The sequence below is a fragment of the Chitinophaga silvatica genome (genome assembly GCF_003419895.1).
Classification (GTDB): domain Bacteria; phylum Bacteroidota; class Bacteroidia; order Chitinophagales; family Chitinophagaceae; genus Chitinophaga; species Chitinophaga silvatica.
In genome coordinates, this window is the sequence record NZ_QPMM01000013.1 from 230,685 (window position 1) to 287,631 (window position 56,947).

The following is a 56,947-nucleotide window of genomic DNA, read 5'->3' on the forward strand; positions in this document are numbered from 1 at the left end:
ATAATTATCGGTATCGGTTCCTGCACAAAACCTGATTATTCCTGATTGTAGCAGTGCCGTACGTATCTGATCAAGTATATTATAAGTTGCGAGAAACAAAACCCATTCACCAAAGGCAACTGGTAATAGTATTCTAACAAGCAATGCAAAGGATAATACATTGAAAAATGCCATTACTACATTTCCCATTAAGGAATGTAAATGCCTGTTCTTTAAAATTGCAGATATATTAAAACCCATGAATTTCTATATTGATTATCATGGTTTTTGATAGGAGAAGGTTAAAAAATGTTGGCTAAATATGGTGTAAAGGTAATAATTTTTTTTTCTTGTAGAGACATTAAAATTAGCCCTGGCAAATGAATACGAATTGAAAATTTTTATACTTTATAAAATGTAACCATATATGTTATGTAAATTTTATATATGTTGGTAAATTTTTATTTTCTTTGCAAAGACAACTCAATTGTTTTGAATGAAACCCGAAGGTGTATGAGAGGAACTTTAAAAAACTTTGTAACCATATTGTTCGCATGAATAACCGTTTTTTTCCTAAAGGTATTCACCCATTGAATACCTGTTCATGGTTTGTATTGGTTGTCATACTTGTTGGATGGTGCAATTTGGCTATCGGACAAACTTTTACAGCCAAATCGTTTAATGAAGCCTCAATGAGTAATATCAAAGGATATTACGAATATTTACCGGCAAATTATAATCCTGCAGATGGAAAGAAGTACCCACTAATTATATTTTTCCATGGAAATGGTGAATTAGCCAGTACCTCACCGCTTAGTAGTGTTTTAAGAAATGGGCTTCCTCAAAAAATCAATGACGGACTATTCCCCAAGTCCTTTACTGTTAATAATCAGGAATTTTCTTTTATAGTAGCCTGCCCCCAATTCAATACCTGGCCAGGATCTGCAGATGCAACCAAGTTTAAAGACTGGTTAGTCTCTAAATATAATGTTGACGTAAATCGTATATACATCACCGGGCTTAGTATGGGTGGTGGTGAAACATGGGGAGCATTGTGTGAAAATGGTGGTTCTAAAGCATTTGCTGCAGCAGTAACCGTATGTGGTTATTACCCTCCAACCCCTGAATTGGCGCAGATTGTAGCTACAAACAAAACACCTGTCTGGGCACTCCATAATAAAACCGACCCGAATTCCGACCCTAACTGGTCTATCAATTGGGTAAAATATATTAATAGCAGTAACCCGGCTCCGGTAGTTCCAGCCAAACTAACCATCTTTAACAAAGATGGACACGATGCATGGTCTCAGGCCTATGATCCTTTGTACAAGGAAAATGGAATGAACATCTATGAATGGATGTTGCAGTATTCGCTCGGAGGAACCTCTAATCCGCCCGCCAACACCGGTGGTAAAAGAATTGTTGTTCCAATGTCTAACAGCTCCAATGGAAGGGCTGAGATATATTACCCCGATGCGATGACGACTTTTAAAGTCCAGCCAGGTGATACTTTATGTATTGCAGCCGGAGAGTACGAATCTGTATACCTGGGCAATTTAACCGGAACACCAGAAAAACCTATCGTAATAACGAATTGTGGCGGACTGGTAAAATTAGGGGTAAGAAATCAGACAACTGCTGCGGTTTTTAATGCACCAACCTGCCGATACATTGAAATCAGTGGGAGTGGAGATAAAAATTATGAATACGGCTTTGACATCAATGGTACCAATATCAATGGCCTGAAAATCTTTGGAATAACCTTCGGACTGGGAAGTTCGGATTTTGATGTTCACCATCTATATATTCATGACGGTAACATTTTATTGCAGGCCAAAACATTGCAAACCTGTGCTCGTCCCGAATTTCTGGAAGGCTCATTTGTAATGAAGAATGTAAAGATCCATAATCTGAAGTGTAGAAATTCAGAAGGTGAAGGTTTTTATATTGGAAATACCCATTATTTCTGGAATGATGGTGCCTGCACCAATCTAAGGTCACATTGGATTGAAAACCTCTGGGTTTACAATAACGATCTCGAAAATATTGGAGCCGATGGTATTCAGATTGCCATGGCTAAAAACGGAGATAACAGAGTATTCAATAATCGCCTTGTAAATTATGGAACTACAAAGAATGAAGCGCAGGGGTATGGTATCCTCCTGGGTTCAGGCTGTAGCATGAAAGTCTATAATAACTTTGTAAAAACAGGCTTCATGCCTGGTATTACAGTTTTTGGCTCCGGTGTAAATGATGTATTTAATAACGTTATCTCTGATATTTATACTGAAGGAATTAATGTGGCCGACAAGATACCGGCAAATACAACGCCAGACCTGTTTCCACCACCAACTGCCAACATTTATAATAATACCATTGTAGGTACAGATGGGGGCAAGGATGCAATGAAAGTTTATGCTTATCAAACTACCATAGGGCATCAGGTATATAATAACCTCATGATCCAAAACGGAACCCCGTACGATTATCCAGGTACCGGAATGTATATTAAAGGTGCTGAACCCATCAAACTTACTGCAAGTAATAATCTTTGTTATTCCACCGCTCAGGCGGCAGGAGTAGTGGATTCTGCTTCCGCAAACTTTAGATTGCTTGCTACTTCTCCTGCCTTAAATGCAGGTAGAGATATGTCAGACTTTAACCTCAAAACCGACTTTGACGGAACTGCCAGACCCCAGCAAAATATTTATGATGTGGGTGCTTTTGAAGGAATTTCCAATTCTCAACCCCAGCCACCTGTAGCCAATGCAGGCAGCAACATCACAATAACGTTACCAACTTCCTCGGTTACACTTAATGGTAATGCTTCCACACCAGCACCGGGTAGCAGTATCAGTAAATATAACTGGGTGAAAACCAGCGGCCCATCTTCCGGTACTATTACCACGGCAACTGCCGCAACTACCACCGTAACCGGACTAACCGCCGGAACCTACGTTTATACGCTCACCGTTACCGATAAAAACGGATTGACAAGTAGTGCTTCTGTAACAGTAATTGTAAATGAAGCGCTCAAGGCTCCTGTAGCTAATGCAGGCAGCAACATCACAATAACGTTACCAACTTCCTCGGTTACACTTAATGGTAGTGCTTCCACACCAGCACCAGGTAGCAGTATCAGTAAATATAACTGGGTGAAAACCAGCGGCCCATCTTCCGGTACTATTACAACGGCTACTGCTGCAACTACCACCGTAACCGGATTAACCGCCGGAACCTACGTTTATACGCTCACCGTTACCGATAAAAACGGATTGACCAACAGTGCTTCTGTAACAGTAATTGTAAATGAAGCGCTCAAAGCACCTGTGGCTAATGCAGGAAACAACGTTACCATAACGCTTCCTGAGTCTACCATTACACTGGATGCAAGTGCTTCCACACCAGCACCAGGTAGCAGTATCGATAAGGTGAACTGGATAAAAGTAAGTGGGCCTTCAGCTGGTACAATTACTTCTCCTGCTGCCACCCAAACAACAGTAACAAGTCTGACAATTGCAGGAACATACGTATTTCAGGTTACTGTAACAGATAAGAATGGACTTAGTGCCTCTGCAACTGTTAACATTACAGTAAACCCTGCCAATATTCCTCCTGTAGCAAATGCAGGTAACGATCAGACAATTGTTCTGCCAACCAACACAACAGTGCTGGATGGTAGCTTGTCTACAGATGCTGATGGCAGAATCGTTAGCTGGTCCTGGACTAAAACCAGTGGCCCGGCAGGTGGACTCATTTCAACTCCGGGTTTACCGGCAACGGAGATCAGGCAATTACAGGAAGGAATATATGTCTTTACCTTAAGTGTGAAGGATGATAAAGGTGCAACTGCTACAGCAACAGTAAAAGTAACGGTTCTTCCAGCTTCAACTAATCCTCCGGACCAGCCACCTGTGGCTGCAACCAGAGGAGATAAAACTATTCAGTTGCCTGAAAATGTAGTATTTGCTGATGGTAGCCTCTCTTACGATTTAAAGAATACAATCGTGAATTATGAATGGGCACAGCTATCTGGGCCGGCAACAGCGGTTATTACTTCACAGGGGCAATCTCAGACCTATCTGACAGGATTGAAAGAAGGAGTTTATCAATTCAAATTGACAGTCACCAATGATTTGCAGCTGACAGGAATTACCACTTTTACGGTTACTGTGCTGCCTCCGGTAGTTGACCATGTAGGAGATACGGTGATATTATTTCCAAACCCGGCTACAACGCTTCTACGATTGAAAGTAGGAAGATCAGGAAGTGAAATTCTGAACCTGTTCATATATGATATCTATGGAAGAAGAGTGTATCAGAATGTATATAGCAATGCAGGTTCCTTCCAGATTGAATTACCAATTACGAATCTGCCAAAAGGAATGTATTTTATTGAATTACTTGATAATAGTAAACGCTTCTATTGGAAAGGAAGGTTTATAAAAGCAGCAGAATGATATTAAATTCTTTCCCATAAGCCGGTTGCAGCGTTATAGTGTTTAATTGGTTTTGCAGGATTTCCTCCTACAATAGTATAGGGAGGAACATCCTTCGTTACCACGCTGCCACCGGCAACTACTGCATGTTTACCAATTTTGACTCCCGCAGTAATTACACTGTTGGCCCCAATCCAGCAATCATCTTCCACAATAATAGTACCTACAGTACATGGCTGTAATGCTATTGGAACTTCGGGATCCTGATAACCATGATTTAATCCTGAGAGTACAATGTTCTGAGCCAGGATAACATTGTTTCCAATGGTTACCGGGCCTATCACCACATTGCCAATACCAATTCTGGTATTATCACCTATTATTACCGGCCCCATACCATTATTTATTGTCGCAAAGTCTTCGATGGTTGAATATTTTCCCAGTTGGAAAGGCTGAAATGGTAAGACATCCATCCTGGTTCTCCTTCGAATAAGGGAACCTTTCTTCGTTTGATGAACAAACGGATTTACAAAAAGCTTTACCCAGGTTCTTGGTCTTGCCTGGCCTTTTGGCATCATGAGGTATAACATGAATGCCTTTATTTTAGGATGTTGACTAAGTTTTTCTTTTAAGCTCATACTAATTAAGTAGTTGTATGTTTTGCCTCGTATTGCAGGATGGCCTGATAAATTGCTTTTACTGAATTCTCCCAGGTATGGGTGGCAGCAAAACGAATTCTTTGCTCATGCTTATCATTGTTATCTTCATCGAGTGCCTTTTGAATCATTGCAATATATTCTTCAGCGTTAGTAGCAAGATAAACATGATCCTTAAACATTTCCATTGTAACCGTATGAGTGGCAACCACAGGTTTTCCCATCGCTAAATACTCATCAATCTTTAAAGGATAATTCCCTATAGTAACCTGATTTACAATCTGTGGATTAATACAAACATCAAACGACTGAATATAAGCCGGTAATTCATCTAAGCTTTTGCTTCCGGTAAAATGAACGTTCGGTAAAGAATGAAGCCGGGATTGTTTGAAATCCTCATCTTCAGGTCCAACTAATACCAACTGCCAGGAAGGACATTTCACGGCAATAGTTTCCAGTAACTGAATATTGAGCCTCAGTGATTTTAACGCCCCCACATATCCTATAACTGGTTGCTGGTTGGTAGGTACATCTACTGGGCGGGGATAATTGATTGCTGGATTAAAATGCTGAATATCACATCCCTGACCCACGTAATGGCTGTTTTCGTTGTACTTCTTCAACATTTCAGCAAGAAATGCAGAGTTTGCAACTGCTGCGTCGGCTTTGGCTATGTGCTTAGGTTCTAATGTACGCCCGTGTTTATTCCAGTATGGCACGCCTAACAAGTAATCCCTGCTGTAATAAACATAAGCAGAAGGGCGGAGATAATCTTTTAAATATAAGGCCCTGAAAATATCATTATCATTAAATACGATAACATCTTTGAATCCTAATTCGGTAATGGCGCGTTGAATACTTTTGGCAAACCGGCGATTATTTACCTTATTAAACCAGTCGAAAACACCGGTAAAAGGTATCCAGTTTAATGATTCAAGAATGGTATCCGGATAATAATTCCAGAAGTTTGGAGAGATCTCAACAACAGCCGGCTGTTTACCCGACATCGTATCAAGATGGTATTGAATATTGGAATCGTTTTTTTCCTGATGAATGGTTCGGCGATCTAACGGAGCATTAACATACAACACCCTGTTATGGCGTGCAAACTCTATCGCTATATTTTTACAATTGCTGCCAATGGATGTATACCATTGCTGCAAACCTATAACAACAATATCCCTATTCTGTATTAATGGCACAGTGATTCGGTAGTTTAGCAATAAAATGTAAAGATTAAATCCAGAGTGGTTTGACGCGGGGATGGTTAATTTTCATTGCAATATTAAAGAAAATAAATAATAAATTAAAGTTATTCACTAATACTTTAGCCCCTATTTTTAAATTCTTTAATCGCTAAAATATTGTATTTTAATTTTTTGTATTATTTTAGTTGAAATTATCCCAAGAATGAAAGATGAAGCTTACTACCCATCATGGAAAAATGTATCTCAATACAAACAATACTTAAGCTACTTTGGTGAATATGTGCGATACGGAGATTGGAAGTCATTGAGTGCATCCCTAAAAATGGTATTGTTAAATAAACCAAGTCAAAAAGAATGGAACACTACCTCTGCAATGGGTAGGTTCAAAATTAGAAAAGGCACAACTGATTTCCAGTTTATCAACTACGCATATGAACGCCAGGTAAGAGATTATCTGAAACAACAGATAACCGATAGAAAGTTCGATGCATTTATTGATATTGGTGCTTGTATAGGGGAGTATGATATTTGGCTGGCTTCCCTAGGTATTCAATGCGTGGCATTTGAGCCAGTAAACTATAAAGCCATTGAAGAAAACATTAAACTGAATAATGTTGGCGATAAAATTAAGCTATACGCATGTGGACTGGGAAGTAAACAGGAAAAAGTGAACTTCAATGTAATGACAACCGTAACCGGGTCTAGTTATATTGATAGAAACAGTACATCTGAAGGCAACATTCCAATTGAGAGATTTGATGATCTGTTACCACAACTTGGTCTGAATCCTGCAATGAATGTTATAGTAAAGCTGGATGTGGAGGGAATGGAAACAGAAGTATTGGAAGGTGCCCGTCAGTTTATTTCCACATATCCTCACCTAAGGGTTATTTTCGAACGATATGAAAATGACAATACTGTAAATGATAAGTTAAGTGAATTGGCCGACTTCAGATTTGAAAGGATAGATAAATACAACTACCTCGCTATTAAACAGTAGCAGTTAATTAATAAGTAATAAAGCTAAAAGAGTGTTTCCAATTTGGAACACTCTTTTTTTATGGCCCCAGCTGTTTGTATTCTGTATACAGCCTGTATGACTATCTTCCGATTATGGTTAACAGTGCCAACCCTTTTGGTGCTAAAATTGTATATATTCTGTACTCACCAACACATTAAATATATATGTCAGACTCCGTTGAATTAGTCGAAATACGACAGCTTACAGCAGAAGATTATCTGGATCTTAAAGAATCGATGGTTTCTGCATATGCAGATATGGAAGGGAGTTACTGGAGGGAACCTACTATCCAGAGGCTGATTAACCTTTTTCCGGAAGGACAGATTGCTGTGGCGGTTAATGGCCGTGTAGTTGGTTGTGCCTTATCTATCATTGTTGATTATGAAAAATTTGGAGATAACCACACCTATGAACAGATTACGGGATACTACACTTTTAATACCCATAATCCTAAAGGTGATGTACTTTATGGTATTGAAGTATTTGTACATCCTGATTTCAGAGGCAGGCGACTGGCGAGAAGACTCTATGATTCCAGGAAGGTATTATGCGAACAGCTTAATTTACAAGGCATTGTTGCCGGTGGGCGGATTCCAAACTATGAGAAATATGCCGATAAAATGTCGGTCAGGGAATATATTGAGAAGGTACAGGATCGGGAAATCTATGATCCAACCCTAACTTTTCAATTTGCCAATGACTTCACTGTCAAGAAGATCCTTCGAAATTACCTGCCTAACGATGAAGCCTCCAAAGGTTTTGCCACACTTTTACAGTGGTTTAATATTTATTATGAAAAAGATCAGGATACCATCCGTTATAATAAAAGCACGGTGCGTATTGGTCTGGTACAGTGGCAGATGCGTGATTACGGAAATATAGATGGCTTTTTGCAGCAGGTGGAGTTTTTCATTGATGCAGTGAGTGATTATGGGTCCGATTTTGTGGTTTTTCCGGAGTTGTTTAATTCTCCGTTAATGAGCGAATTTAATCAGATGGACCCGGCAGGGGCCATACGCGGATTGGCTAAGCATACCGACCGGCTGAGGGAGGAGTTCCAGAAGTTTGCAGTTTCGTATAATGTAAACGTTATTTCCGGGAGTATGCCAATAGTGATAGACGAAAGTTTATATAACATTTCATACTTGTGCAGACGGGATGGAACCTATGAGGAGTATGTAAAAATCCATCCGACTCCGGGTGAAGTATTATCCTGGGGAATGAAAGGGGGTGACGATATAAAAGTATTTGATACCGATTGTGGGAAGATAGGAATCCAGATCTGTTATGATGTCGAATTTCCCGAACCTTCCCGAATTTTAGCGGAGCAGGGAATGCAGATTTTGTTTGTACCATTTATGACAGATACTCAACATGCCTATAACCGGGTAAGGTTTTGTGCACAGGCCAGGGCGGTAGAGAATGAATGTTATGTAGCGATTGCCGGATGCATTGGTAACCTGCCCAAGGTCAATAATATGGATTTGCAGTATGCACAATCCTGTGTATTCACACCTTCCGATTTTGCTTTCCCGGTAACCGGAGTGAAGGCCGAATCTACGCCCAATACAGAAATGGTGGTAATTGCAGATGTAGACTTGGTTTTGCTGAAGGAATTACATGCTTTTGGAAGTGTACAAACACTAAAGGATATTCGATCGGATCTTTATAAAGTTGTAAAAAGATGATTGATTTAATTTATTGATTGTTATGTTGATACGGCTACTTAACGAATAGTTTACTTTAAGCGTGGAACATCAATTCGTAAAATTTTCAATCACAAAATGAAAGTTTTACTGATAGTAAAACTTTAAATAGCAAATGTTTATTTGTTGGTTTTGAGATGTTTATGTTTTTTATTTATTGATTATCATCGGGATTAACATTTAATTTTAATTCTCAAATTTATATCAATGAAATATAAGACAAAAAATATTCTTAAAATATAACAAGTAATTATCTAATTTACCCTCAATTTAAAAGTGAAAGACCAAATATGAGATACGACGCTGTTTTGGATGAAAACTCTAAGCTTGTTACACACTTGTCTATTATTTTGACACTTGTTTTTATTTTCAGACAATTGACCGATGTAACTGGTGACCCATTAAGCACAACTGCCTTATTATTTATTTTGGTTCCAGTATTAGTAATTGCCTGGGCGTTAAGCCCCCGATATTACCTGATCACCGACACGGCTATACTAATAAAGCGACCATTATTCTCTATCACTATTTATCTTTCTGAGGTGGTAAGGTTGAAAAGTGTATCGGAAGAAGATCTTGGAAGCAGTTCCAGGATTTTAGCATTAGGAGGGATTTTTGGATACCTCGGTAATTACAGGTCCAGTGAAATAGGAAAATACCAGGGATGGTGTACCAACCGCGTAAATCTGGTGTTGATAGAATCTTCCAATCAAAAATGGTTGATAAGTCCTTCTGCTCCTGAAGAGTTTATTAGACAGGTTAATAGCCGGATTAATGTTCCTTCAGCTTGTCCTACACAGGAATAAAACTTATACAAAATAGAAACGGGGCGAATGTATTAGACATTCGCCCCGTTTTTTATTAAATAGCTAGTTATCAATGAAAAAAGAGATAGGCCAGTAGTATTGCGCAGATCATTCCGCAGAAATCTGCAATCAGCCCCGCCGCCAATGCATAGCGTGTATGCTTGATATTTACTGATCCAAAATATACTGCCAACACGTAGAAAGTAGTTTCTGTAGTTCCCTGAATTACACTGGCCAGTTTACCTGCAAATGAATCCACTCCGTGAGTTTTAAGAACATCCACCATCAACGCCCTGGCCCCGCCACCGCTCAATGGCTTCATAAACGCCACCGGCAAGGCCGGTACGAAATCGGTATTAAAGCCCAGCATCGCAAAAAGGCTCCCTATACCGTTTACAACATAGTCGAGGCACCCGGTAGTCCTGAATACACTGATCGCCACCAACATACCCACTAAATACGGGATAATCCTCACAGATACCTGGAAACCTTCTTTTGCCCCTTCAATAAAAGCATCATAAACATTAATCTTTTTGATAATTCCTGATACCAGGAAAACTATTATTATGGAGAAGATGATAGCGCCCCCCAAAGAAGCTGTTTTTGGCCCGATTTCATTTGCAGGTAAATGCTTCACCCAAAACCATAATCCGGCTACTACGGCCGCAAAAGTGGCCAGAAATATTAAAACCGGTAGTTTAAAAAGGTTGATCCGCTGGTAAGCTGCTACTGTAAACATTCCGATAATAAACGCTACAAACGTAGAAATCAGCGTAGGGATAAAGATATCTGCCGGATTGGCTGCGCCCGCCGCCAACCTGATGGCAATTACTGAGGTCGGTATTAATACCACCCCAGCCGTATTCAATACCAGGAACATAATCTGTGGATTGCTGGCTTCCTCCGGACGAGGATTTATTTCCTGCAATTCCTTCATCGCTTTTAACCCCAGTGGGGTAGCTGCATTGTCTAATCCCAGCATGGTTGCACTAAAATTCATCATCATGGAGCCCATCGCAGGGTGCCCTTTGGGAACGTCGGGGAACAACTTCGAAAAAAATGGATTCACAAAGCGGGAAAAGCGCCCAATCATTCCAGCTACTTCCCCAATTCTCATGATCCCAAGCCATAAAGTCATAATCCCTGCAAGCCCCAGGGAAATCTCAGCCCCGGTCTTTGCACTGGCAAACATGCCATTCATGATATCTCCAAAAACACTGGCATCATGTAAAATAAGCGACTTAAAAACTGCTACAACAAATGCAATTAGAAAAAATCCAAGCCAAACGTAGTTTAATGCCATTAGATTATTGGTTTATATCGACAAATAAACTAAAATAAAACCTATCTTTGCGCAAATTTTTAGAAATGGCTTTGCAAGTTGGAATTGTAGGATTGCCGAACGTAGGAAAATCGACTTTATTTAATGCGGTGAGCAACAGCGCTAAGGCGCAAGCCAGCAACTACCGCTTTTGTACCATAGAACCTAACGTGGGTCAGGTAGACGTACCGGATGAACGCCTGGCTAAACTGGCGGATCTGGTTAAACCCGATCGTATCGTACCTACAACCATTGAGTTTGTAGACATCGCCGGACTGGTAAAAGGTGCCAGCAAAGGGGAAGGTCTTGGTAATAAATTCCTCGCTAATATTCGCGAAGTTGACGCTATCGTTCACGTGATCCGTTGCTTCGAAGATGAAAATATCCTCAGGGAAGAAGGAGTCATCAACCCGGTTAGTGATAAAGAAATCATCGATACCGAATTACAGTTGAAAGACCTGGAAAGTGTTGAACGTAAAGTGGCCCGTACCGAAAAAATGGCTAAAACTGGTGGTGACGCCAAAGCTAAAGCCGAATTCGAAGTACTGAAAAGATGCCAGGAACACCTCGAAAAAGGTCGTAATATCCGCGAACTTGGCCTCAGCAAAGAGGAAAGAGTAGCGATAGCAGACCTCTTCCTGCTTACAGAAAAGCCAGTACTCTACGTTGCCAACGTTGATGAAGCTTCCATTCACACCGGAAACAAATTCTCTGAAGCACTCAGAGAAGGCGTAAAAGCTGAAAATGCGGAAGTAATCATTATGAACAACAGCATCGAAGCTCAGATCTCCGAAATGGAAGATCCGGCCGATAAAGAACTGTTCCTCAGTGAATACGGATTAACAGAGCCAGGCCTCAACCGCCTCATCCGCTCTGCCTATAACTTACTGAGCCTCATTACTTATTTTACTGCCGGTGTTCAGGAAGTTCGCGCATGGACCATCCACAGAGGTTGGAAAGCTCCGCAAGCTGCCAGCGTTATTCATACCGACTTTGAAAAAGGATTCATCAAGGCTGAAGTTATCGCGTACGACGACTATGTAAAATACGGTTCTGAATCAGGGGCCCGTGATAACGGCCGACTGAGAATTGAAGGAAAAGAATATCTCGTTGCCGATGGCGATGTGATGCACTTCCGATTTAACGTTTAATCGAATCATTTATAATTTATAGTGGGCTGACCAACTGGTCGGCCCTTTTTTTTCGTATACCTGTAATTGTTATAACACCTAAGACTATAGGAAGCTCAAATAATTATATCTGAAATACAACACAATGGTCATTTTCGGCTATTGCCACTCGTCCTGAGAGTCAGTAATTTGCACGCTGAAAAAGTTCTTGCCACTTTTTTACGATTAGTTATGAGAATGATCTGCAGTTTACTGCTTTCCCTATCCCTGTCACTGTTTGTAAATGCACAAGCTCCAAAGGGATTTACCGAGAAATACAGCACCACACTATCAGGAGGTGGTACCGCCTTTAATTATGAACCAGCTATGAATGTCTGGGCGTATGTAGAAGATCAACCCGGCATTACGGGACAACAGGTTTTCTGGCACGTGAAAACATTTTTCCATCACTACAGCGTGATCAGGTTTGTAAAACACATCAAACTTACCTGCGGAAATGTAATTACCCGGAATGTAAGGTTATATGATTTAAAAGATGGTCAAACTATCAGTGGCGCCACCTTTTCGGGAGATGGAGATCTGGTAGACGGAATCTTCAAAGAGGATTGTGCCAATAAAAACCGGATAGCATCCGTATGGATCAGCGATGTGACCTGCGAGTTGGCAGATGATGATTATATGATGGTGGATGAGAAAAACCGCCTGGCCAAAATTAAAGCGGATGAAGAGGCCCGTAAGGAGGCTGAACGAAAACGTATAGCCGAAGAACGTGCTGCTAAGGAAAAAGCCGTAGCTAAAGAAAGAGAGGCTAAAGAAAAGGCTGAAGCTGAGGCTAGAGCCAAAGCGAAGGCCAAGGCAAAGAGCAATGGATCTTCTTCAGGAGGTAGCAATTATAGTTATACCCCTGTTCCTCTAACTCCTGCCCAACAATATTCTGCATGGTTGAATCAATACAGTGAAAACCTGAGACAACAGCAAGTAGAAGCCAATACTCAGTATCAGAAGGCTCAGGATATAGCAACACAATCTTTTGCAAACGGTGTAAGTACCAAGCAAGGCTTACAAAATTTCCAGTCAAACATGAGTGATCTGGCACTTAGCCAGGATATGAGTACATCGGCAGGCCGTACACGTGCCACTGCCTATGCTGCCGAAAGCGTTGCTGCCGGAATTGCAAGCATTTTTATCAAGGAACACGATTATGAGGCAGAAGCCGAACAGCGGGCAGAAAACAGGAAACGTGAAAGAGAGGCTGAAGCGGATGCAGAGATCCGTAGACAAAAAATATACGATGAAATTACACCATTTATTGATGCCGATTTGATCTGGCTTTTCGTAAATATAGATTCACCGGCCGATAAGATCTTCCAGTATAATACTCTAAATACAAGGTATTTACGTGTAGTGGAAATAAAAAGAGCTAAGTACTGGGAAAATGAGAAGTTCTCCGCCGCCTATGGTAATAAAGCGTCAATTGATTTTAGTACGGGAATGACCACAAAACTATGGGGTAAAATTAGCCCCTTACAGCCTGAATTATCTTCTGCCTTTTCTGAATTAATAAGGAACGACTTTTATTATGGAACAGGTAAATGGGAGCGGAAAATAAGAAAGCATACACTTAAAGGGAAGTATGGAGATTTTAAGAAATATGCAGCTAAAGGAATTGGTTCAATGCTTTTTACAGATAAAAAATTACATATAACTAAAGATAGCGCCATTGCGATTGAATTTTTACAAAAAGCACTTGATCCTAAAGCTACAAGCAGAGAGGAGAATGGTAAAGTTTATATTCAGGATGCAATCGGTGAGTTTTATTACGATTTAGCAGTTAGAAATAATGATCCTAAATTGATGTTAAAGGCTTTCGATTGTTTCACTGAATGTCTGAAGTATGCAGTTTTAAATGAATGGAAATATCCGGGCCTCTTTCAGAAATTATATCATAACCAGTTACTAGCTGCTTACCGTTTGGTGATGGATGAAAGAACTGAAAACCCCGAAAAATACCTCTCTTTCGTTAGCAGTCAGTTCAATCGCCATTATGGTCGTGAATTAGGTTTTGCTTCCGCTAAGTTCGATGCTCAGGCAAACCAGTTTTATAAAGATGGAAATTATGAGGCTGTGTTTAAGTTGCATAAAATATTTAATGATACAACTTACCATGCCTACGATTTTGTGAGGGTAAACAGTTGGGGAAGAATTGGTAGTTGTTATGCCAATGGCTATGGGGTTGATAAGGATACTGTAGAAGCAATGAAATGTTACAACCTGCTAAGAGGGTCCAGATCCTGGTCATCCATTCAGGATTCAATTCTGAAACTGCGAGATCCTGCTGCCTTTGCAGACAAATTTGCCTTGAATCATATTTTCTACAAAGAGATTCCTGTTACTGTTTCAAAAGTACTGGAGGATGTCAAGAATTCCGACAAAATAAGTACGATATTATTAGGGAGTACAGATGGTAACTATCTGATTCGTTCTGAAAAAGGAGCTGTCTTTGGAAAAAATATTGCTGATACTTTATATGGGGCAATCCGTAGGGCAATGAATTCTGGTGAAAAGATTAAACAGATATATTTATCCCCGGATCTAAGGGCATGGAGTGTGATATATGGTAAGAACTATTATAATACTCAAGGAATGCCTCAGGGTTTGCTCAATGCGATGACGAAGTATTATAATAACGGCTCGGATATTTCTCATTTGGCTGTCGGACCTGGTGAAGGATGGGTTGTAGTTGAAGGCAGTTGTGGTTATACATTTGATAATATTCCGGATGCCCTGGCAAAAGGTCTGAAGCAGGTAAATACTGCAGCAGGAACCATCAATCTAATTGTATTTCATCCGCAAAATGGCTGGTTAATGGTGTATAACGACAACGAATATATATATGAAAATATTCCTCAGCCGTTATTACAAAAACTGGAAGAGTATAAACAAAAGAAAAGGCCTGTACATAACGTCTGCTTTTCGGAAAATGGTTTTGTAATAAACTAAAAGTATTAAATAGAAAAATGGCTGACCAAATTTTTTAGTCAGCCATTTTTTAATAACAAGTGATTAAATTATAAGTTATACCCCAGAGAAATATACCATTGAGAGCCAATGGTAGGGTTACCCCAGGATTGTATTACTTTCTTATTCAGAATATTCACCCCACCAAGTTTAATAGTAGTTTTAGCCTTAGGAAGGTATTTGCTGATCATGGCATCCAATGTTCCGAATGCTGGAATCTCACTCAAACCGGTAGCATTTACTTTTGGTCCGACAAAGGAAGATTGCCAGATAAATGATTGCTGCCATTTCCATAACAGATTGAATGCATAGTTGGAGTTGGCAATATTACGGTTGCCGAAATTAAGACCATAACGAACCTTAGGTGTATTGTACATTACAAGGAATGATCCTAATTCACTGGCATTATTTAACTCATTATAAGAGATATTTCCACCGGCAGTAAAGTTAGATGGCAAGCTGTAATCAAGCCCCAAAGCCCAACCCCAGGACTTAACAGTTTCTGTTGCACTAACAGGTACTGAGAAGATATCCGGGTTATTAGGGTCACTGGTAGGTTTTACCAATATTTGGGCACCATTCATGTTTTTAAAATCATTTTTATAGATATAGGCATCAATCAGCAATCGTTTTGCTACTAGTGCCTTATAACCGATTTCATAAGCCTGAATTCTTTCCGGCTTAAATTCATGGAAGGTATATTGTGTTGGATGGCCTGCCTGTACAGATTGTAAAGTAAATAATGGACCTGTTGTGAGCCCATAACGTTCAATCAGGAACGGTAATCCACCAATTAAGTGAGCCTGCGGGGTAACCAGATCTATATACTGATCCTGGTTATTTGGGATTCTGAAGCCGGTTTGATAGGAAACCCGAATGTTTTGAGTACTAAGGAAGGTATAAACAGCAGAGAGTCGTGGACTAAACTGACCTTTAAAGTTCATATTCTTATCATACCTGATAGAACCTGTGAGTTTTAAATGGTCGTTTATCAGTTTTTTCATTGCTTGTAAATAAGCACCATACTCATTAATTCTAAATTCCTTGCCATTATCATCCAGCGCGAATAATGTCTTTTCAGAATTTAATGCATATCTGCGATAGTTACCTCCAATCAGAATTTCCGCAAAGTGGATCTGTTTATGGAAGTTGTACATAAATTCTGCCTGATATAAGTTGGTCTTATCTGTGAACTTGGCACCAACTCCTGATGCATCTCCGGGAATTGCCTTATTTTTTACTTTGTCTGCTGCCGCATTGAAGGCATCGGTTCCGGGAAGTAGCCGGCCCTGGTCTGCAACAGTTCTTGCTGCTGTATTGTAAGCGGCTCTATTGCCATCTACAGCTGCTTTAGCTGCAGCCAAAGCCTCTGCTGGGGATTTGCCTCCTAGTAATGCAGCACCGTATGCAGTACCGAAATCTGTAAGGGCTGCACCTGCATAAGTGCCAAAGTATTCCGGATACCATTGGGTTTTACTAGGCTTCCAGGCTTCATTGATACCCGCAGCTAAGGTTCCGCCGGCATAGCTGTCGCCCGATCTTTCCTGGGTTGTATATACGCGAACATAGAAATCAGGGCTTTTAATTTCTGCTTTATACTGGCCCATATTAAAATTCTTCAGAGAGTACCTGTCTGCTCCGGTGTATACTGTAGTTCCGGCACCATAACTTCCCTGGATCAACGCTTCCAGGTTTTCCTTAATTTTATAGTGTAAGGCGCCATTAAGTTTTAAGTTCCTGGTATTGTAATCTACCACATCAGATTCTTTGTAGCCCGTTCTTGTAATATCGCTGTGGGCAGCATCTGGCATTGCATTGTTGAATATATCCAGTGGACTGATAGTATTTAACAGCTTTGCAGAAAGTCCGGCCAATTGCAGATTCAGTTTGCTACCTGGAGTAACGGCTTCTTTTAGCAGGTTATTATACATATTTCCGCTGTTTTCATCGCCATATATATTTACTCCGTTATAGCCTTCATTATTGGCTCTGGTTCCGTTGGCCAGGTTGTGACCATTAGCCAGGCTCTGATCGCGATCGTCATACGCCTGCCAATCTTTGGCTTGCAGGTAACCAATATTTAGTTTAAATGCCCACTTGTTGTTGAAAGCTTTGGCATAACGTACGGATACATCATAAAAGCCTGTTGTAGCATTGGTTCGGCCGTTATCATTAAGGAATCCTGATTTTACCTGAGCACTTAAACCCTGGTATTGGAAAGGGTTTTTACTGTTCATCAGTACAATTCCATTGAGTGCATTGGGACCATATAATGCAGATGCGGCTCCAGGAAGTAATTCCACATTGTCGAGATCCAATTCAGGAATACCCACCATATTTCCTACAGAGAAATTAAGCCCAGGGGCCTGGTTGTCCATTCCATCATTGAGTTGCAGTACTCTGGTGTTACCATTACTGTTAAATCCGCGGGTGTTTACAGATTTAAAAGTGAGACTTTGAGCGCTCATTTCTACGCCTTTCAGGTTGCCGAGTGCATCATAGAAAGAAGGAGCGGGAGATGCTTTTAGGGCTCTGGTATCTAACTTTTCGATAGAAACCGGAGATTGAAGAATACTTTCCTGCACGCGGCTGGCGGCTACTACAACTTCCTGACCTAATACTTCAGTAGCTGTTAATTCGATCCGCAGATCCGCTGTTGCAGTGTTTAATGTCTTCTCTTCTGTTTTGTAACCTACATAGGAAAATACCAGTGTTAGCGGGAAGTTTTGGGTCGTTTTTAAATGGAAGCTTCCATTGCTGGTGGAAACCGTTCCGCTTTTACTTCCTTTTAGAACAACTGTTACGCCAGGCATGGCATTTCCAGAGCTTTTGTCTCGTACCGTTCCGGAGAGGGTAACATCGGTTTGTGCTAAAGTTATCTTGCATAGGCATAATAAAAGCAACACAACCCCTAAACCTCCTTTAAAGAGCTTATTTTTCATACAGTGTGGAATTTGGGTTTAGATTTCGGTTATAATTAAATATAACCAGAATTTTTGATACCTGATCTCACTGGAAAAAAAACTCTTTAAAGAATAATATTAAATATCCCAGGTCTTTAAAATATGCCCGATTTTCTCAAACTCAATTAGGAAACCATCATGACCATATGACGAATCTATTTCGTGATACGTGGCATTAGGCATGAATGTGGCCATGAATTGCTGTTCTTCGGGAGGACAAAGGATATCACTGCTGATACCTATCAAAAGGGCTGGTTGTTGGATATGGGAAAGGGTAGTGGTGATTTTCTCATGTCTACCCCTGGCAATATTATGGCTATCCATGGCTTTGGAAAGCAGCCAATAGGATTGTGCATTGAAACGCTTAACCAACTTATCGCCCTGGTAATTTATATAGGAAGATGCTTTGAAATCGTCTGTTTTTTCTTTGTCTTTATCGGTTTGGGCCTGAACAAAGGTCTGATAATTACGGTAAGTAAGCATACCTATCGCTCTCGCTGCCTTAAGGCCTTTAGCACCTGCATCGGGTCTTGAAAGCTGCCAGGTTTCATCAGCTTCAATGGCTAATCGCTGTGCGGTATGTATGGCAATGCCCCATGCACTTTCGGCAGCGCCGGTACAAAGAAGGAATAAACGATCTATCAACGCAGGTGCAATTAGCGACCATTCCAATACCTGATAGCCTCCCATAGAGCCGCCAATGAGCAGGTGAATGCGTGGTATCTCCAGGTGTTTACGCAGTAATTCGTGGGCCTGTACAATATCTCGGATGGTAATAGCAGGAAAACTTCTGTACCATGGCTCTCCGGTTTCCGGGTTAATAGTTTGTGGCCCGCTGGTTCCATAACATGATCCAAGGATATTAGCACAGACAATAAAATGCCGGGCAGGATCAATTACCTTACCATGACCAATTAAGCCCTGCCACCAGTCAGCTACATCGCTGTTGGCGGTAAGAGCATGACAAACCCAAACCACGTTACTGCCATCTGCATTCATTGTACCATACGTGTGGTATGCAATCTGTAATGTTGGTAATACCTCCCCGGATTCTAACCGGAAGGTAGCTTGACTATTATAAACCTTTGCCGACAATGCTATCAATTAATTTGCGCAAAACTACAATATCAGAATTAAAAATCATGATCAACTCTTATGAAATATTGATTTATATGCATACGTGACCCTTTAATTAGTAATTCGCATTCTTTTAAATTATCTTTGTTTCAGAAACTTTAAAATCATGAAGATAGCATTACAAAGAGTAGACGACGGATTTAATATGGAGGCAGTAGATGAAGGCGGCCACAAAGTATTGATGGACTCATCTCTGGAAAATGGCGGCAAGAATAATGGCGTGAGACCTATGCAAATGGTGATCATGGGACTTGGTGGTTGTTCCGCTATTGATGTATTAATGATCCTTAAAAAACAAAGACAGGAAGTAACTGATTTCCGTATAGAAATCGATGCCGAAAGAGAAAAAGGTAAAGAGCCTTCTCTCTGGGAAACAGCACATATTATTTTCCATATCTCCGGTAAAGTTGATGCTGATAAAGCTGCCCGCGCCGTAGAACTCTCCATGAACAAATATTGTTCTGTTGCAGAAACCCTTCGTCAGTCTAATACTAAGCTGACCTGGGAAGTGAAAATGCATGCCTAATAGCTTTAACTACCATATTCGATGAGCAAAGAAAGCAGTAGAAAATTTTCACCTGAAACCAATGCGGTCAGAATTCAGGTGCCACGAACTGACGAGATGGAACACACTGCTCCAATGTTCCTGACTTCCAGTTTTTGTTTTGATAATGCAGAAGAGATGCGAGCTACTTTTGCGGATGAAACCGACTTTAATGTTTATAGTCGTTTTAGTAATCCGAATGTAGATGAACTGGTTCGTAAAATGTGTGCTTTGGAAGGAGCTGAAGCCGGTTATGCCACCGCTTCCGGGATGAGTGCTATTTTTGCAAGCTTTATGGCCTTGATGAAAGCAGGTGACCACCTATTATCTGCCCGCTCCATCTTCGGATCTACTCATACTGTTGTCACTAAGTTTCTTCCTAAATACGGTATTGAAACTTCCTACTTCGATATTAATGATCCTGCCAGTATTGAGGCCATGATTAAGCCTAATACTAAGATGATCTTTGTTGAAACTCCTTCTAATCCGGGTCTCGAAATTATTGACCTGGCTCTTCTTGGAGAGATTGCCAACAAGCATAATATTATTCTGAATGTAGATAACTGCTTTGCCAGCCCGGTGTTGCAACGGCCGATCGAATTCGGTGCTCACCTGGTTACTACGTCTGCTACCAAATGGATAGATGGCCAGGGCCGTGTATTAGGTGGAGTAGTAGTTGGTAAACAAGAGCTGATCAAGGAAATACATGCTTTCTGCAGAAGCACCGGTCCTGCTATGTCGCCATTCAATGCATGGGTATTAAGTAAAAGTCTTGAAACCCTTTTTGTAAGAATGGAACGCCATAGTTCCAGTGCATTAAAATTGGCTCAGTCACTCGAAAAGAATCCGCATCTGGCTTTTGTCAGATATCCAATGCTCCCTAGTCACCCACAATATGATATCGCTGTTAAGCAGATGTCTGGCGGCGGTGGAATTGTGTGTTTTGAACTTAAAGGTGGTCTGGAACAAGGGGTACGATTCCTCGATGCCCTGGAGCTGTTATCATTAACCGCTAACCTCGGCGATAGCAGAAGTATTGCTTCCCACCCGGCAAGTACTACTCATGCTAAATTATCTGATGCAGAAAGAGCAAGCGTTGGTATCACGCCAGGGCTTATACGTATTTCTGTAGGATTGGAAAATGTAAATGACCTCCTGATAGATATTGAACAGGCACTCGAAAAAAGTGCATAGTATTTCTCGCAAAGGCGCAAAGATTAATATGAAGGTGCAAAGGATTTTTTTAAGAATAATTAGAAATAGTGAGAATTATTAAAAGCTACTGGTATTAGTTTCTATTAAATTGAGACTTTTAGGCAGCCCACAAAAGCATTCTCCCTAAGTCTTCTGTCCTTAAAAAAATCCTTTGCACCTTCATATTAATCTTTGCGCCTTTGCGAGAAACTCATTATCTTCCAATAATGAAAATGAAATCCTTCGCCCACTTTCTTCTGATCCTGATATTAGCTTATGTTGCAGGAATGGTATTACCCTGGTGGAGTATAACCCTGGTAGCTTTCCTGGTTACATTATTAATGCCATTATCCCCCGGAAAAGCCTTCTTCAGCGCTTTCATGAGTATTTTTTTATTATGGTTGATCCTTGCTTTTTATATGGACGTTCGCAACGATCATATACTGGCAAACAGAATGAGTGAAATGATTCTGAAGGTAAAAAGCGCACCTCTTATTGGAGTTGTCAGCGCTTTACTAGGTGGTTTACTCGCTGGTTTGGCTTCTCTTACAGCTGCCTATCTGAGAGCCCCTAAAAGAGCGGTATAGCGATTATCTTGACTGTTAAATTTCTCCTAAAGCCATATTATTTTTTCAGGAACAAGGCATTACCTGTTAGATTTGAAAATCTAATAAAAAATTAGATTTGCCTATATGAGAAAATATTTACTAACCCTGTTTTGTACCCTATTATCTATTTATAGTCAGGCTGCTCTAATTAAAGGTCATGTAACCGATAATACCGGCCAACCTCTCCCTTATGCCACAATTTTTATTAAAGGAACAACTAATGGCACTACAACTAATGCTGCTGGTCAGTTTCAATTAGAACTTTCTGCCGGAAATTATACGATCGTTTGCCAATATATTGGCTTTAAGAAAAAGGAAATCAATATTCAGGTGGCCGAAGCTACTCAGCAGCTCAACTTCAGCATGGAGCCTACCAACATGCAGATTAAAGAAGTAGTAATCAAAGCCGGGGCAGAAGATCCTGCTTATGCCATTATCAGGCAGGCCATCAAAAAGCGCAGCTTTTATCAGCAGCAGGTAAAAGAATATACCTGTACTTCATATATTAAAGGTACCATAGGTCTGCAAAATGTACCTGGGAAACTCTTTGGGCAAAAGGTGGATAAATCAGAAATAGGGGTCGACAGCACGGGCAAAGGAATGGTATTTCTTTCCGAATCATTAACCAAAGTATATGCAAGGCAACCAGATGATTTAAAGCTGGAAGTTATTTCCAGCCGCAAAAGCGGTGGGGGATTAGGGTTCGATTTCCCTACATTCATAAGTTTTTATGATAACAATGTGCAGGCAATTATGACCCAAATGGGGCCCAGAGGATTTATTTCGCCAATCTCCGAAAATGCGTTGAAATTTTACCGTTATAAATTGACCGGCACTTTTATAGATGATGGAAAAACAGTAAATAAAATTGAAGTCATCCCACGTAGAAAAAATGAACCACTATTTGCAGGATCTATTTTCATTACCGATGATGATTGGCGTATCTATAGCGTAGACCTGCAATTAACAAGCGATTACCAGTTAGATATCCTCGATACGTTAAGAATTCGTCAAACGCATGTTGAAGTAACTCCGGCCATCTGGCGGATTAAAGACCAGGTATTGCATATTGCATTCAAAAAACTGGGCTTTGCCATGTCGGGCAACTTTGTAAATGTATATAGCAATTATAATGTTAATCCGCAGTTGGGCAACAAATTCTTCAACAACGTAGTAATTAAATACGATTCTACCTATAATAAACAACCTCACGGATACTGGGATAGTATAAGGCCTGTGCCTTTGGAACCAGAAGAGGTAAAGGATTATCATGAAAAGGATAGTGCTGCTGATGCTAATAGAAAAGCTGCATTAACCCCAAGGCATATCGACTCGTTGCAAAAAGCCCAGAAACCGGTTTCTGTGATGAACATATTATGGAGTGGAATCAACAGACGCTATTATTTTGCGAGAGACAGTAGTGTGAAATTTAACCAGCTTCATATCAAAGCGCTTCCTCCTGCGTTGAAATATAATACAGTGGAAGGTTTGGCGCTGGCATTGGAATCCTCATATTTTATTAATGCCGGGAAAAATAAAAGCCTGGTTATCAATCCGGATATCAGATATGGTTTGAGTAATACTCACCTCAATGCATCTACGGGAATAGATTTTTATAAGGATTCCCGTGTAGCAGGAAAATGGGGTAGAGATCAATGGAGTATTGCAGGTGGTAAACGTATTGTACAATTTAATCAGGATAATCCAATCAATAATTTGATGAATGAGTTCTATACTCTGGTTTTGAAAGAAAACTATATGAAACTCTATGAAAACTGGTTTGGAAGCCTGAGATATACCAGAAGATTTCAAACAAATAGTCGCTTGTCCTTATTGGCGTGGTATGAAGACAGAATTCCCGTTGAAAATACTACTGATTTTGTATTCTTTAAGAATGACAATAAATCATTTACGCCGAATCATCCTGCTGAATTAAGTAATATTCCTTTTTACAGGCATAAAGCTCTGATGGCAAGTGCAACGTTTAGTTTTCAGCCTGGTCAGAAATATATGGAAATGCCGGATCGGAAAGTTTCACTGGGGTCTAAATACCCCACTTTTACTGTCCAATACACAAAAGGGATTCCGAATATCGCCAATAGTATTGTCGATTATGACAAATGGCGTGTATCCGTTAACGATAATATGAACTTCAAATTATTCGGAGAATTTAAATACCACGTTACGATTGGAGGATTTATAAATAGTAATAATGTTCAAATACCGGATTTGCAACATTTTAATGGTAACAGAACCTTCTTCAATGATAAATATTTGAATAGTTTCCAGCTGGCTCCTTATTATCAATACAGTACCAGTGCACCATTTTATGCGATGGCAAATGTCGAACATCACTTTAATGGGTTGTTAACCAATAAAATACCTGGTATTAATAAAATGAAATGGAATCTCGTAATAGGTTCAAATGCATTTTATGTAAATAAGGATAATAATTATATTGAAGCATTTGCCGGCTTAGAGAATATCTTTAAAGTAATCAGGGTAGATGTGGTAGCGGGATATCAGAGTCAATCTGCCACTCAGGTAGGCGTTAGGGTTGGATTGGGTGGAATTATTGGGGGGATGTTGAAATCGGCTATTCCGTAAGCAAATCCGGGGCCTTTATATTACTGCATGGACGTAGTATAAAGGCCCGCCTGGCCACACATTATTTTTTCCTGCTTTTTAATTCTTTCTTTTCATCAAAGAAGTAAGCCAACAATCTGTAGATCCAAATTCCAATGATTGCATAAACGAAGTAAGTAATGTAATTAGTCATAAATTTTCATTTTTTGGGTTAAACAATATTGCTTTCTCGAAATGTATTTTTCAAAAAGGGTGCCAATAGGGGTGTAACGTAATAACGAAGTTATATACAATAATTGTTAAATAGCTATTAAAAAATAAATATTTTTTTTGTTGTTTTTAATTTTTTTTCTTTATACCTTTCATAATCAAGAGTCTCTAATTTTTATCGCAGTAATCTCACAGTTATGAATAGAATTGCTCTTTTCGCCTTGATCATAGGAATTATTTTAGCTTTTGTCGCCTATTATACAGATTTTAATGATTTGCCAGGAGCAACCGAACTGAGAGCCCCGGGATTTGTTGGTTATATTCTTATTATCAGCGCATTAGGTTGGTTCAGTTTAAATACCCTGCATCAATGGGGTAGAGAATCCCGCTTATATTATTCCTGATTTCTATTGAATTTTGCTACCTTTGCGCCCTAATCATATTTTCTTTAAGAGAAAGAAATTTGATTGAAGTTTTGTTCAGCAGGTAACTGTCCTTAAAATTTCAAGCAAACAATGGCATTACACAACAGAGTATCAGCCACCGAACTAAAAGAGCGGTTGGCTTTAGAGACATTTAAGCGCGTTACTATTTCCTTCTATCAGTACGCCAAAATTACTGACCCAAAAGCTTTCAGGGATCAGTTATACACCACTTTAAATAATTTAGGAACCTTTGGCCGTATTTATGTCGCCAATGAAGGTATCAACGCTCAAATCAGTGTTCCCGAACACAACTTTGAAGCCTTCAAAGACGCATTGTATGGGGTAGACTTCCTGAATGGGATCAGATTAAACATCGCAGTGGACGATGATGGTAAGTCTTTCTATGTACTGAAAATTAAAGTACGTGATAAAATCGTTGCCGATGGAATCGAAGACCCAACCTTCGATATGGCTAACCGTGGCAAATATCTCGATGCAAAGTCATTCAATGAACTGACAAATGACCCCGATACCGTAATCGTAGACATGCGAAATCACTACGAATTCGAAGTCGGCCATTTCGAAAATGCGATCGAAGTACCATCCGATACCTTCCGCGAACAACTCCCTATGGCAGTGGATATGCTTTCCGAACAAAAGGATAAGAATATCATTATGTACTGCACCGGAGGTATTCGATGCGAAAAAGCATCGGCCTACATGCTCCATCATGGATTCAAAAATGTATTCCATTTAGAAGGTGGAATCATCGAATACACGAACAAAGCAAAAGAACAAGGTCTTCCTGTCAAGTTTAAAGGTAAAAACTTCGTATTCGACGACCGACTTGGCGAACGCATCAGCGATGATGTAATCAGCCATTGCCATCAATGCGGCGAACCTTGTGATGCACACACCAACTGCGCTAATGATGGCTGCCACCTCTTGTTTATTCAATGCGAATCCTGCGCTTCAAAATATGATGCATGCTGTAGCGAAGAATGTAAAGAAGTTCATGCCTTACCGCTAGAAGAACAGGTTGAACTCAGAAAAGGTGTCGTTAAAGGATTAATGTTTAATAAATCCAGACGCCGGTCTATTCAGCAGTAAATATCTTTAACATAATAAAGAGGAAGTATTAAAAGTATTATCCAAAATATCCGGTTACTTTTAATACTTCCTCTTTACAATTAATCTTTCCAAACTTTTCACATCCATACTGCATAAGCTATATGAATCTTATTCAATCGCATGAATCTCTTTTAAAATCGACTTTGTAATCTGTAACCTGCATTTACTGAAATTATTATTCACTGTAACCCTTTCCTTCCAGATACGCGTAGCATAAAAATATACATTGCCCGAAGTTTCAAGGTAGCCTGTCCACCACCCCATATCATAGCCATCTGGGCGTGTCCAGCCAGTCTTGGATCGGATAGTATACTGTGCTGTTTTTTCAGTGATCATAACTTCTTTGAGTATACTAATATTCCGTTTTGAAAACGGCACTTTTCCTTCATAAACACTCTTTAAAAATACTACCTGGTTTATCGGAGAAATACCAAAGGAGCCGAAGTTCCAGAAATCCGCATCTTTCTCGTTCAATTGGTTATTCCCGTAATTACATTTTTTCAGATAATATTTGTACTTATCTCTGCCTATCCGTTTTGCCAATTCTACAAACACCCATCCTGCAGAAACCTGAAATGCTTCTTTTACAGACATATCATGGTAAATATCGGGTCGGTAGCCATATTTGAGCGTATCAGTGCTACCAGGCCATCTGACGGTATCATTCTCTGTTTTAATTGTACCGGTTTCCAGCGCAATAAGCAGATTAATGATTTTGAAGGTAGATGCCGGGAGAGAGGTCTTGTAAGCATCGGCAGAATCTGAGAATATCCATTGTTTTAGTTTGTAATCATAAATAGTAGTACTTCCGCTAACGTTACAATCTTTGAAAAACTGCGAATAATCCCTGTTCTGAGCCATTGCACTAGTACCAATTAAAAATAGTGCTATACAGGCTATGTTTTTTAATGACATGAGGTTCGTTGGATATGAGTAATCAATAAGGTTTTACCAGTTAAGGCATGGGTAAATATTTCATCCAACTAAATATACTGGTTATAATTTCTTAATATACTTTTTCAGAAAGATAAAATTGAAAAATGAGGTGGCTGCTGTTATGCTGCAGTTGCTAAAATATAACTCATCTTATCAGGGAAGGAGAAGGAAAAAGTTGTATTTAATCGAAAAAAAGTATATTTTATTATCCAATAAGCTATAATCCCAGATTCTTAATCCCTTTAACCTCAGCGTATGAACTTTGATGCATTATGGAGCAAATTGCAAAAAGCTCCTACATTTGTTCCCTCCATCTTCCCGATCCCAAATTCAAATACAGATAAGAGCGAACAATTAGCTACTCCATTTGAACCAAATGAAAATTATTTTACGATAAGAGTAAATGAAATGTTTCTGTCTTATGAGAGGAAATGGTTTTCTACTTATGATCCGGTGGTATTGTCAGTTACACAGTTTAATTATGATGGTGAGAAAAAGACAGTACCTTTTGTCGTGGGGCCTGGACTTCTAAGTAATTTGCCCGCTTCAGTAAAGGTTCCGGAAGGAATGATTTATAGAAATACAACTGTAGCCGGAACTCATCCATTTAAGGGAGGTACTGTTTGTACAAGCATTATCTTATGCAGAATGCGACAGGAAAATTATTTGAGAAAGATTCTTAAGATAATAGAACAAACTGCAGGAACATATATGGGTGGATTTGCAACAATGCTCAATCCATATATGAAAGTTGCAAACATTGTATTGGATGGAATTGACCAATTATTTGATTCAGGAGATATTCATCCATTAATTGGTTATCGCAATGAAATATCGCGAAATGCATCAGACAATTTTTTGCCAGGCTATTATGTGATGATTAATATTGAAGAACACAAAATAGATGCGAAAAAATTTTTTGTAAAGGATAATATCTTACTATATGGAGATAGTTTAGCTACTGCCAAGCCTTTCCGGGCAGGAGATTATGTACTCTATAGTATAATGTCACAATCGATGAGAGACGATATAGAAGTATTGCCTGTATTTAAGCAATGGGAAGAATTGAGAGGTTATACCACTGATTTACCGGAAGTCAATGATGAGGATTGGAAACAGATAAAAGCACGCTTGTTTAGTTTGCATAATTCATTGTGGAAAAGCCCTGACCTTACCAACAAACAGGCTTCAGTACTGGCTGAAGAATATAAGCAAATAATATTACAATTAAAGGCTGCTAAAGCTTTTATGGGTGCGGATAAAATAGAAAGAAAACCTATAGCCCTTATTGATCGTGAAGCTTTGGATATTCTTAATTTAAAGTAATTAAAGGAGCCAATGGACATTAAAGAAATAAGGATAGAAATTGCCAGGAATAGGATTACGTTCATTAAACAAGAGTCTTTTCCCTATGAATCTGATCTGTCTAATGATTATTCCAAACTTGAATTACGAATTGCCAGAATATTTCATAAAGTATTAAATAAGCATAAGATCATCAATGCATTTCAAAAGAATGACTATGAGATTTTAGGAGAGATGCTTCAGAAAATTTTAATTCAGAATCAGGATGTGGTCAATTTTCTTTATCCTACTTTTTCTGATATTCAGAAGAACGCAGGAGCAAAGTGTCGCATTTTTATTCGATTTGCACAGGATGTTGATGAAATGCAGGAACTGCCATGGGAATACACATTTATATTTCCCGATCCGGAAAAAAACTATCCCATTTCTGTATCTCCTTTCTTCTGGTCAGCAGATAAAAGCCTCAAATTTGATTTTATACGGTCAGTTGCTGATGAACATCTTGTATTCGCACCTTCTCAGGATCAGGAACTTCATGTTATTTTGCTTACCACAAATGCAAGAAACAATCCTTTGAAGTATGAGCCTGAGATGTATGAATGCTTTGATAAATTACGTAGAAGATCAACAAATAAATTGTTTTATTACAAGTTGAGTAATAGAAAATTTACGGACCTGGAAAATAAGCTCAACGAAACGATTGCAATGATTCCTGGAGCATATGTGCTGCATTTTTATGGCCATTCTGAAATGACAGAGCAAGGTGGTCGAATCAGTTTTGTTGATGATAATGACAATATTCAGTGGATCAGAGATGTACATTTTGCCGACCTGATTGCAAAGGGTCTTAAACGAAAACCAGAGTTAGTAGTATTACAGGCTTGTGAGAGCGGACAGGTTGCATCTAAAGGAAAAGGGGTTGGTATTGCTCTTGCCAATAGAAAAATTCCGGCCGTATTGGCAATGCAGAATATGGTCGAGGAAAATGTGTCACAACAATTTGTTCGTAAATTTTATGAAGCGATCTTAGACGGCGAAGATGTGGGAAGTGCTACAACAAAAGCACGTGTTTTTTTAGGTTGTGAACTTAAAAAAGAGGAAGAGGAACCCGATTTTGATAACAATTCATTTGGAACACCCGTATTATTTATCTCCACTAAAGTACCTCTTCAATTAATGCCTAAATTAAATGAAGGTGTAAATCAAACAAATAAAACGCATAAGAAATGTACGCATTGTTTGCGTGAATATCCCCAAACTACCGAAGATAAGTGCATTGTAAATAATTGCACGGGAGATTTAGTTAGTGTAGGCAAATTAAAAAACCTGGCGGAAGAGGAGATGATAGATACACTGCAGAAGGACAAGGAATAATCTATTAAGAATATTTTTTTGAGTCAAATAGTTTATTATGAAATTTTCTGAAGAGGAGATTACTCAATTATTGGCTAAAAGCTATTATAAAGCTGCTATTACGAATAAAGAAAATTTTAGTCTATTCGTAAGCATGATAGAAGAATTGAGAAGTTTGCTAGTACAAGATTCATTATACCATGCATGGACGAAATTAAAGATTACAAATGAACTCTCTGATAATACAGCAAAGATCGATTTTCTCAAATCTCTGGAAGTAGATTGCTTTACTTTATTGACAACCAGCACCATATCCATGCTGCAAAAAGAATTTGCAGATGATAATAGCAGAGGATATAAGTTGTTTATACAATCTTATGTAACTGCCCTCAATTATAAAAGGCCTGATGTATACCTGAACATTTTCAGATATGATTTCCCATTTTCTGTTCAGCAAAAAGAAGAAGTAAAAGGATGGGAGAAGTTAAACAGGTACATAATGGAAGGCCGTAATGTTGAAAGTTTTTCTCTGTTAGAGAAACTAACCCATCATACAGCATTATTACCGGAGCATATTTGCGGATTAAAATTATCTCTCGCAAGAATACAACTTTATTATATACCGGATTTTAAACAGGCTGTTGTATATATAGATGAAGCTGCGAAACAGATTCCAGATAGTACGGCTGTAAAATTAATGCACGCAAATTATAATATTAAGCTACAAAAATTCGAATTTGCCAGAATCATTTTATTGGATATTCTGGTAAAGGATCCCTATAATGTCAGAGCATATCTGGGACTTGGAAATAGTTATTTTGATGAAGGAAAATTAGAGGCGGCGGAAAAATGGTATCTGGATGGACTTCAAATTAATGTTTTTTTTGTAGATCTGATTAAAAAATTGATCACTTTATATGGAAGTACTTCACTTTTTAGTGTTAAGAAAAATGAGATTCATGAGTTAGTACAAAAAAGTGCTGCTGTCCACGAAGGAAGAAAAGATTCAAATGCTCTATACATCATTTATTGCAAGGCTGCTGATATGTTTATGTTTCAGAAAGACTACGAAACAGCAGAAACCTATTTTCAAAAAGCACTTGCCTCTGACCATTCCTATCCTTATGCCTACATCCGAATGGGAACATTGAATGCAGAGAAGGAAAATTACCAACAGGCGAATCAATGGTTAGAGGATGCCCTTCTTATGGATGAAGATAATTATGAGGTATTATGGGAATATGGAAAGCTGCATGGCAGCATGAAAAATATGGATAAAGCTTTAGCTGTATTCAATAAATGTATTTCCTTGCAACCAATAATGAAGACACGCATATATACGCATATCGGATTGCTGTATAATGCTGAAAATAAATATGATGAAGCTATAGCCTGGCTTCAGAAGTCGAAAGATGCCGAACCTGATGAGAAACAGCACTACAATAACTTATTGGAAGTATACGCAGCACAGAATAATCTATCCGCTGAAGAAGAATTGTTAAAAGAAGCAAGTAACAAGTGGCCCGATGATGCCGGTATTTTCAATGATCTTGCTGTGAATTTATTTAGCCAGGATAAATTTGAAGAAGCCCTTGTTGTAGCATTGAAAGCGGTGGAATTAAATGATTCTCAGGATATTTTTTACCGAAATCTGGCATCTATTTACAGAAAATTGGGAAACAAAACAGAGTTGATAAAAGCATTGAAACGTGCTTATGAAATAAATCCTAGTGCGAGAAACTGCAATAATTTGGGAGTTGCCCACTTTAATAATGAACAATATGAAGAAGCTATTTTCTTTTACAAGGAAGCCCTTGAAAAGGATAATAGCAATGTGATCATGTATGGTAATCTCGCAATAGCTTATGAAAGGATGGGTGATGATACTAATGCAGAATTGATATGGAAGGAAAGTTGTGAATTAGAACAACCTGCTGGTAATATGATGTTTCATTTGGGTAACTTTTATGCGGCCAGGTCTAGGTATGATGAGGCATTGGAATGTTATAAGAAACTCAGTGACGAAAAAAATGAGAACATTTCGTACCTGCTTAAAATTGCTGATATATATAAGAAAAAAGGTGAATGGCTGAAGGCCCTTGAGTATTATCAGCAAATCATAATGCTAACCCCTGAGGATGCTAATATACACCTGATGACAGGAGAGCTTTATTTGGAGATGAAAGATGGAGACAGGAGCGCTAATATTGAGAAGGCAATATTACATACGAAAAATGCTATTGATATTAAGGCAACCGGAAATGGGTACCTGAACCTGGCAATGGCTTATCTGAAAAACGGTGATGAAACCAATTCCGAAAAATACTTTCTTTTAGCTACTGAAACAGAACCTGAAAATAAGAATTTCCGAAATGCTGTCGCTTCATTTTATCTTCAGCAACATAAACCAGAACGGGCATCGGAATTTTTAGACTTTAATAAAGATGAATTGACTGTTTGATAGAATTGTAGTCAGAACAGCTCTAACCTGCACCTTATTTCTATTTATTGCTAGAATTAAAAATTCCGCCCCGCGTGGTTTCATCTCAGCAGGGCGGAGTAGGATGATCAATCAATAGTAGCTCGATCATTCTATCAACCTATATGCGAACTAAACTAGTAGGTAGCCTTATCGGCTACCACTATTTTACAACTGTGCTTTTTTACCTTTATACGCATTGTAGAAAATAATCGGAAACACCAACAACGTTAATACTGTAGCTGTAATTAATCCTCCGATCACTACTATCGCTAATGGCTTCTGTGTTTCAGAACCAATACCATGAGACAATGCTGCCGGTACAAGTCCGATAGCCGCCATAAGCGCTGTCATCACAACCGGTCGAACCCTGCTCTGAACGCCTAGTCTGATAGAATCATTTAACGACATTCTCTGCTCCAGGTTCTTATGGAATACAGAAATAAGAATTACCCCATTCTGAATACAAATTCCAAATAGTGCAATAAATCCTACACCGGCAGAAATACCAAAGTTCATTCCTGTTACGTGTAATGCCAGAATACCACCAATCAATGCAAATGGCACATTCATCAATACAAGTCCTGCATCCTTCACATTACTTAACATGATAAACAAGATCATGAAAATAGCTACTATACTGATTGGTACTACCTGACCTAAACGTTTGGTAGCACGAACCTGATTTTCAAACTCACCCGTCCAACCAATGCTATAGCCTTTAGGAAGCTTTATTGCCTGGTTGATTTTAGATTGTGCTTCTGCAATAGTACTTCCGAGATCCCTGTCACGTACCGAGAATTTTACGCCTATAAAACGCTTATTATTATCTCGGTAAATGAAAGCCGGACCAGTAATTGTTTTGATCTCAGAAATTTCTTTTAATGGTACTTTGTTATTGTTAATTGTAGGAACCATCAGATTGGCCAGGTCATCTTCTGTTTTTCTGTAGTTCTCATCATAACGTATGCGGATATCGAATTTCTTTTCTCCTTCGTAAAGCTGTGTAGCTGTTTTACCACCAATCGCCATTTCAATTACAGCCTGCGCATCGGCGGTTGCTACGCCATACTGCGCCATTTTATTATCATCGAGGTTGATGCTCATTTCAGGCTGCCCGATGTTTCTGATAACACCAAGATCCTTAATCCCGGTAACAGTTGTCAATTGAGCAATGGCCTGCTGAGATAATGCTTCCAGTTTTACCAGATCATCACCATAAATCTTAACACCATTAGCCGCTTTAAAACCAGCTACGGCTTCTGATACGTTATCGCTGATAGGTTGTGAGAAGTTCAGGACAATACCCGGATATTTCTTTAATCTTCCTTCCATCTCACTAATCAATTCATCCTGCGTTATTTTGCGTTTCCACTCTTCTTTTGGAGCCAGATCTACCTGGTATTGCACAAAGTAAAAACCGTTGGGGTCTGTACCATCATTGGACCTTCCAACCTGTGATAATACTCTCTTTACTTCAGGGAAGCCTCCGAGGTCACCCCTGATATCATGTGCCATCTTTGTACTTTCGGTAAGCGACATGCTCATCGGAAGTTCAGTGGTTACCCAAAGCGAGCCTTCATTTAACTGAGGAAGGAATTCTGTTCCAAGGAACTTGGCAGAAAAGAAGGTGAGTGCCATAAATATAAGCGCTGCCGTTAAGCTCAATTTCTTATTTCTGAAGGTCCATCCAAAACCGTTCATTACGATTTTATCAAAGAAGCTAACGATTACGTTATGTTTCTCTCTTACATTTTTATTTAGAAGGATAGAACAGAATACCGGTACCAGCGTAAGTGTAAACAGGAGGGCACCGAGCAATGCAAAACCTAATGTCCATGCGAGAGGGGAGAACATTTTACCTTCAACTTTCTGGAAAGAGAAGATAGGTACTAAGGAGATGATGATAATAAGTTTGGAGAAGAATATTGCTTTAGCCAGTTCTCCACCTGTTTGTTTGATCCAACCTAATTTGGCCATGCGGTTAAATCTTTCCATCCCATATTTCTTCGCTTTGTGATCCAGCATTACAAATATACCTTCTACCATCACCACGGCTCCATCTATGATAATACCAAAATCGATGGCTCCCATTGAAAGGAGATTGGCGCTCATTCCTTTAATCTTCAAGCACATAAAGGCGAAAAGCAATGCCAGCGGAATAATGATAGAAACGATTACTGTAGTACGCCAATCGGCCATAAACAGGAACACGATCACCGTTACAAACACAATACCTTCAACGAGGTTATGCATAACGGTATGTGTACAGAAGGTCATCAGATTATCCCTGTCGTAAAAGGTTTCCATCTTTACATCTTCTGGTAGCACCGTTTCATTCAGCTCCTTCAGCTTTTCCTTAAGGCGCTCCAGTACTTCAGATGGATTTTCTCCTTTACGCATTACTACAATTCCTTCTACCAGATCATCTTCTTTGTCTATCCCTACTTGTCCAACTCTTGGTGCAGAGGCTTCCCTGACATTTGCCAGATCCTTCACCAGCAGCGGTACTCCGTTATTGTTCTGGATGATGATGTTATTGATATCCTGGATGCTGTTGAGCAACCCAATTCCACGTACCACATAAGCCTGTCCGTTTTTTTCAATAACATCTCCGCCCACATTTACATTACTTTTTGTAACTGCCTGATAAAGCTCTAAAGGGGTAATATCGTATTTGGCTAAACGAATAGGGTCAGCAGAGATTTCATATATTTTTTCCTGTCCACCGAAGGCTACAACGTCTGCGACGCCTGGTACACTTCTGATCTGACGGTCTATTACCCAGTTTTGCCAGGTAAGCAGGTCTCTCGAATCTCTTTTACTACTTTTTAAATAATATCTGAAGATCTCTCCGGTAGGGCCGTAGGGAGGCTGAACTTCCGGTTCTGCACCTTCGGGCAAACCAATGCCGGCGAGCATGTTATTTACCTGCTGCCTGGCAAAGAAATCTTCCACATCATCTTCAAACATGATTTTAACCACCGACAGGCCAAACATAGTAACAGAACGTACACTTGTTTTCTTTTGTACCGCATTCATAGATACTTCTATTGGCAGCGTTACAAATCTTTCTACTTCCTGCGCACTACGCCCATTCCATTTTGTAACAATTACAATTTGTGTGTTGGTTACATCTGGGAATGCTTCGATAGGTGTATGGATAAACGAAAATACTCCGGCTACTATCAGTATGGCTACTCCGATGAACACAAATAATTTGTTCTTCAGCGAAAACGCCACAATATTTCTAATGAATTTATTCATAAATCCTTTCTTTAGAATGATATGCTAATCCTTTTGGTATAAGGATTTCCTGTACCTGTTGCATCAGGAGGCAACAGATAATTTTGAATCGATCATAATAAGAATGCACTAATCTTTCAGTGCATCGTAAATGAGCAATTGATTTTTAGAGATCACCTTCTCATCGGCATTTAGGCCGGAAGAGAGATAGGTAACATCGCCTGCAGTTTTGGCTACTTCTACCTGGCGTACTGCGATGTTGAATTTATCTTTGAATACCAATACAAAGTTCTTGCTGTTATCAAAAATTACGGCTGCTGAAGGCACTGCAACTTTCTGATCCTTATCCTCATATTTTACATACACTGTGGCAAACATTTCAGGTTTCAGCAACATATTTTTGTTGTCGATCCTGATTCTTACCTGCATTGTTTTGGTAGTAGGGTCCAGGAAATTGTAGATTTTATCAATCTTTCCATGGAATGGCTGGTCAGGATAGCTTACTGTAACTACGTCGGCTTCATATCCTTCCTTGATGCGGGCAATATCCGTTTCAAATACATTTGCCATTACCCATACATCATCCAGCTCAGAGATGGTAAAGATATTGCTACTGTTATCGGTTCTGATCTCCATATTGTTATTGATATTTTTTTCAATAACATAACCTGAAATAGGGGCGGAAACCAGGTAGGTAGCACCTTTCCCTTTGCGATATATTTTAAAGAGATCATTCAAACGGGTGATTTCCGCTTCTGCTTTCTGTAGCTCTCCTCTGGCGTTTACTACATCCTTTTCGGTGCTTAAGCGACTGGCAAAAAGATCTTCAGCTACTTTCAGGTTTTTATCTGCCACATTGCGATCAGATTTTGCTTGTGCCAATTGTTTTTCATAATCGGCAATTTCAGCACTATGGATCACTGCAAGTACTTGTCCTTTCTGCACATAATCACCAAGTTGAACTTTAATATCTTCAACATAACCACTCACCAGGGGATAAACCTTAAGTACTTTTCCTCCATTTGGAGCTACTTTTCCTGAGAGGCGAAGCTCATTTTTTACGGGTTCAATATGTGCGGTATCTATGCGGATATTTTTTAGCATGGTATCGCTAAGTACGAATGTAGCTTTCTCGGTTCCTTCTGCCTGACTGGGTTTGCAGCTGGTCCAGAAGCCTGCTGCCAGCAGCGAAAAGCCAACTATTAGTATAGGCTGTTTCATATGCTTATTTTTTAAATAGTTCTTGTCCTGTTGCATAATTGAGTTCCTCATACGCATTCACCCTTTTGGATAGGAATGTGTTTATGTTTTTAGCGTTATCGCTATAGCTGTTGAAGTAATCAATAAATTGAAGTAGTGTGATATTACCTTTGCTGAAGTTCTTTGCCACCTCATTGATCAGTGTGTCGAATTCGCCCTGAAACTGGTGCAGGTCAAAGCTTTTATAGCGCTTTTCCAGCGTAATAATCTGTTGCCATGCATTAAGTACTTCTGTTTGGGCAATTGATTGCTGTTGCAGTAGCTGTTGCTGATTCACTTTAATTTGAGAGGCGGCTGAGCGTATATTCCCCTGATTTCTGTTCCATAATGGAAGGTCAATTCCCAAGGTTAGACCAACAAAGTTATCGACATAACTACCTTGTTTGTCGTAACTGGCGCCAACATGAAGATCCGGAACTGCCATTGCTTTCTGCAAACGATAATTTAAATGGGCCGTTTGATATTCTAAATCCGCAACCCTTACATCTGGCCTGTTAATACCTGCTGTGTCTAGTAACTGCTGCAGTTGTAACTTATCCAGGCTATATGAAGCCAATTCTGTAGAACCCAGTCTGGCTTCATAAAAATCGTGGGAATGTAGCAACTGTTGTAGGTTTTTTTGCGATTCAAGTTCCTGTTGCTTTAGGTCGGCATAATCGTTTTCCAATCCCACCTGTAAGGCCTGTAACCTAATCAGGTCTGCATGCGCTACACTCCCTTTCTGATCTGCATCCACATACGCTTTAACGATAGTTTGCAGATTATCTAACTGCTCTTTTAATACTTTTCCGGTTTGTTGTTGGTAATACAGATTGAAATAATTCTCTCTCAGCTGAAGTTTAAGGGTACGTAAAAGTTCATCGAACGTAGCTTCACTCATTCGTGTAGCCGTAGTTGCGAGCTGAATGTTCTTGTTTCTTTTGCCGGCCAGCTGAATAAGCTGGTCAATGCTGTAGCCGGTTTCACCATCTTTACCTATCTTAAAAGGCTGTATGTTATTGGTGCTGCCAAAACCCAATAACGCACTAAAAGAGGGATTACTCCAAATTTTGGCTTGCCGTATCAATGCCTGTGAAGCGTCGATCTGATAGCGTTGTGCAAGAAGTGCATAGTTCCTTACTAAAAATGAATCTTCTACAGTTTGAAGAGATATAGGTTGGAGGGTTGATGTTTGCGCCTGTGTTGATTGAATAAAGCCCAGGCAAATCACTCCTGCTGTTAGCAACAGCTTCCTGATTGTTCGCATAATGCCCAATTTCATCTTACAAAACTCAGTAAGTTGAATTAAAGGGGCCTTTAAGAGAGATTAAAATAAAATTAAAATGAATTTAGAATGGAATTAAAACAAAATTAGAGATGTGGCAGCATCACTGTAAATGTGGTGCCTTCAGTAGGAGATGAGGTGACTGTAATATGCCCATTGTGAATTTGCACAATTTTTTTACAGATAGATAAACCGAGTCCGTGACCCCTTATCTGTAGGGCATTCTGGCCTCTGTAGAATGGTTCAAATATTTTATTTATTTCAATAGGAGGGATGCCTATTCCGTTGTCCTTTATTTGAATTAAAATATATTGAGTGAAGAAGTCTATTGTTACCAGTGCAGTATTATTTTCAGAAAATTTACAGGCATTATCTATCAGATTCAGAAAAAGTACTTTAAGCAGATTCTCATTCCCATGGCAGGTTACCAGCATATCATTATCCGGTACTTTCACGAAATGAATATCTACCTTACTCGAATTTTTTTGCTTTAACCGGATAAGTGTCGGCATTTCCAGGAGTAATTCATCTATGCGTACATCGCTGCCTACAAAGCCTTCCTGCCGCATTTCCGACTGCGCTAACTGCAACAAGCCATTCGACAGGTCGGATAAATTTTCTGCATCTTCCAGCAGCGATGCTAAAAGCGTAACATATTCTTCATGCGAACGATCTTTGGATAAAGCTACCTGTAATTGGCTGATAATGGCGGCTAATGGGGTTCTTAGCTCATGGGAGGCATTGCTTACAAAACTTTTTTGCAGATGAAACGATTCACTCAGGCGTTGCAACATCGTATTAAAGTTGGCTCCCAGTTTTGATATTTCATCTTTACCTTTAACTGCTACCTGGGTATCCTGCAGGTTATTCGCGTTAATACTATCTACCTGTTCTACCAGCTTGTCTATCGGCTGCACCATTTTCCTGGCAAAGAAATATCCGACTCCTACAAGCACTACGATGGCTATTAATAATTCTATCAGTAAGATCTGCCTTAAATTTTGCAGATTCTGAAACCCATATTTATCAAATGACGATACTATCACTATAACAGAAACGGTACCTTCCGTGTAATATACTCCTACAACTTCTCCATTGCCTTTATCGTAACTATAGAGGTTATTTTCTTTAATATAGGCGAGTAGTGCAGGATTAGTACGGATAGTAGTATCTTTTAGATTACTATATAAAAGATCATAACCAGGGTTATAAACGAGAATAGTTTCTTTATAAAGATCCTGAAATGTGGTTCTGTCGAGCTTTCTTAATAAATCCACTTTCACATTTCCATCTTCAATAATTACATTGGCAATTGAACGGGCACGGTATTCAAGTCTTTCCAGGTACTCTGCCTTACGCGACTTAGCTGAAAAATAATAGGCCAGGCCTGCAAATGCAATGAGCATCAGCGTAGCCGACAGGGTATAATAAAGCGCTATTTTATACTTGATTTTCAATGCTGCTCCTATTCTTCAGAGAGGTAATATCCCATACCTGTTTTGGTATGCAGTAATTTTTGTTCAAAATCCTTATCTATCTTCTTTCTTAAAAAGTTCATATACACTTCAATAACATTAGTACCTGTATCAAAGTCTATATCCCATACTTTCTCGGCTATGGTCAGCTTGGAGATAACTTTTCCTTTATGCATGGCGAGAAATTCGAGTAGCTGATATTCTTTTGCGGTTAATGCAATTTTCTTTCCTCCGCGGGTAACATCTTTTTTTTCACGGTCTATTTCCAGATCGGCAATACTGATCTTATATTGAGTACCATGGGTGGCTTCAGAACCAGCTCTTTTAAGAAATACCCTGATACGTGCCAGTAATTCCCTGAAATCGAAGGGTTTTACCAGGTAATCATCAGCCCCCAGTTCAAAGGCCTGCATTTTATCCTCCATTCCTCCCAGTGCGGTGAGCATAATCACCGGCACCCGGTTATTTTTCTGGCGGATAACTTCGCAAATTTCATATCCATTGTTATGTGGAAGATTCAGGTCCAGTATTACCAGATCGTAGTGATTACCGGTTACAAGTCCTTTTCCCATACGGCCGTCGTAGGCTACATCAACTTCAAATCCATTTTCCTCAAGCCCTTTTTTAACGGCATTGGCTACTTTTACTTCATCTTCAACGACCAATATTTTCTGCATGGATGTAAAATTTATTTCTCGCAAAGAATAAAAGGAGGCAAAGAAGCATAAGATTTTCTTTAAATAGATTAGATGAAAAACTTGTGTCTCTTTGCCTCCTTTTATTCTTTGCGAGAAAGATCAACTGGTAAGATTTGCTTCCAGGTTCATTATTTTTTCGAAGAGCTGTTCGTATTGTTCATTCGCTTTTTCAAGAAAACGCTGTACTTCCTGGTATTCGCTTTCTACCTGCGCAAATTTAACTTTATTGCTATATGTATCCGGCGTTCCCAAAGAAGCTTCCAGTCCTGCCTTTCTTTCTTTCAAACTAGCTACCTGGCTTTCTACCTGTCCAAACTGTTTTTGCAGTTTCTGTAGTTCTCTTTGTACTTCTTTATTAATGGCGGTGGTTTTAGTGCTGGCAGGAGTGGCTGCCGGAGTCGGAGCTGCTGCCTGTGTTGTAGCTTTCTGCTCTTTTTTGGATTCAGCATTCGACTTTCCGCCATTTGCTGACTGCTGTTGGGCAGCCATTCTCTTCTTCCATTCTTCGTACTCGGTATATGTACCTTTGAACTCCTTGATTTCGCCATTAATGATTTCCCAGATTTTGTTGGCTGTCTGGCTAACAAAATAACGGTCGTGCGATACAAGTACCAGGCTACCGTCATATTTGTTCAGGGCGTCAATCAACATCTGCACTGAGTTCATATCAAGGTGGTTGGTCGGCTCATCGAGCATCAGGAAGTTGGCCTGGCTAATAATAGTTTTAGCTAATGCCACCCTGGCTTTTTCACCTCCCGAAAGTATCTTGATTTTTTTGAATACATCGTCTCCGGTAAATAAAAAGCATCCTAAAAGCTGACGTAATTCAAGTTCCGTTTTACCACTACCGAAGTTTTTCAACTCGTCGAGGATTTCGCTTGCCAGATCTAAGGATTCGAGCTGGTGCTGCGCATAAAAACTTGTTACAACATTATGGCCGGGAACTCTTTCTCCACCCATTTCTTCCATACCGGCAATAATACGTAGGAGAGTAGATTTACCCTTACCGTTAGCTCCGATCAGGGCAATTTTATCACCACGATTGATTTCTGCACTTGTATTCTTTAAGATAGAAATATCTCCGTAATTTTTACTGATATTATTTAGCGTACAGAGAATTTTTCCCGGAGTTTTATCGACGGTAAAGTTGATTCTGATTTTGCTTGGCCCATTATCTACCTGTTCAACTCTTTCAAGTTTATCGAGTCTTTTGGCAATACTCTGTGCCTGTGCAGCTTTGGAAGCTTTAGCTTTAAATCGCTCAATAAAGCGTTCCTGCTGGCGAATATAATCCTGCTGATTTTCGTAAGCGCGTTGCTGCATTTCCCGACGAAGTTCTTTTTCCACTTCATAATCGGCATAGGAGCCAGAATAATGGTGCAGTTGCTGCTGGTAAACCTCAACAATCTTGTTCACCATACGATCCAGGAAGAAACGGTCGTGCGATACAATAATCACAGCGCCGTTGTAACCAATCAGGTATCTTTCCAGCCATTCGATAGACGGGAGGTCAAGGTGGTTGGTAGGCTCATCGAGCATGAGTACATCTGGTTGCTGCAGAATCAGTCGGGCCAATAATACCCTCATTCTCCAACCTCCGGAAAACTCGCTGTATGGCCTGTCGAGATCGGCTGTGGTAAAGCCTAATCCTTCCAATACCTGAGCTGTTTTATGTTTCATGTTGTAACCATCCAGCGCTTCAAATTCATGTAATTTGTCGCTGAATTCGTGCAACAGTTCATCGGTCTGATTTTCTTCCAGTTCTTTGGTAATTCTTTCAATATCTTTCTCCAGTTCCAATGCCTTACCAAAAGCCATCATCCCAACTGTCAGAATAGATTCATCAGTTTCGAAGCTGAGGAGGTCCTGGTTGAAGAAACCAATCGAAAGATTTTTACTTTTATTAACACTTCCTCTGGAAACAGAATATTCACCATTAATAATCCTTAACAGGGTAGACTTACCGGTTCCATTTAATCCGATAAGACCTACACGGTCGCCTGGTTCTATATGCCAGGAAGAATCTTCCAGAATTACCCTGGAGCCAAACTCAAACGTTATATCCTGTAATGCGATCAACATAAAATGAAAAAAATTGAATAAAAAACGTGCAAAGTTACACATTTTTCGCGGGATTTCAGGAGTTTATACCTATTTATAGGGCTGCTGCTAATTAGACCGTATTTTTAATAGTTTTGTAACAAAGATTTTAGCACTATGACTTTTAAGATATTCGTTACCGTAGGTTGCCTGGGAATCGCTACTGGCCTGGTTTCCTGTCATAACAACAAGGCACAGGAAGAACCATCCGAAGCTCTGCAGACAGCCGCCCTGCAAGCGCCCTACGACCCGGTGTTTTACGATTCCCTACGCGCGACTTTACAAACATATTACCAATTAACAGATATTTTGACGGCAGACGACAGCAGTGCCATTAATCCTATTGCCATCACCCTGAAATCCCATATCGATAGCCTGCCTATAGGTTTATTGCAAATGGATAGTACCAAATTGGCCGATATAACCGGAATTACCGGTAGCATCAGCGCCGAATTAGTTGGTATGCAGGGCGAAACAACTTTCGAAGGCAAACGGGCCTCTTTCCAAATGGTATCCGATATGTTGTTCGACCTGATTAAAAGAACCGGGTTGAAAGGAGATACTATCTATCACCAATTTTGCCCAATGGCCTTCGATGATAAAGGAGCCTTCTGGCTCAGCAAACAGCCAGGAATAAGGAATCCCTATTTTGGTAAAGAAATGTTAACCTGTGGAGAAACAAAGGATACCCTGATTTACAAATAGACATAGATGGTTTCATGAACAGTAATTCGTAAATTGTTGCTTATTGCTGTTCATGATTCACGGATATGATTAAACGAATCGGATTACTATACCTTTTATTACTATTCTTTGTAACTGCAACAGCACAGCAATATACGCTCAGTGGTTTTGTAAAAGATAGCTCCAATGGTGAAGCCCTGCCGGGAGCTACTATTCAGGTTGTGAATACCTCAACTGGTGTTCAGTCTAATACGTATGGGTTTTATTCTATATCTCTTCCACGGGGCGAATATTCAATTCTTTATTCTTTCCTTGGTTATACGCCCCGAATCATTAATATTTCTCTGAAAAATAATATTAGCATCAACCTGGAATTAGTTCCCCAATCTTATCAGGCCAGAGAAGTGGTAGTTACAGCTCCCGATAAGAAAGATGCTAATGTTAGAAGTACCGATCTCGGGAAAGTATCACTTTCAATTGCTCAGGTAAAGAAACTACCCTCAATGATGGGGGAAGTAGATATTCTGAAATCGCTGCAGCTGATGCCTGGTGTACAGGCCGCAGGAGAGGGGAATGCCGGCTTTTATGTCAGAGGAGGGGCGCCGGATCAGAATCTTATCCTCCTGGATGAAGCACCGGTTTATAACACGGGGCATCTTTTCGGTTTCTTTTCTGTATTTAATGCCGATGCAATCAGGAATGCCACTATGATTAAAGGCGGGATGCCAGCCAATTATGGCGGACGATTATCTTCAGTGGTCGACATCAACATGAAAGAGGGCAACAACAAACGTTTGCAGGGCGAAGGTGGGATAGGCTTTATTGCATCCAGGTTATCGATCCAGGGCCCTATTCAAAAAAATAAATCCTCTTTTATAATCAGTGCCCGCCGAACCTATATTGATCTGATTACCAAACCCTTTATCAATAATACTTCCTACAAGGGATCGGGGTACTTTTTCTATGACCTGAACGCAAAAGTTAATTTCAAACTCTCAGAGAAAGATCATATTTATCTGAGTGGTTACACCGGGAAGGATGTATTCAGTTTTCATAACGGCGACCGTTCATTTGATATTAAAATTCCCTGGGGTAATACTACCGCCACTCTGCGATGGAACCATGTTTTCAATAGTAAATTGTTTATTAATACTTCTCTCATTTATAATAAATACAAGTTCCAGGTCAGTGCATTACAGAATTATTTTGATGTGCGTTTATCTTCAGGGATTACAGACGGAAATATAAAAACGGATATCGATTATTATCCAAATTCCCGCCACCATATTAAGTTTGGAGCCAATTATATCTATCATACCTTTACTCCAAGTACTATTTCCGGCCAGCAGGATACAGTGCAGCTGACACCAGATAATGCAGTCAGAAAATATGCCCATGAATCCGGAATTTATGTAATGGACGACTGGGAAATCTCTTCCCGCTTTAAACTGAATTTAGGATTAAGGCATAGCGGATTTATGCAGATTGGTCCGTATACCAGGTACTTCCTCGATGCCAGGGGAAACAAAAAGGATAGTGTTGTTTATGGCCGTGGGCAGGCAGTTGGGAGTTATAGTGGTTTGGAACCCAGAGTGATCCTTCGATATGCCTGGAATCCTTCTCAATCTGTAAAAGCTGCTGTAACCAGGCATTACCAGTTTATACATCTGGTGTCTAATGCCGGTACTACTTTGCCTACAGATGTTTGGGTACCCAGTACATACCTGGTAAAACCCCAGATCTCCTGGCAGTATACAGCTGGTTATTTCAGGAATTTTAAAGACAACGAGTATGAAGCATCTGTTTCTGTATACTATAAGACAATGCAGAACCAGATTGAATATAAAGAAGGGTATACCCCTTCGTTAAATGACCCGGAGCAGGATTTTATTTTTGGTAAGGGGCAGGCATATGGATTGGAATGGTTATTAATGAAACAGGCAGGTAAATTAACGGGTTGGATTGGATATACTCTCGGTTGGACCTGGCGTGAGTTTCCAGGTTTAAATAATGGCCGGCGTTATCCGGCCAAGTATGATAGAAGGCATGATTTATCTGTTGTTGCGAGTTATGAGCACAACAAGAAATGGACCTTTTCAGGCACCTTTATTTTTGGAACAGGAAATGTGACAACATTGCCTGAAACATTCTATTTTATGGAGGGAACATTAATACAGGAGTACAGTAGGATTAACGCATACCGGATGTCGCCTTATCATAGATTAGATTTAGCTGCAGTATATAAGCCTGCGCGACAGAAGCCAAGGCGTTTCAGCGGTAGCTGGACTTTCTCGATTTATAATATTTACAACAGAAAGAATCCATATTTTATTTACTTCGATCAGAAGGTTAATGAAAGGGGTGATGTACAAATGTCGGCCAAACAGGTTTCATTGTTTCCAATATTGCCTTCGGTGACTTATAATTTTTCGTTTTGAGAATGTGAGTTACAGATTATGCTTAGACAAATATTGCAGTACTGCAAGGATACCTGCAATTAAAGTGATTAAAGAAAATGCGAAAGCATAAGGATTAACTATTGCCTTATCAATTTTCTCCAAACAATTATCTAATTTTTTATTCAAATCATTTGAAACTTTTTCTAACGCAGTTGAATTAGCAGATATTTTTTCATTTAAATCACCTGATAATTTTTCTAACGCAGTTGAATTTGCAGCTAATTGAGTCTTTATTTCAGTGGTTGTAACTTTTAAGTCATTTAAAGCATTGCTGTTAGCTTCTACTTTTTCCTCTAATTTTTCAATTTTCCCATTGTGAACTTTCAATGTGCCATTAATATCATTCAATGTTTTATCAATAATGTTCAATGTTTTAGTGTTATCTTCTACTTTTTCCTCTAATTTTTCAATTTTTCCATTGTGAACTTTCAACGTGCCATTAATATCATTCAATGTTTTATCAATAGTGTTCAATGTTTTAGTGTTATCTTCTACTTTTTCATCTAATTTCTTAATTTGTTCATTGTGTGTGTCGCACTTAATCCCTAATTCTGTAATCTTTACAGTATTATCACTTAGTTCCTTTTGAGTCTTTTGTATCTCTGTCCTTATCCCTTTACCTTCTTCCTGTAAATCGGATTTGGTAGCGCAATGTCTGATCTCATTCCGAATCTCGTTTTTTATTGTCATTTCAATTACAGCGGCGGCTTTGTTTGCCTCCATATCGGGGAGTTTCAAGCTTTTATGAAACACCTCTACTAATGCAAGATTGTTGGATTTCATATTTTTATTTTTAAGGTTATATTGATGGCTGATATTATTGTTTGAAATTTACTTTGCAGATGCTAAAACAAGTTGTAGTGAAACTACGATGGTGAATAAAATAATTATTACAATAAGGTTAAATTGATTGATTGTATTTTCAAGTCTTTCAACCTTGGAATTAAGTCTTTCAAACTTGCTTTCTACTGTGCGATCAAGCATCTCAAACTTGTGATCAATCTTGGAGTCATTCATTTGAATTTATGCTCCAGATTTCTATCCATTCTTTCGGAATTGTAATCCACATTTTTTGAGATTCGCTGTAATTCGTAATTAAGATTTTCAATACTCATATTATATTTTTATTGATTATTTTGAGAAAATTCAAATAGGAAACAGTGATTTATACTGATCAGTTGTTATATAATCATTTCCTTATGAGCTCAAAAGTAGGAATGCTTATTCAACAAACCTCGAATCCTAACCAAGTATTTTTATATATCAAAGTGATTGTAAATGAATGTATTAGATTGATAGTATTTGTGTTATTTTAAGCGTAAAAATCGCTTTTTGACAAAGTTTTATACTGAACTGGGGTCGCTGTCGCAATATTTATTTTTAAAATCCTTAAGTTCAATGACATAGTTCTCAAAAAGCTAACGAACTATTTCTTAACTTCGCAAACATTTTATTAGGAATTATAGCTCCAAAAAAACAGAAGGAGCTAACAGCAAAACGTATGATAAATATCACTTTTCCGGATGGCGCAGTTCGTCAGTATGAACAAGGAGTAACTGCATTGGACATTGCCAAATCCATCAGCGAAGGATTGGCACGCAAAGTATTAGCCGCAAATATTAATGGGCAGGTAGTAGATGCTACACGCCCGATATTGACGGATAGCACGCTCCAACTGCTGACCTGGGTCGATAAAGACGGGAAAGCTACCATGTGGCACTCTTCCGCCCACTTAATGGCCGAAGCCCTGGAAGCGCTTTATCCTGGCGTAAAACTCGGATATGGCCCCTCAATTGAAAACGGATTCTATTACGATATTGACTTAGGCGACCGTACCATCTCCGATGAGGATCTCAAAAAGATCGAAGCTAAGATGGTGGAGCTTTCCAAACATAACAGTGAGTATATCCGTAAAGAGGTAAATAAAGCCGACGCACTGGCCTACTTCACTGAAAAAGGAGATCCTTACAAGATCGAAACCATTAACGAATTACAGGACGGAAATATCACCTTCTATACACAGGGAGGGTTTACCGACTTATGTCGCGGACCCCATATTCCCAACACCGGCTTCATTAAAGCGATTAAATTAACCAGCATCGCAGGTGCATACTGGAGAGGAAATGAAAAGAACAAAATGCTTACCCGCATTTATGGTATCACTTTCCCTAACCAGAAAGAACTGGACGAATACATCGCCCTGATCGAAGAAGCTAAAAAACGCGATCACCGCAAACTGGGTAAGGAACTGGAACTCTTTACTTTCTCCGAGAAAGTAGGGTTGGGCCTTCCAATGTGGTTACCGAAAGGCGCCTTACTGCGCGAACGTTTACAACGTTTCCTGCAGGAAGCTCAGCTGGCTACAGGTTACCTGCCTGTAGTAACTCCACATATCGGAAACAAGAACCTCTACATCACCAGCGGTCACTATGAGAAATACGGAAAAGACAGCTTCCAGCCAATTCATACGCCTGAAGAAGGAGAGGAATTCATGCTGAAGCCAATGAACTGCCCACACCACTGTGAGCTGTACAAAGCTTCTCCGAAATCATATAAAGACCTTCCCGTTCGTTTTGCTGAATTCGGTACCGTTTACCGTTACGAGCAACACGGCGAATTACACGGATTAACCAGAGTTCGTGGATTTACTCAGGACGATGCCCACTTATTCTGCCGCCCCGATCAGGTGAAGGAAGAATTCCAAAAGGTGATCGACCTGGTAATGTATGTTTTCAACAGCTTAAGCTTTACTGAATATACTGCCCAAATCTCCTTACGCGATAAGGACGACCGCAGCAAGTACATCGGAACTGAAGAAAACTGGGAACTCGCCGAACGTGCCATCATCGAATCTGCCGCTGAAAAAGGCCTGAATACCGTTGTAGAATATGGCGAAGCCGCATTCTACGGTCCGAAGCTCGATTTCATGGTAAAAGATGCATTGGGCCGTAAATGGCAGCTGGGTACCATTCAGGTAGATTATAACCTGCCGGAAAGATTTGAACTGGAATATATCGGAGCCGATAACCAGAAACACAGACCGGTAATGATTCACCGCGCACCTTTCGGATCACTAGAACGCTTCATCGCTGTATTGATCGAACACTGTGCCGGTAAATTCCCGCTTTGGTTAGCACCTACTCAGGTTAAAATCCTGCCAATCAGTGATAAAAGCCAGGCCTACGCCGAAAAAGTAGCTGAACAACTGAAAAAAGCAGAAATTCGCGCTGAAATTGATGACAGAAGCGAAAAAATCGGTAAGAAAATCCGTGAAGCCGAATTAGCTAAAATTCCGTACATGCTGGTATTAGGCGAAAAAGAAGCTGCCGACGAAGTAGTAGCTGTTCGCCGCCAGTCTAAAGGCGATCTCGGAACTATGACCATCGATGATTTCATCAAACAAGTGAGCGAGGAAGTAATCAATAAAAAAGCAATCGAATAAAGAATGTGGAAAAATCAACAGCTTATACATGAACCTAACTGATTAAGGTATGTTTATTGCTATGATTTTTCTACTATTTTTGCAAAAGTTGTTTTTGATCTGACTAAACATAACAGATCAACTCAATTCAACAATCTAATTCTTAATTTTTATAATTTTTAATGCAAAACAGACCCAAACCAAGTTTTGGCGGTGGTAACAACAGGGGAAGAAACCCCAACTTCCGCAGGGAACAACAACAAGAACATCGTACTAACAGAATGATACGTGTTCCAGAAGTAAGACTTGTAGGTGAAAACATCGAAGTAGGCGTCTACAAAACTGAAGAAGCCCTTCGTATGGCTGAAGACATGGGACTTGACCTGGTAGAAATATCTCCTAACGCGGTTCCTCCTGTATGCCGGATCATCGACTACAACAAATTCCTTTACGAAAAGAAGAAGAAGGAAAAAGAAATGAAGGCTAAGGCGCACAAAAGCGAAGTAAAAGAAATTCGCTTTACGCCCAATACCGACGATCACGACTTCGACTTTAAAGCTAAACATGCTGAAAGCTTCCTGAAAGATGGTAACAAAGTGAAAACTTATGTGCAGTTCAAAGGTCGTGCTATCATGTTTAAAGAACGTGGAGAGCTGATTCTGTTGAAGTTCGCAGAACGATTGGCTGAAGTGGGTAGCCTGGAAAGTATGCCTACCATGGAAGGTAAACGTATGATCGCCATCTTCGCTCCTAAAGTCAGCAAAAAGAAGGAAAAAGAACCTAAGGAACCTAAGGAACCAAAAGAACCTAAGGCTTCTACTCCTCCAGCTACAGAAAAAGGATCGGAATAATCAGTATTCCCTTTTAAATATCTAAAAAGAAAAGCAGAATATCCGGGCTGTAATAGCCCTGATGTCCTGCTTTTTCTCATTTAGATCCGGGCATCTTTATGCCCAATTATTTATGCTGCCTGCTCATTTAAATGAGTCAGCAGATATTTTAATGTTCTCTCTCTCATCCTGCTTACATCAGTAGGATCTACGGGTATATTGGCATCTTTCCCCATATCATCCCATATCCTGATCTGAATGTATTGATGAAACAACGGATCCTGCTTAAAGGCAGTTGCTTCTTCTTCACTCATAGGGCCCCCCTGGTAAATCAACGTCTGTTTGCTGGCTTCAGATAACGTTTCATAATAGGCACTGTCAAACCAGGTCAGATAACGTTTTGCCGCCACATGACTGCCCACCAGCTTTGCTAATCGTTCAGGGAATCCGCATCTGATAAGATAGGTACTCCCCAAATCATCATGCGCACGGGTGCCATACTGGTCCATCTGTTCTGCTTCCTCAAAAAAATGTCCTATATCATGCAGGAATGCAGCTACAATCATCTCATCTTCAAATCCTGTTTGCTCAGCTATTACCGCTGCCTGCATCATATGCATAAGCATCGTTACCTGTTCTCCATATTCGGCCTGGCCATAACGCTCGTATAACTCAAAAATCTCTGCGACCACCTGTTGCGCTTGTAGTTCTTTGTCAGTCATTTCGTACGTAGATTAGGGTTAGTATTATTTTGTTTAGGCAAATGTAATAGGGCTGACTGCTAAGAGATGCATCAACATTGTTATGTTTTTATTAATACCGTAGTTTTGAAGTGGCACAACAATATTCTTGTACCTTTGTTCTTTACAACACTAAACCAATCTTTCCATTGCTAAAAAAAGAATTACGGGTCATCCTTATTTCCCTGTTGGTAAGTCTATTAATTACAGGGGCTAAGTTTGCTGCCTATCTGATGACCCATTCCGTTGCTATCTTATCTGACGCTTTAGAATCTATAATAAATGTTGTAGCCGGTGGCTTTGCCAGCTATAGTATTTACCTGGCTAGTCAACCTAAAGATGAGAACCATCCTTATGGTCACGGTAAGGTCGAATTCTTTTCAATTGGTTTTGAAGGCGCAATGATCTTTATTGCCGGAATACTCATCCTGGTTAAAGCAATTCAATACTTCATCTTTCCCAAAGAGCTGCAGAAAATGGAAAGCGGCTTATGGGTACTTGGCGTTACCACTCTGGCCAATCTCTTACTGGGATTGTATCTTGTGCGTTCAGGTAAAAAATTATCCTCCCTGACGATCACGGGCAACGGACAACATATAATGACAGATGTTTACAGCAGCCTGGGATTGATTATCGCTTTAACAGTTATCCATTTTACCGGTTGGAACTGGCTCGACCCAACAGTTTCGTTGCTGATGGCCGGACTGATTCTCACCAATGGCTATCAGCTTATGCGCCGGTCGATTTCCGGTTTGATGGATGAAACCGACATGAAAACAGTGGATAAGGTAATTGAAATATTATCTGCAAACAGGAGAGAGAACTGGATCGATATTCATAACATGAGAATCCAGCAATACGGAAATAACTATCATATAGATTGCCACATTACAATGCCCTATTATCTCGAGCTGAATGATGCACATGATGAAATGAAAAGGGTAGAGGAACTGGTAAATAATGGATTCAAGAATAGTGAAGTTGAATTCTTTATTCATATGGATCCCTGCATTCCGTCGTGCTGCCATTACTGTTTAAAATCGGCCTGCCCGGTTCGGAGCCATCCTTTTACCGGAGAAATTACATGGGCCAGAGACAATGTACTTCCAAACAGAAAACATGGATAAACAAAAAAACGCGAGGATCATCCTCGCGTTTCCTGTTTTTTATATTGAATGATTTTATTCTTCTCCGGCTTCTTCGCCATCGCCATGCCCAAGTATATCCCGGATTGGCTTCACTGCCTGGTAAATACCCCTGTTGTATTTATTACCCAGAATAATCAGCGTAGTGGTATCGGAAATGAAACGATAAAATACTGTATTGTTTCCATGCCACCAGCCATTATGATATACGATGTTTTTGCTGGCATCCGGATACACCATCAGCCTCCATCCTAAGCCATAATTCCTGACACCTGGTTTCTCATTACTGTAAGGGGCATACGCAGCCTTAAGGATGGTATCATTAAGAAACTGACCGGAGTATAATGCCTGATCCCATTTAAGCATATCTTCCGCACTGCTGTAAATACCTTTGTCGCCCATTACGCCATCGAAATAGGTATCCGGCTCAAATTGGCCATTATACTTGTGACTTTGGGTCTGGTGCGGGCGGGCCGCAGTGCCGGGATCAAATACAAAAGTATTTTGCATTCCCAGTGGCCCGAAAATCGTTTCCTGCATGAACTCAGGATATTTCTTGCCGGTTACTTTTTCTATAATTGAGGCAAGCAGCATATAGTTGGTATTGCAGTACTGGAAGTGAGTTCCCGGAGCATGCTGAATCCTGGGCTTATGAAGCTCCATCAGTTTAATGACATCGTCATTTGTCATATATCTTGAAGGTTCTTTCCATAAACTATCGCTGAAATAGAGATAGTTGGGAAGTCCGCTTCTATGATTCAACAACATTCTGACAGTAATCCCCTTATAGGGGAAGTTGGGGAAAAACTCCTGCAGGGTGTCGTCAAGGCTGAGCTTTCCATTCTGGACTAGCCAAAGAATTGCTCCGCCTGTAAATGTTTTGGATACTGAAGCCAACTGAAAGGAAGAACTATCTACAATAGGAGTTCTGCTTCTGGAGTTTTCATACCCATGATACTTTTCAAAAATGATAACACCTTTCTTGGCAACCAATACGGCGCCATTGAATCCGGTACGCAATAATTTGTTATTGTAAAAAGCTTCCAGCTCCCTTTGAATTTGCTGTGTGCGGGGTGAACTTAAAATTGCTGCTTTATCAGCTTCACTCAAATTCAAAGTATACCGGCTGCTATCTGTACTAACGACCTTAGTGGTTATTTTACTTCTTGCTGTGTTGCTCTGACAACTTGTAACTATTGCTATTCCCGATAGTGTTAAAATGATCCTAACTGCTTTCAATCGCTTCATTAGAGGTGTGTGACTAACTTTCTTAATTCAAATGACCTGTCCGATAAGGCGCTAAAATTATACTCAATGGAAATGATCACCAAATAATAACACTCAGTTCGATTGCTTTTAAGGGGTTTTTAAGCCAGAAAAACTAAAAAAAACGCAAAAATCTATTAATGTTAACTAGCTTTTTTTGATAAAATCGAATTGATTGTCGCAACTATTTGAATATTCCTGAACATCGAGTAGGTTTGTGCCCTGTTTCCCCGCTAGCAGCAATTATTAAGCCAATTGCACTACACAGATACATATATAATCTAGAATAATATTATGGACCAGCAAAAGTCGACAAGTTATCCAAAAGAGAAGATCAACATTTTGTTACTGGAGAACATCAGTGATGCTGCAGTAGAAGAGTTTATTACAGCAGGTTACCAGGTACGTAAGCTTTCAGGTGCACTGAATGAAGATGATCTGATCAATGAGATCAAGGATGTGCATCTTCTTGGTATCCGTTCGAAAACCAAGGTAACCAGAAGAGTACTGGAATCGGCTAAGAAGCTGCAAGCCATCGGATGTTTTTGTATAGGTACCAATCAGGTTGATTTAAAAGCAGCCACTGAACATGGTGTAGCTGTATTTAACGCTCCATATTCGAATACACGTTCCGTTGCGGAACTGGTAATCGGGTTATCCATAATCCTTATTCGCCGTATTGTAGATAAAAACAATGCTGCTCATAACGGAATATGGATGAAAGAAGCTACCGGCAGCTATGAACTTAGAGGTAAAACTCTGGGGATCGTAGGATATGGCAATATCGGTAGCCAGGTAAGTGTTCTGGCAGAAGGAATGGGGATGAACGTTGTATACTATGACGCTGAAACTAAACTCCCTCTCGGAAATGCTGAGCAACTGCGTACACTGAAAGACGTTTTCCAAAAGTCTGATATTATTTCCCTGCATGTTCCAAGTAGTAAAACTACTGCCAACATGATCACCGCCGATGTTTTGGCTGAAGCTAAACCTGGTGCCATCTTTATTAACTATGCTCGTGGAGAGGTGGTGGATCTTGAAGCACTGAAAGATGCTTTGGTTAGCGGTAAACTGTCTGGTGCGGCAATTGACGTATTCCCGGTTGAACCGGAAAAAAATGGAGCATCATTCACTACTCCATTACAAAAGTTGCCAAATGTTATCCTGACTCCTCATATCGGTGGTAGTACAGAAGAGGCCCAGCACAATATTGGACTTGATGTTAGCGCTAAAATGCTGAATTATCTGGAAAAAGGTGCCAGCTTTGGATCACATACAGTACCAGCTATCAGCGTTCCGCCAATTGAAAATACACACAGAATCCTCCATATTCACCAAAACGTGCCTGGAGTACTGAGTGCTATCAATACAGCCCTATCGAGCAATCAGATCAACATCCTGGGCCAATACCTTAAAACCAATGACACTATTGGTTATGTGGTACTGGACGTGGATACCAGATTATCTCAGGAAGCCCTTTCCCTTTTGAGAGAGGTTCCTCATACAATTAAGACAAGATTACTGTATTAATAGTACATTTATAGCACAATAAAAGGGAATAGACCGGCCTGTGGGTTGGTCTATTCCCTTTTAACTATATAATAATATTACCAACGGTCCATTATTTCGGCTCATTCACCGATTCTTTTACCTTATATGCGTTATTTTTGAGGATATTTTCGAAATTCTTTGTTAACCTTGTAGTATAACTGTAATTGTATTTCTCATGAAAATGAAAAAGGCACTGGTAACAGGAGCATTTTTAACGATTGGATTATTATCTAATATTCCGGGTAAAGCGCAGGATGAACAGAATAAATGGGCACCGGAAGGTATAAAAATCGATGGTATAGCATCTGAATGGCCTAAACCATTGCAGTTTTATAACAATACTGCAAAATTATTTTATACAATAGCGAACGATCAGGAAAACTTATACGTTATAGTTAGTGTACCAGACCCTCAGAGCCAGATGAAAATATTAAGATCAGGACTGACGTTTTCTGTTAACATAACTGGGAAAAAGAAAAATGGACCATCCATTACTTTTCCTTTAGTAAATGAAGTAAACCCCGGAAATCCTGATGCACCTGAGTCTTCCCGCGCATTGATTGCCGGTGAACTGAAAAAACAGCTTTTGGCTAATGCCAAAGAAATTAAGGTAGATGGATTTGAGAATATTCCGGATGGCAATATTCCGGTACATAATACCTACGGCATTCAAACTGCCGGTTCCTACGATTCAAACGGAAATCTGGTTTGTGAATTGGCAATTCCTTTAAAACTTTTAGGAGTTACCACCGCTTCAACCACACCAATCGCTTATCATTTTAAGGTAAATGCAATGAAAAAAGTGGATAAGAAAGAATTGGAGCCTAAAAAGGAGAAAGGGCAGCAACCACCTGCTCCGGGATCCCCACAGGATACATTTACCTTATACTATTCGGCAGACTTCTGGACCAAACAAACTTTGGCCACCCACTAACTGCTGATACATATCGTCGCTTAATATTTTTTATGCATAAGAAATTATTTTCTTCAGGCGTGAAAGGGGTATTGGCTGCCTGCATCTTTGCCGGTGTGCTTACTAGCTGTCATAAAGATAAACCCGCAGCTAACAATGATAACAACAATCCGGCCCCTTCAGTTTCTACCGGTGATACTACCGCTATTAAGGAAGATTCATTGCGCTATCTGATGTATCAGATTATGCAGGTGACTTACGCTGATGGGGGGCGAACCGCCAATAGAGGATTACCAACCTATTATTGGTATTCCAGTGTTCCGGTGTTGAACCCTTTCGATACCAAATTTGCCAATGCAGATTCGTTATTGGCTGCTATGAAAAGGTACGCTATCAACCCAACTACCAATGCGCCTTATGACAGGTACAGTTTCCTCGACAGAAGCGGTGTACTCACCAATAAGCTGATGAATGGAGTTTCCTCCAGCACTACTTATTTCTCAGCTTCCGGCGATTTGGGCTTGCAATATGCCCCTGTCCTGGCAGATGCTAATGGTACGGTGAGAATCTTCGTTTTATATACCGATAAAAATAGCCCTGCCGGTAAAGCTGGTGTAACCAGAGGTTGGGAAATTACCGGGATTAACGGAGTTACTTCATTCAGTTCTACGTCTTCTTCATTGTCCTATATTTATAGGTCTATAATGGAGTCTGATAATGTTTCACTGGAGTTCAAAAGACCCGATGGTACTAAAGTAACCTACGCTCTTGCTCAATCTACCTACAATATCAATCCGGTTGTGTTTGATACTGTTTTTTCAGTACCTGTAGGGCTGTCCACGCAAAAGGTCGGCTACTTCGTATTTTATACTTACGCAAGTACTTTCAATGCAAACGGACAACCAACAGTCACAAAAACAGAACTGGATAAAGTATTTACAAAGTTCCAGTCCGCCGGTATTAAGAATTTAATTGTCGATTTACGATATAATGGAGGTGGGGCTACCACTACTGCAGAATACCTCGATAGTGCGATTGCTCCTTCATCTGCTGCAAATAACCTGATGTACAGTTATCAGTACAACGATAAGCTGATGGCGGTTATCAACGATATTCAGCTGACCTCTAAAGTTAATTTTCCTTCCCAAACAGGTGGCCTGCAACTCGATAATGTATTCTTCGTTGTTTCAAGAAATACAGCCTCAGCGAGTGAACTGACGATTAATAACCTGAAGCCATATATGAGTGTAAAATTGATTGGTGATTCTACTTATGGCAAACCGGTAGGCTTCATCGATTTTAATATTACGATGTATGATGCAAATCATCAGCAAAAATATCTGGCAGATTTATACGCTATCAATTTTGAGACGAAAAATGCAAAAGGAGAGGGTGGCTATTACACCGGGATGGCAGCTAATACCTTTGCCAATGATTATGTGAATGTACCTTGGGGCAGTACCTCGGATCAGAATTTACAACAGGCTGTCAGTTTTATAAGTGATGGTAAATTTCAAACTATCAATAAAAATGCAAGAGCAGCAAGAGAAGCTGTAAATCTATTTACTCCAATAGAAAAAGCAACACCTTTAAGCACTTTCAATGGAATGGTTGATTTCCGTTTAAGTAAAGAAGCAAGAAGAAGATAGATTTTTATAAAAGTGGTAGTGTAAAATTCTTTGTGTAAGTATGTATTCAACTGTATCGAGTTAATACCACCAGCAGGTGGAGTGAAGTGAG

General features: G+C 39.7%; 39 protein-coding genes (1 of these 39 running past the window's edge). 23 read left to right on the forward strand and 16 right to left on the reverse strand.

Annotation, left to right across the window (positions count from 1 at the left end):
- Positions 1 to 240 carry the 5' end (the start) of a lipopolysaccharide biosynthesis protein gene (locus DVR12_RS23360; protein ID WP_116978224.1) on the reverse strand. It extends 1,113 nt beyond the left edge of the window, so the window shows 240 of its 1,353 coding nt (coding positions 1-240); the start codon lies at positions 238 to 240; its stop codon lies beyond the left edge, outside the window.
- Positions 241 to 533: 293 nt separating this feature from the next.
- Here DVR12_RS23360 and DVR12_RS23365 point away from each other — a divergent pair, with 293 nt between their 5' ends.
- Entirely contained in the window at positions 534 to 4,439 is a 3,906-nt protein-coding gene (locus DVR12_RS23365; RefSeq protein WP_116978225.1) for a PKD domain-containing protein, read from the forward strand.
- 2 nt (positions 4,440 to 4,441) lie between these two features.
- On the opposite strand, the gene DVR12_RS23370 is transcribed toward DVR12_RS23365, so the two are convergent.
- Complete coding sequence (locus DVR12_RS23370) at positions 4,442 to 5,056, reverse strand: acyltransferase (protein ID WP_116978226.1); 615 nt, start codon at positions 5,054 to 5,056, stop codon at positions 4,442 to 4,444.
- 5 nt (positions 5,057 to 5,061) lie between these two features.
- Positions 5,062 to 6,276, reverse strand: coding sequence for a glycosyltransferase (locus tag DVR12_RS23375; RefSeq protein ID WP_116978227.1), 1,215 nt, complete (start codon positions 6,274 to 6,276; stop codon positions 5,062 to 5,064).
- A 208-nt stretch (positions 6,277 to 6,484) separates the two neighbouring features.
- Between DVR12_RS23375 and DVR12_RS23380 the strand changes: the two genes are divergently transcribed.
- From DVR12_RS23380 to DVR12_RS23390, 3 genes are all read left to right on the forward strand, one after another.
- Positions 6,485 to 7,282, forward strand: coding sequence for an FkbM family methyltransferase (locus tag DVR12_RS23380; protein WP_116978228.1), 798 nt, complete (start codon positions 6,485 to 6,487; stop codon positions 7,280 to 7,282).
- 185 nt (positions 7,283 to 7,467) lie between these two features.
- Positions 7,468 to 8,991 carry a bifunctional GNAT family N-acetyltransferase/carbon-nitrogen hydrolase family protein gene (locus DVR12_RS23385; RefSeq protein ID WP_116978229.1) on the forward strand — a complete coding sequence of 508 codons (1,524 nt, stop codon included), beginning with the start codon at positions 7,468 to 7,470 and terminating at the stop codon, positions 8,989 to 8,991.
- Positions 8,992 to 9,299: 308 nt separating this feature from the next.
- Positions 9,300 to 9,815 (forward strand): PH domain-containing protein, encoded by a 516-nt coding sequence (locus DVR12_RS23390; protein WP_116978230.1) that lies wholly within the window; start codon positions 9,300 to 9,302, stop codon positions 9,813 to 9,815.
- 70 nt (positions 9,816 to 9,885) lie between these two features.
- Here DVR12_RS23390 and DVR12_RS23395 read toward each other — a convergent pair whose 3' ends face one another.
- Positions 9,886 to 11,118: a nucleoside recognition domain-containing protein gene (locus DVR12_RS23395; RefSeq protein WP_116978231.1), complete on the reverse strand. Its 1,233-nt coding sequence runs from the start codon at positions 11,116 to 11,118 to the stop codon at positions 9,886 to 9,888.
- A 65-nt stretch (positions 11,119 to 11,183) separates the two neighbouring features.
- On the opposite strand from DVR12_RS23395, the gene ychF reads away from it, so the two are divergent.
- Together ychF and DVR12_RS23405 are read left to right on the forward strand one after the other, a co-directional pair.
- Positions 11,184 to 12,287 (forward strand): redox-regulated ATPase YchF, encoded by a 1,104-nt coding sequence (ychF, locus tag DVR12_RS23400; RefSeq protein ID WP_116978232.1) that lies wholly within the window; start codon positions 11,184 to 11,186, stop codon positions 12,285 to 12,287.
- Between the two features lie 210 nt (positions 12,288 to 12,497).
- Positions 12,498 to 15,266, forward strand: a complete 2,769-nt coding sequence (locus tag DVR12_RS23405; protein ID WP_147323531.1) for a hypothetical protein — start codon at positions 12,498 to 12,500, stop codon at positions 15,264 to 15,266.
- A 68-nt stretch (positions 15,267 to 15,334) separates the two neighbouring features.
- Here DVR12_RS23405 and DVR12_RS23410 read toward each other — a convergent pair whose 3' ends face one another.
- Complete coding sequence (locus DVR12_RS23410) at positions 15,335 to 18,226, reverse strand: TonB-dependent receptor (protein WP_116978234.1); 2,892 nt, start codon at positions 18,224 to 18,226, stop codon at positions 15,335 to 15,337.
- Between the two features lie 99 nt (positions 18,227 to 18,325).
- The gene (gene metX / locus DVR12_RS23415; RefSeq protein WP_116978235.1) at positions 18,326 to 19,342 is read right to left on the reverse strand and encodes a homoserine O-acetyltransferase MetX; all 1,017 of its coding nucleotides are present in this window, start codon (positions 19,340 to 19,342) and stop codon (positions 18,326 to 18,328) included.
- Between the two features lie 148 nt (positions 19,343 to 19,490).
- On the opposite strand from metX, the gene DVR12_RS23420 reads away from it, so the two are divergent.
- The 6 genes from DVR12_RS23420 (at position 19,491) to trhO (ending at position 26,061) form a co-directional block, all read left to right on the forward strand.
- A complete protein-coding gene (locus DVR12_RS23420) occupies positions 19,491 to 19,910 on the forward strand; it encodes an OsmC family protein (RefSeq protein WP_116978236.1) in 420 nt (139 codons plus the stop codon).
- 21 nt (positions 19,911 to 19,931) lie between these two features.
- Positions 19,932 to 21,122 (forward strand): trans-sulfuration enzyme family protein, encoded by a 1,191-nt coding sequence (locus DVR12_RS23425; RefSeq protein ID WP_116978237.1) that lies wholly within the window; start codon positions 19,932 to 19,934, stop codon positions 21,120 to 21,122.
- Positions 21,123 to 21,355: 233 nt separating this feature from the next.
- Positions 21,356 to 21,709: a hypothetical protein gene (locus tag DVR12_RS23430; protein ID WP_158563350.1), complete on the forward strand. Its 354-nt coding sequence runs from the start codon at positions 21,356 to 21,358 to the stop codon at positions 21,707 to 21,709.
- 105 nt (positions 21,710 to 21,814) lie between these two features.
- On the forward strand, positions 21,815 to 24,337 hold the full coding sequence (locus DVR12_RS23435) for a DUF5686 and carboxypeptidase regulatory-like domain-containing protein (RefSeq protein WP_116978239.1): 2,523 nt from the start codon (positions 21,815 to 21,817) through the stop codon (positions 24,335 to 24,337).
- A gap of 386 nt (positions 24,338 to 24,723) precedes the next feature.
- Complete coding sequence (locus tag DVR12_RS23440; protein WP_116978240.1) at positions 24,724 to 24,930, forward strand: hypothetical protein; 207 nt, start codon at positions 24,724 to 24,726, stop codon at positions 24,928 to 24,930.
- Positions 24,931 to 25,041: 111 nt separating this feature from the next.
- Positions 25,042 to 26,061 (forward strand): oxygen-dependent tRNA uridine(34) hydroxylase TrhO, encoded by a 1,020-nt coding sequence (gene trhO, locus DVR12_RS23445; protein ID WP_116978241.1) that lies wholly within the window; start codon positions 25,042 to 25,044, stop codon positions 26,059 to 26,061.
- Positions 26,062 to 26,190: 129 nt separating this feature from the next.
- Here the strand turns inward: trhO and DVR12_RS23450 are convergent, their stop codons facing one another.
- Entirely contained in the window at positions 26,191 to 26,997 is an 807-nt protein-coding gene (locus DVR12_RS23450) for a penicillin-binding transpeptidase domain-containing protein (RefSeq protein ID WP_116978242.1), read from the reverse strand.
- A 276-nt stretch (positions 26,998 to 27,273) separates the two neighbouring features.
- Between DVR12_RS23450 and DVR12_RS23455 the strand changes: the two genes are divergently transcribed.
- From DVR12_RS23455 to DVR12_RS23465, 3 genes are read left to right on the forward strand one after another with little or no spacing between them, the layout of a single operon-like run.
- The gene (locus tag DVR12_RS23455; RefSeq protein WP_116978243.1) at positions 27,274 to 28,344 is read left to right on the forward strand and encodes a hypothetical protein; all 1,071 of its coding nucleotides are present in this window, start codon (positions 27,274 to 27,276) and stop codon (positions 28,342 to 28,344) included.
- A 12-nt stretch (positions 28,345 to 28,356) separates the two neighbouring features.
- Positions 28,357 to 29,697, forward strand: coding sequence for a CHAT domain-containing protein (locus tag DVR12_RS23460; protein ID WP_116978244.1), 1,341 nt, complete (start codon positions 28,357 to 28,359; stop codon positions 29,695 to 29,697).
- Between the two features lie 37 nt (positions 29,698 to 29,734).
- Positions 29,735 to 32,137, forward strand: a complete 2,403-nt coding sequence (locus tag DVR12_RS23465) for a tetratricopeptide repeat protein (protein ID WP_116978245.1) — start codon at positions 29,735 to 29,737, stop codon at positions 32,135 to 32,137.
- 186 nt (positions 32,138 to 32,323) lie between these two features.
- Here DVR12_RS23465 and DVR12_RS23470 read toward each other — a convergent pair whose 3' ends face one another.
- The 6 genes from DVR12_RS23470 to DVR12_RS23495 form a co-directional block, all read right to left on the reverse strand.
- Positions 32,324 to 35,422, reverse strand: coding sequence for an efflux RND transporter permease subunit (locus DVR12_RS23470; protein WP_116978246.1), 3,099 nt, complete (start codon positions 35,420 to 35,422; stop codon positions 32,324 to 32,326).
- A 108-nt stretch (positions 35,423 to 35,530) separates the two neighbouring features.
- On the reverse strand, positions 35,531 to 36,622 hold the full coding sequence (locus tag DVR12_RS23475; RefSeq protein ID WP_116978269.1) for an efflux RND transporter periplasmic adaptor subunit: 1,092 nt from the start codon (positions 36,620 to 36,622) through the stop codon (positions 35,531 to 35,533).
- A gap of 4 nt (positions 36,623 to 36,626) precedes the next feature.
- Complete coding sequence (locus DVR12_RS23480) at positions 36,627 to 37,907, reverse strand: TolC family protein (protein ID WP_158563351.1); 1,281 nt, start codon at positions 37,905 to 37,907, stop codon at positions 36,627 to 36,629.
- A gap of 104 nt (positions 37,908 to 38,011) precedes the next feature.
- Positions 38,012 to 39,382: a sensor histidine kinase gene (locus tag DVR12_RS23485; RefSeq protein ID WP_147323532.1), complete on the reverse strand. Its 1,371-nt coding sequence runs from the start codon at positions 39,380 to 39,382 to the stop codon at positions 38,012 to 38,014.
- A gap of 8 nt (positions 39,383 to 39,390) precedes the next feature.
- The gene (locus tag DVR12_RS23490) at positions 39,391 to 40,077 is read right to left on the reverse strand and encodes a response regulator (protein ID WP_116978249.1); all 687 of its coding nucleotides are present in this window, start codon (positions 40,075 to 40,077) and stop codon (positions 39,391 to 39,393) included.
- Positions 40,078 to 40,197: 120 nt separating this feature from the next.
- Positions 40,198 to 42,180, reverse strand: coding sequence for an ABC-F family ATP-binding cassette domain-containing protein (locus DVR12_RS23495; protein ID WP_116978250.1), 1,983 nt, complete (start codon positions 42,178 to 42,180; stop codon positions 40,198 to 40,200).
- A gap of 135 nt (positions 42,181 to 42,315) precedes the next feature.
- Between DVR12_RS23495 and DVR12_RS23500 the strand changes: the two genes are divergently transcribed.
- Together DVR12_RS23500 and DVR12_RS23505 are read left to right on the forward strand one after the other, a co-directional pair.
- Positions 42,316 to 42,903, forward strand: coding sequence for a DUF3347 domain-containing protein (locus tag DVR12_RS23500; RefSeq protein WP_116978251.1), 588 nt, complete (start codon positions 42,316 to 42,318; stop codon positions 42,901 to 42,903).
- Positions 42,904 to 42,968: 65 nt separating this feature from the next.
- Positions 42,969 to 45,320, forward strand: coding sequence for a TonB-dependent receptor (locus DVR12_RS23505; protein ID WP_116978252.1), 2,352 nt, complete (start codon positions 42,969 to 42,971; stop codon positions 45,318 to 45,320).
- A gap of 9 nt (positions 45,321 to 45,329) precedes the next feature.
- Here DVR12_RS23505 and DVR12_RS23510 read toward each other — a convergent pair whose 3' ends face one another.
- Positions 45,330 to 46,124, reverse strand: coding sequence for a hypothetical protein (locus tag DVR12_RS23510; RefSeq protein ID WP_116978253.1), 795 nt, complete (start codon positions 46,122 to 46,124; stop codon positions 45,330 to 45,332).
- Positions 46,125 to 46,842: 718 nt separating this feature from the next.
- Between DVR12_RS23510 and thrS the strand changes: the two genes are divergently transcribed.
- Positions 46,843 to 48,783 carry a threonine--tRNA ligase gene (gene thrS, locus DVR12_RS23520; protein ID WP_116978255.1) on the forward strand — a complete coding sequence of 647 codons (1,941 nt, stop codon included), beginning with the start codon at positions 46,843 to 46,845 and terminating at the stop codon, positions 48,781 to 48,783.
- A 161-nt stretch (positions 48,784 to 48,944) separates the two neighbouring features.
- On the forward strand, positions 48,945 to 49,613 hold the full coding sequence (infC, locus tag DVR12_RS23525; RefSeq protein ID WP_116978256.1) for a translation initiation factor IF-3: 669 nt from the start codon (positions 48,945 to 48,947) through the stop codon (positions 49,611 to 49,613).
- Positions 49,614 to 49,723: 110 nt separating this feature from the next.
- Here the strand turns inward: infC and DVR12_RS23530 are convergent, their stop codons facing one another.
- Positions 49,724 to 50,314: an HD domain-containing protein gene (locus tag DVR12_RS23530; RefSeq protein ID WP_116978257.1), complete on the reverse strand. Its 591-nt coding sequence runs from the start codon at positions 50,312 to 50,314 to the stop codon at positions 49,724 to 49,726.
- Positions 50,315 to 50,481: 167 nt separating this feature from the next.
- Here DVR12_RS23530 and DVR12_RS23535 point away from each other — a divergent pair, with 167 nt between their 5' ends.
- Entirely contained in the window at positions 50,482 to 51,459 is a 978-nt protein-coding gene (locus DVR12_RS23535) for a cation diffusion facilitator family transporter (protein ID WP_116978258.1), read from the forward strand.
- Between the two features lie 54 nt (positions 51,460 to 51,513).
- On the opposite strand, the gene DVR12_RS23540 is transcribed toward DVR12_RS23535, so the two are convergent.
- A complete protein-coding gene (locus DVR12_RS23540) occupies positions 51,514 to 52,725 on the reverse strand; it encodes a serine hydrolase domain-containing protein (RefSeq protein WP_233522452.1) in 1,212 nt (403 codons plus the stop codon).
- 312 nt (positions 52,726 to 53,037) lie between these two features.
- On the opposite strand from DVR12_RS23540, the gene serA reads away from it, so the two are divergent.
- The 3 genes from serA (at position 53,038) to DVR12_RS23555 (ending at position 56,856) form a co-directional block, all read left to right on the forward strand.
- Positions 53,038 to 54,273 carry a phosphoglycerate dehydrogenase gene (gene serA / locus DVR12_RS23545; protein WP_116978259.1) on the forward strand — a complete coding sequence of 412 codons (1,236 nt, stop codon included), beginning with the start codon at positions 53,038 to 53,040 and terminating at the stop codon, positions 54,271 to 54,273.
- 196 nt (positions 54,274 to 54,469) lie between these two features.
- On the forward strand, positions 54,470 to 55,228 hold the full coding sequence (locus DVR12_RS23550; protein ID WP_116978260.1) for a hypothetical protein: 759 nt from the start codon (positions 54,470 to 54,472) through the stop codon (positions 55,226 to 55,228).
- Between the two features lie 32 nt (positions 55,229 to 55,260).
- A complete protein-coding gene (locus DVR12_RS23555; protein WP_116978261.1) occupies positions 55,261 to 56,856 on the forward strand; it encodes a S41 family peptidase in 1,596 nt (531 codons plus the stop codon).
- Positions 56,857 to 56,947: the final 91 nt, after the last annotated feature.

What these genes read in the sequence shown, in the direction of transcription:
- DVR12_RS23540 (WP_233522452.1), bottom strand. Translation starts at nt 52,725, where the DNA reads ATGAAGCGATTGAAAGCAGTTAGGATCATTTTAACACTATCGGGAATA.
- thrS (WP_116978255.1), top strand. Translation starts at nt 46,843, where the DNA reads ATGATAAATATCACTTTTCCGGATGGCGCAGTTCGTCAGTATGAACAA.
- DVR12_RS23465 (WP_116978245.1), top strand. Translation starts at nt 29,735, where the DNA reads ATGAAATTTTCTGAAGAGGAGATTACTCAATTATTGGCTAAAAGCTAT.
- trhO (WP_116978241.1), top strand. Translation starts at nt 25,042, where the DNA reads ATGGCATTACACAACAGAGTATCAGCCACCGAACTAAAAGAGCGGTTG.
- DVR12_RS23405 (WP_147323531.1), top strand. Translation starts at nt 12,498, where the DNA reads ATGAGAATGATCTGCAGTTTACTGCTTTCCCTATCCCTGTCACTGTTT.
- serA (WP_116978259.1), top strand. Translation starts at nt 53,038, where the DNA reads ATGGACCAGCAAAAGTCGACAAGTTATCCAAAAGAGAAGATCAACATT.
- DVR12_RS23455 (WP_116978243.1), top strand. Translation starts at nt 27,274, where the DNA reads ATGAACTTTGATGCATTATGGAGCAAATTGCAAAAAGCTCCTACATTT.
- infC (WP_116978256.1), top strand. Translation starts at nt 48,945, where the DNA reads ATGCAAAACAGACCCAAACCAAGTTTTGGCGGTGGTAACAACAGGGGA.
- DVR12_RS23370 (WP_116978226.1), bottom strand. Translation starts at nt 5,056, where the DNA reads ATGAGCTTAAAAGAAAAACTTAGTCAACATCCTAAAATAAAGGCATTC.
- DVR12_RS23460 (WP_116978244.1), top strand. Translation starts at nt 28,357, where the DNA reads ATGGACATTAAAGAAATAAGGATAGAAATTGCCAGGAATAGGATTACG.
- DVR12_RS23390 (WP_116978230.1), top strand. Translation starts at nt 9,300, where the DNA reads ATGAGATACGACGCTGTTTTGGATGAAAACTCTAAGCTTGTTACACAC.
- DVR12_RS23395 (WP_116978231.1), bottom strand. Translation starts at nt 11,118, where the DNA reads ATGGCATTAAACTACGTTTGGCTTGGATTTTTTCTAATTGCATTTGTT.
- DVR12_RS23505 (WP_116978252.1), top strand. Translation starts at nt 42,969, where the DNA reads ATGATTAAACGAATCGGATTACTATACCTTTTATTACTATTCTTTGTA.
- DVR12_RS23530 (WP_116978257.1), bottom strand. Translation starts at nt 50,314, where the DNA reads ATGACTGACAAAGAACTACAAGCGCAACAGGTGGTCGCAGAGATTTTT.
- DVR12_RS23385 (WP_116978229.1), top strand. Translation starts at nt 7,468, where the DNA reads ATGTCAGACTCCGTTGAATTAGTCGAAATACGACAGCTTACAGCAGAA.
- DVR12_RS23500 (WP_116978251.1), top strand. Translation starts at nt 42,316, where the DNA reads ATGACTTTTAAGATATTCGTTACCGTAGGTTGCCTGGGAATCGCTACT.
- DVR12_RS23475 (WP_116978269.1), bottom strand. Translation starts at nt 36,622, where the DNA reads ATGAAACAGCCTATACTAATAGTTGGCTTTTCGCTGCTGGCAGCAGGC.
- DVR12_RS23510 (WP_116978253.1), bottom strand. Translation starts at nt 46,124, where the DNA reads ATGAAATCCAACAATCTTGCATTAGTAGAGGTGTTTCATAAAAGCTTG.
- DVR12_RS23430 (WP_158563350.1), top strand. Translation starts at nt 21,356, where the DNA reads ATGAAATCCTTCGCCCACTTTCTTCTGATCCTGATATTAGCTTATGTT.
- DVR12_RS23410 (WP_116978234.1), bottom strand. Translation starts at nt 18,226, where the DNA reads ATGAAAAATAAGCTCTTTAAAGGAGGTTTAGGGGTTGTGTTGCTTTTA.
- DVR12_RS23495 (WP_116978250.1), bottom strand. Translation starts at nt 42,180, where the DNA reads ATGTTGATCGCATTACAGGATATAACGTTTGAGTTTGGCTCCAGGGTA.
- DVR12_RS23555 (WP_116978261.1), top strand. Translation starts at nt 55,261, where the DNA reads ATGCATAAGAAATTATTTTCTTCAGGCGTGAAAGGGGTATTGGCTGCC.
- DVR12_RS23420 (WP_116978236.1), top strand. Translation starts at nt 19,491, where the DNA reads ATGAAGATAGCATTACAAAGAGTAGACGACGGATTTAATATGGAGGCA.
- DVR12_RS23425 (WP_116978237.1), top strand. Translation starts at nt 19,932, where the DNA reads ATGAGCAAAGAAAGCAGTAGAAAATTTTCACCTGAAACCAATGCGGTC.
- DVR12_RS23380 (WP_116978228.1), top strand. Translation starts at nt 6,485, where the DNA reads ATGAAAGATGAAGCTTACTACCCATCATGGAAAAATGTATCTCAATAC.
- DVR12_RS23450 (WP_116978242.1), bottom strand. Translation starts at nt 26,997, where the DNA reads ATGTCATTAAAAAACATAGCCTGTATAGCACTATTTTTAATTGGTACT.
- DVR12_RS23480 (WP_158563351.1), bottom strand. Translation starts at nt 37,907, where the DNA reads ATGCGAACAATCAGGAAGCTGTTGCTAACAGCAGGAGTGATTTGCCTG.
- DVR12_RS23550 (WP_116978260.1), top strand. Translation starts at nt 54,470, where the DNA reads ATGAAAATGAAAAAGGCACTGGTAACAGGAGCATTTTTAACGATTGGA.
- DVR12_RS23440 (WP_116978240.1), top strand. Translation starts at nt 24,724, where the DNA reads ATGAATAGAATTGCTCTTTTCGCCTTGATCATAGGAATTATTTTAGCT.
- DVR12_RS23365 (WP_116978225.1), top strand. Translation starts at nt 534, where the DNA reads ATGAATAACCGTTTTTTTCCTAAAGGTATTCACCCATTGAATACCTGT.
- DVR12_RS23435 (WP_116978239.1), top strand. Translation starts at nt 21,815, where the DNA reads ATGAGAAAATATTTACTAACCCTGTTTTGTACCCTATTATCTATTTAT.
- DVR12_RS23490 (WP_116978249.1), bottom strand. Translation starts at nt 40,077, where the DNA reads ATGCAGAAAATATTGGTCGTTGAAGATGAAGTAAAAGTAGCCAATGCC.
- DVR12_RS23470 (WP_116978246.1), bottom strand. Translation starts at nt 35,422, where the DNA reads ATGAATAAATTCATTAGAAATATTGTGGCGTTTTCGCTGAAGAACAAA.
- ychF (WP_116978232.1), top strand. Translation starts at nt 11,184, where the DNA reads ATGGCTTTGCAAGTTGGAATTGTAGGATTGCCGAACGTAGGAAAATCG.